This is a genomic window from Streptomyces mabaensis, from assembly GCF_053763515.1.
The window spans coordinates 1-48,872 of sequence record NZ_JBSOPZ010000044.1 but is presented as its reverse complement, the minus strand read 5'-3'; the positions used below and the strand labels follow the sequence as shown (position 1 = coordinate 48,872).

Genomic DNA, 48,872 nt, shown 5'->3' with positions numbered 1-48,872 from the left:
AGGTGTCCCTTCAAGGCATCAAGAACTGGGGACGTTCATCCGTACGCGGGTGGGGACGTTCACGTGTACGCCGACAGCAGGTGCGGGTGGACGGCCTGAAGTGGATCTCCAGCTTCCCGGAGAATGTGACGGCCGGCGTCCCCAGGGCCTCGGCCGTGCTGATCCTCAACGACCACGACACCGGCTACCCGTTCGCCTGCCTGGAAAGCTCCATCATCAGCGCCACCAGGACCGCGGCATCGGCCGCGCTGGCGGCCCGGTGGCTCAGCCGCGGCCGGCAGCGCCCGGCACGCGTCGGGTTCTTCGGGGCGGGCCTGATCGCCCGTTACATCCACACCTTCCTGGCTGCCACCGGCTGGTCGTTCGACGAGACCGGCGTGCACGACCTGTCCGCCGACAGCGCGGCCGGCTTCCATGACTACCTGCGGCAGTCCGGTGAAACCGGGCGGATCAGCGTGCACGACAGCGCCGAGGAGCTGATCCGCTCCAGCGACCTGGTGGTCTTCGCCACCGTCGCCGCCCAGCCGCACGTCAACGACCCGGCGTGGTTCGGCCACAACCCTCTGGTCCTGCACGTGTCGCTGCGCGACCTCGCGCCGGAGATCCTGCTCGGCTCGGCCAACATCGTCGATGACATCGAGCACTGCCTGAAGGCCGGCACCTCGCCGCATCTGGCCGAGCAGCTCACGGGCAACCGGGACTTCCTGACCGGCACGCTGGACGATGTGATGGCCGGGCGGGTGACGGTGCCGGCGGACCGGCCGGTGGTGTTCTCGCCCTTCGGCCTCGGAGTGCTCGACCTCGCGGTGGGCAAGTACGTCTACGACGAGGTGGTCGGCGCCGGGCAACTGCACGTCGTCGAGGACTTCTTCCATGAGCTGAGCCGGTACGGATGAGCTCTCCGGCACCCCGCCGCCGACCTGGACGCCGCTCGTCGCGGGCCGGCGTCCGGACACGGTCATGACTCGACGGCGCCGGCGGTCTCGCCCTGGCCGCGCCGGGCCACGGCGGCCCGCAGCGCGGCCTCCGCCTCGGGGAAGTCGTCGGTCCGCACCCGCACGGCATCGAGCAGACGGCTGAGCCGCTCCGTTCCGCACTGCTCCGTGACGGCTTGCAGCAGATACGCCGCGTAGTCCTCGCCGGCTTCCTGGATGAGCTGGAGTTGAGTGGTGAACTGCTCGGCGGGCAAGGTGGTCGCGACACCGTCGAGGACCAGCTCGGCGTCCCCAGGCTCTCCCGCCGTCCGCGACCGCCTCAGCGGCTGCGCACGGTCTGCGTCATCGTGACGCCGCCACTGGTAGATGTACTGAAGGAAGAGCGGCGTGGCACTGAACTGCCAGAGCATGGCACGCGCCTCCTCCTTGCGTCCGGCCGAGCGCATTTTCTGCGGTCAGCGCGGCGATCGAATCGCCGGACCGCTGCTGTGCCGCCCAGGGCAACAGACTGTTGCCGACGCTCCTTTGACCGCACGCGCGACGCCGCAAGATGCTGCGCCCGGAGGAGTTGGACCACCTCCACACAGCGAAGAGGACCCCGAAGAGGCCTTCGGGGTCCTCAGGCGCCTCCCGACCGGCGAACCGACTTGTGACACACGACACTTCCCTTCCGGGCTGATCATCTGACATCTTGCGTTCACCCCACACAACACGTGGCTCGACCGGTGCCACCAGCACCGTCGGGCCTTCGGAGGACGCATTGTTTTCCCACATATCCAGCCGGCTGAGACGCTCGGTCGTGGCCGCTTCCGCATTCGGCGCGGCCGTGGTCCTCGTGACCCCCGCCGGACTCGCCAATGCCGCCGTCACGCCGGTCCCGCCGGGCACCTCGGGCACGTCGGCCGCCCCGGGCAAGTCGGCCACCGCAGCCGCTCCTTCGGCCTGGGCCGCAGGCACCCGCGCCTACCTGGTCATCACCGCGCCGGGTGACACCTCGGCGGTGCGGACGGCGATAGCCGGCAAGGGCGGTACGGTCTTCGCGCACTACGACGCGATCGGAGTCGTCGTCGCGCACTCGACGTCCGCGACATTCGCCGGTGCTATGCGCGCGGTCGCCGGCGTACAACAGGTCGGCGCCACCCGGACGTCCGACGTGCCGGCCGACGCGTACAACCCGGCGCTGCCGGCGAACCCCGCGCAGTCTCCGACCACGCTGACCGAGTCCAACCGCTGGGACATGACCCAGATCAAGGCTGACCAGGCGTGGGCCGTGACCACCGGTTCGCCCACGGTCAAGGTCGGCGTGCTCGACACCGGCGTGGACGACCAGCACCAGGACCTCGCGCCGAACTTCAACGCCGCCGACTCGGTGTCCTGCGCGTACGGAAAGCCCGACACCCGGGCCGGCGCCTGGCGGGACGTCGGCACGCACGGCACCCACGTCGCCGGCACGATCGCGGCCGCCAAGAACGGCAAGGGAGTCATCGGCGTCGCGCCCAGCGTGAAGATATCGTCCGTCCGCATCGCCGAGCCGGACACCAGCATGTTCTTCGCCGAGAACACCATCTGCGGCTTCATGTGGGCCGGCGACCACGGCTTCAAGGTGACCAACAACAGCTATTACACCGACCCGTGGATGTTCAACTGCCCGGACAACGCCGACCAGGCCGCCATCATCGAGGGCGTCAAGCGCGCCCAGGCGTACGCCGAGGGCAAGGGTTCGCTGCAGGTCGCCGCCGCCGGTAACTCCAACTACGACCTGGCGAACAAGACGACCGACTCCTCGAGCCCCAACGACTCGACCCCGGTCACCCGGAACATCACCAATGCCTGTATTGACATCCCGACCGAGCTGCCGGGCGTGGTGACCGTCGCGGCCATGGGCAAGGGCAACATCAAGGCGTCGTACTCCAACTTCGGCAAGGACATCATCGACATCGCCGCGCCGGGCGGCGACGGTTCCTCCGGGGTGTACTCGACCGTCCCGGGCGGCAAGTACAGCAACATGAACGGGACGTCGATGGCCGCGCCGCACGTCGCGGGCGTGGCAGCCCTGCTCGCCAGTGTCAACCCCGCCTCCACACCGGCGGACCTCCGCGCACAGCTGGCCGGCCAGGCCACCGACACCGCCTGCCCGTCCGACAGTCGCTGCACGGGCACGACGGCCAGGAACGGCTTCTTCGGCGAGGGGCAGGTCGACGCGCTGAAGGCGGTGGGCGGCACCCCGCCGCCCGGTAAGTACTTCGAGAACCTCACCGACGTGGCCATCGGCGACAACGCCACGGTGGACAGCCCGATCGCGGTCACCGGCGTGAGCGGCAACGCCCCGGCCACGCTCAAGGTCGGTGTGGACATCAAGCACACCTACCGCGGTGACCTCGTGGTCTCGCTCGTCGCTCCCGACGGCACGGTCTACCTGCTGGAAGACTTCGCCAACAACGACGGCACGGACAACGTCGGCAAGACCTACACGGTCAACGCGTCGGCGGAGACCGCGGCCGGCACGTGGAAGCTGCGGGTACGGGACATCGCCACCCAGGACGTCGGACGGATCGACGCCTGGAACCTGACCTTCTAGAACCGATCACGCCAGAACCCATCACGCCCCTGACCCCGGGTACGGCAGCCACTCATGGCCGCCGCACCCGGGGTCAGTCATTGCCGCCCGGTCGCGGAGCCGCGCCGATGCCTGATTTCCGTCCGTTCCCATGCCCGAATCTGTTTACTTCCCTGCGATGCGGGCGTAGCATCGAGGAAAACAACAGGCTCGGTCACGGAAACGGATGTAAAACCACATGTTCGCAGCGGAGCGTCAGCAGGAGATCATGCGCCTGGCCCGCGACAGCGGCCGGGTGGATGTGCTGTCCCTCGCCGAGGAGTTCCAGGTCACCGCGGAAACCGTGCGGCGCGACCTCAAGGCCCTCGACCGAGCGGGGCTGGTGCGGCGCGTCCACGGCGGCGCCATCCCGGTCGGCCATCTCGACTTCGAGCCTGACCTCGCCGAACGCGACGCGGTCGCCGCCGACGAGAAGGACCGCATCGCCCGCGCCGCACTCGCCGAGCTCCCGGTCGACGGCAGCGTGATCCTGGACGCGGGCACGACGTCCGCCCGGCTGGCCGCCGCCTTCCCGGTGGAGTCCGCGCTCACCGTCGTCACCCACGCTCTGCCCGTCGCCGCCCGGCTCGCCGACCACCCGGGCATCGCCCTGCACCTGGTCGGCGGACGGGTCAGGCACCGCACCCGTGCCGCCGTGGACGCCTGGGCCCTGCGTGCCTACGGCGAGATCAAGGCCGACGTGGTCTTCCTCGCCACCAACGGGTTCGCCGTCGACGGCGGCCTGACCACCCCCGACCTCGCCGAGGCCGCGGTCAAGCAAGCCGCCATGGGAGCCGCCCGCAGGGTCGTCCTGCTCGCCGACTCCGCCAAGTTCGGGCAGCAGCACTTTGCCCGCTTCGGCGACCTCGCGGACGTGGACCTGCTGATCACCGACACGGGGCTCAGCCCCGACGACGCCCGCCTCATCGAGCGGCAGGGTACGGAGGTCGTCCGCGCATGATCCTCACCATCACCCCGAACCCGAGCCTGGACCGCACGTACGAACTGCCGTCCCTGGACAGGGGAGCCGTGCTGCGCGCGACCGGCGACCGGGTCGACCCCGGAGGCAAGGGCGTCAACGTCTCACGCGCCGTCGCCGCGGCCGGTCACCGTACCGTCGCCGTCGTACCGCTCGGCGGTCCGGAGGGCGCGCTGCTCGGCCGGCTGCTCGGCGCACGAGGCATCGAGGCCGTCGGAGTGCCCGTCGCCGGCTCCACCCGCGTCAACATCACGCTCGTCGAGCCCGACGGCACGCTCACGAAGGTCAACGCGGCCGGTCCCGACATCGCCCCGGCCGAGGCCGAGGCGCTGCTCGAGGCCGTACGGACCCGGTCGGCGCAAGCCGACTGGATCGCCTGCTGCGGCAGCCTGCCGCGCGGTCTGCGGCCCGAGTGGTACGCCGAACTCGTGGCCCGCATTCACCGGGCCGGCGCCCGCGTGGCCCTCGACACCTCGGGAGCGGCCCTGACCGCCGCACTCCGGGAACGGCCCGACGTGGTCAAGCCCAACGCCGAGGAACTCGCCGAAGCCGTCGGCCGCCCCCTGGCCACCGTCGGCGACGCCGTCAAGGCGGCGGAGGAACTGCGCGAACGAGGCGCCCAGGCCGTCCTGGCCAGCCTCGGTGCGGACGGCCAGCTCCTGGTCGACGCCACCGGTACCTGGTTCGGCCACGCGCCCGCCGACGCCGTCCGCAGCAACGTCGGTGCGGGAGACGCCTCCCTGGCGGGCTTCCTCACCGCCGGCGGCAGCGGCCCCGCCGCCCTGGCGGCGGCCGTCGCCCACGGAACGGCGGCCGTACAACTACCTGGAAGCGTCATGCCGTCACCGGCCGACGTCGACCTGGCGGCGGTCACCACGACCGCGCACCCTCCCCTGGACCGCCCCCTCGGGGAGCCGGCGCCATGACAGCCCGTCATCGCCCCGCGCCCGCCCCACCGTGCCGCGTGTCCCGCCCCAGCTCCGGCAGGGCGCCGCTCAAGGCGCCCGGCCGTTCCGTCCATCCGCTCGTACTTCCCGGACGGACCTGGCACCACCACCTCCCCCCACCGCCCCCCGAGGCGGTTCGCGAGCAAGGAGCCGCGTGATGAGTGAGTTGATCACCGGAGAACTGGTCGACGTCGACCTGTCCGCCGAGACCAAGGAAGCGGCCGCCCGGTCGCTCGCCGAGCGCATGGTCGCGGCCGGCCGCGTCACCGATCTCGACGGCTTCCTCGCCGACGTGGCGGCACGCGAGGCCCAGATGCCGACCGGTCTCGACGGCGGCATCGGCATACCGCACTGCCGCAGCGAGCACGTCACCCTCCCGACGCTGGCATTCGGCCGCAGCGAGCAAGGCATCGATTTCGGCGCGCCGGACGGCCCCGCCGATCTGATCTTCCTGATAGCGGCCCCGGCCGGCGCGGACGACGACCATCTGACGATCCTCTCCACCCTGGCCCGCCGGCTCATGGACACCGACTTCACCACCGCACTGCGCACCGAACGCGACCCGGCGACGGCCGCCGCCCTCATCCGAGGTGAGGAGGAGGCGACAGCCCCGGCCGACGCCTCGGCGAGTACGGCTTCCGGCGACTCGGCAGCTGCCGCCCCGGTGAGTTCGGATCCGGCGGCCGCCGCCCCGGCAACCGACTCCGTCCCCTTCCGGATCGTGGCCGTCACCTCCTGCCCGACCGGTATTGCCCACACGTACATGGCCGCCGATTCCCTCCAGAAGGCCGCGGAGACCGAGGGCGTGGAACTCGTCGTGGAGACCCAGGGCTCGGCCGGATTCAGCCGGCTCGCCCCCGCCGTCGTCGCGGCCGCCGACGGCGTGATCCTCGCGCACGACGTGGAGGTCCGCGAGAAGGACCGGTTCGCCGGAAAGCCCACGGTCGACGTCGGCGTCAAGGCCGCCATCAACCGCCCCGCCGAACTCATCGCCGAGACACGGGCCAAGGCCGCACGCGGCGAGGTCACCGCCGCGGCCGCCGCCTCGGCGCCCATGGACGCCGGCGCCCCCGGCGACCACTTCGGTACGCGCCTGCGCAAGTGGCTCATGACCGGCGTCAGTTACATGGTGCCGTTCGTCGCCGCGGGCGGTCTGCTCATCGCCCTCGCCTTCGCCATCGGCGGATACGAGATCAACACGGCCCCGTCCGTCGCCGAGCACTTCCTGTGGACCGAGGCCGCGAGCTGGGCCGCACTGCTGTTCCAGATCGGCGGCGCCGCCTTCGGCTTCCTCGTCCCGGTCCTCGCCGGATACATCGCCTACGGCATGGTCGACCGGCCCGGGCTCGTGCCCGGCATCGTCGGCGGTGCCCTCGCGGTCACCATCAACGCGGGCTTCCTCGGCGGCCTCGCGGCCGGTCTGCTCGCGGGCGCGGTGGTGATGGCCATCCAGCGTGTTCACGTGCCGCCCGTGCTGCGCGGCATCATGCCGGTGGTCGTGATCCCGTTGATCTCCGCCGCGGTCGTCGGCTTCCTGATGCTCGTCGTGGTCGGCAAGCCGATCGCCTCCTTCCAGAAGGCCATGAGCGACTGGCTGAGCGGCCTCTCGGGCGGCAACGCCGTCCTGCTCGGCGTCCTGCTCGGCCTCATGATGTGCTTCGACCTCGGCGGCCCGGTGAACAAGGTCGCCTACGCCTTCGCGGTCGGTGGCCTCGCCACCCCCACCGACGGCAGCCTCAAGGTCATGGCCGCGGTGATGGCGGCCGGCATGGTCCCGCCGCTGGGCATGGCCCTGGCGACGACCGTGCGCGCGAAGCTGTTCACCAGGACCGAGCGGCAGAACGGCAAGGCGGCCTGGGTCCTCGGTGCCTCCTTCATCAGTGAGGGCGCCATTCCGTTCGCCGCGGCGGACCCGCTGCGGGTCATCCCGTCCGCGATGGCCGGCGGGGCCGTCACCGGCGCCCTGTCGATGGCGTTCGGCGCCACGCTGCGTGCCCCGCACGGTGGCATCTTCGTCGTCCCGCTGATCGGCCAGGCCCTGCTCTATCTGCTGGCCATCGCGGCCGGCACCGTGGTCACTGCCGCGCTGGTGATCCTCCTCAAGAGTCACCGCAAGCCGGCGGGCCCGGCGGAGACGGTCCCGGCCAACCCGGCGGCCCCGGACCCCAAGGTCTCCGTGGCCGCCTGAGACTCCGGTCCCCGGGCCACGCCCCGGCCCCACTCACCACAACCGAGCTACGCCAGGCCCAGCGCCGTGCCTCCTCCCGGCCGGACACAAGCTCACCGGCCGCCCCCGTCCGCATCCCCCGTAGGAGGGTCATCTCCCATGCCCCAGCGCACTGTCATCATCGGCTCCCGTTCCGGACTGCACGCCCGCCCGGCCTCGGTCTTCGTCCAGGCCGCCGCCCGCCAGCCGGTCAAGGTGACCGTGGCCCGGGACGGACAGGCCCCGGTGGATGCCCGGAGCCTGCTGTCCGTACTCGCTCTCGGCGCCCAGCACGGCGAAGCCCTGGTGCTGACCGCCGACGGCGACGGCGCCGAAGCCGCCATCGAGGAACTGGCCACGCTGGTCGCCGCCGACCACGACGCCGAGGAGCAGCGGTGACCCGGACGACCACCACCGCCCCGACGCCGACCCCCACCCCGGCAACGACGACCACGGTGATGCACGGCATCGGCATCGGCGGCGGCAGCGCCGCCGGCCCCGTCGCCCGCATGGCGCCCCCGCCCGCGCTGCCCGCGCCGCGCACCGTCGGTCCGGCCGACGCACCCGCGGAGGCCGCCGCGGCCCGCGCGGCACTGGGAGGGGTCGCCACCGATCTGGAGGAGCGCGCGGCCACGGCCGACGGCGAAGCGGCCGAAGTCCTCCGCGCACAGGCGATGATGGCAGCCGATCCGGCGCTCGCCGACCGGACCGAAGCCCTCGTGCTCGACGGCACCGACGCCCCCCACGCCCTGGCCGCAGCGTTCAGTGAGTTCCGCGCCTCGCTCCAGGCGGCGGGCGGCTACTTCGCCGAACGCGTCGCCGACCTCGACGACCTCCGCGACCGCGCGGTGGCGCGCGTCCTCGGCCTGCCCATGCCGGGCCTGCCCGACCCCGGCCACCCCTACGTCCTGGTCGCCGACGACCTCGCGCCCGCCGACACCGCGCTCCTCGACCCGGCCCGGGTCCTCGCCCTGGTCACCGAGCGCGGCGGACCCACCAGCCACACCGCCATCCTGGCGAAGATCCTCGGCCTGCCCGCCGTCGTCGGCTGTGCCGACGCCTCGGTGCTCGACGACGGCAGGCCCGTGCTCGTCGACGGCACCGCCGGCAGGGTCATGACCGACCCGGCACCGGACACCGTCGCCGCGGCAGCCGCCCACGAGGAACGTCGGCGGCGCAACGCCGCCCTGGTCAGCGGCCCGGGCCGGACGTCGGACGGCCACGCGGTGAAGCTGCTGGTCAACCTGGGCGCCCTGCACGAACTGCCGGCGGCCGCGGCGGCCGACAGCGAGGGGGTGGGGTTGTTCCGTACCGAATTCCTCTACCTCGACCGCGCCCAAGCCCCCACCGCCGAGGAGCAGACCGCCGCCTACCGCGAGGTGTTCGCCGCCTTCGCGGGACGCCGCGTCGTCGTACGCACCCTGGACGCCGGAGCCGACAAGCCGCTGCCGTTCGCCACCGCGGCCGACGAGCAGAACCCGGCCCTGGGCATACGCGGTCTACGGACGGCACGCCGCGATCCGCACCTGCTGGAAACGCAACTGGCCGCGATCGCCGCCGCGGCCGAGGGCTGCGGGGCCGAGGTGTGGGTGATGGCGCCCATGGTGTCGGTGCCGAGCGAGGCAGCCGGCTTCGCCGACCGGGTGCGAGCCCACGGACTCGCCACCGCCGGCGCCATGGTGGAGGTGCCGGCCGAGGCCTTGCGCGCGGGAGCGCTCGCGCAGACGTGCGACTTCCTCAGCATCGGCACCAACGACCTGGCCCAGTACGCGTTCGCCGCCGACCGCACCCTCGGCAGCCTGGCCGAGCTCCTGGACCCCTGGCAGCCCGCGCTGCTCGACCTGGTGCGTGCGGCCGCCGACGCGGGCGCCGCACAGGGCCGGCCGGTCGGCGTGTGCGGCGAGGCCGCGGCGGACCCGCTGCTGGCTCTGGTCCTGGTCGGACTGGGCGTGACGAGCCTGTCGGCCGCGCCGAGCTGCCTGGGGGAGGTCCGGGCCTCCCTCGCGGCGCACAGTATCGACGACTGCCGCCGCCTGGCAGCTCTCGCCCTCGCGGCCCCGGACGCGGCGGCGGCTCGCGCGGCGGTGCGGGAAGCCCGGCCGTGATCAATCGCTCGTGCACGCGGTTGCGCCTTTAGCAGGACCCCGCGCCGGGACGCGGCGCGCTTCGGAACGAAGAGCACAGATGGGCATATTTTCTGCTTAGCCCACTGCCCATTCGTGTGATTGAGGTTCCGGTGGATCCCATTGGTGCTGCCCCTTCGCCCCACCCCCCGGGCCGGCGAGGAAAGCCACGGGTACTGGCATGCTCGGCTGCCGGCCTGTTGCTCACGGGCTGCTTGGCCGGTGGCCATCAGCACAGCGGAACCGGTGACGTGCGTGGCGGCCGACCCCCGGCACAGAGCAAGGCGCCGGCGCGCCCGGAGCACACGAAGCCGGCCCAGGTCCTGCCCGGCAACCCGGTCAAGCAGGCGCCGCCGGCTCCGACGGACCTGAACAAGGTGCTGTCGCGTTCTCTCGAACGGATCGAACGGATCCGGACGCGCAGCGGCACACAGGTGTCGGTCGCTGTTCTCGACCCCGATGACGACCGGCGGGCGGTATACGGCTCCCACACACACGTCACCGCGAGCATCGTCAAGGTCGACATTCTGGCGGCCCTGCTCCTGCATGCCCAACGCGAGCGGCGGCCACTGACCCGCTGGGAGACATCGACCGCGGCCTCGATGATCCAGAGCAGCGACAACACCGCCACCAGCGCGCTGTGGCGGCGCATCGGAGGCGGCCGAGGCCTCGATGACGCCAATGAAGCCATCGGCTTGACCGCCACCGAAGCAGGGCCGGGAGTCAACTGGGGCCTCACCCGGACCACTGCCGCGGACCAACTGACCCTGCTGTCCGCTGTGTTCAGCTCACCTTCGCCGCTGACCCGGGCCTCACGCTCCCTGGTCCAGGAACTGATGGGCGACATCGACGGTGATCAGGACTGGGGAGTATCGGCGGCAGGCGGTCACTGGGCGCTCAAGAACGGCTGGCTGCTGCGCCCCAACTCCCAGCGCTGGGCGATCAACAGTATGGGGCGGGTCAGGGCGTACGGGAACACGTTCTATCTCGCGATCCTCTCCCACGGCAGCCGGAGCATGTCCCACGGCATCTCCGTCGTGGAGCAGGCAGCACGGTCGGCCGTGCACGTCCTCAGCAGCACGCCGCCTCCTGTCTCTCCCCTCATCCGCTGATCGCCGTCCTCCGCCGTACGCGCCGACGTCCAGCGGTCACCGGGGCGGCGGCTCCGACCGGCCGCCCAGCGCCAGGACGGCACTGAGTTCGGCTTGGGGTGCACCCGATGCGCCGCGCCGGAACGCGTCCTCGTACGCCTGGTCGCCGGCAGTCGCCCGGGCCGCCCGCTCGCACTCCTCGCGCACCGGGCGCAGTTCGGGTGTGCCGCGTTGCGGGTGGCCGGTGGAGCGCCAGAACGCCTCGCTGGTACCGAAGACATGCGCTGCCCGCTCGCCCTCTCCCTGCGCCGCGAGACCGGCCGCCAGGACGTCGAGACCGAGGGCGAGTCCGAAGCTGTCGCCGAGCCCGCGTTTGCCGACAAGCATGGCGCGTGCGTGCTCCACCGCCCGCTCCGGATCCGCCTGGAGCAGGGCGATCACGGCGAGCTGATAGTCCAGGTAGGCGCGCGTCCAGCGTTCGCCCAGGGCGACGCACAGGCGTCGCAGGGCGTGAGCCTCCTCGCGGGCCTCGGTCAGTCTGCCCATGCCGGTGAGCGCGAAGACCTTGACCAGATGGCAGCGCAACCGTGGCGCCGAGGCGGCGGGAGAGGTGCCCGGCTGGGTGTGCAGCAGCGCGTCGACGGTCCGGTGGGCCGTCTGCGGCCGGCCCGTCAGCAGGGCGATGAGACCGGTGAGGTACGCGGCATCCAGCGTGTCGTCGGCGCTCCCCTCCCGGCGGGCCGCTTGGACGCACCGCTCGCTCAGCCGCTGCGCGGCGTCGTACTCGCCCTGCAGCGTGAGGGCGACGCCGAGGGCCCACAGGGCACGCACCCGGTGGGGTCCCGGGTCCTGGCTTCGGGCGAGGGCGTGCTCGAGATAGCCGCGCGCTTCGTGCAGATGGCCACAGCAGGCCCAGAAGAAGCCTGTCGTCCCGGCCAGTTCCAGAGCCTGCCCGGGGCGGGCTGTCAGCAGATGGTCCAGCGCGGTGCACAGCTCGGTGTGCGCGTCCTGGATGCGTCCGTACCAGCGGGCCTGGTCGGCGCTCAGCCAGCCGGCCTCGGCCTGACGGGCGAGCCGGAGACAGAGTTCGGCGTGCCGGTCGGACACGGCGTCATGTTCTCCCAGGGCCTGCAGCCATGCGGCGCCGTACTCACGAATCGTGTCGAGCATCCGGTAGCGGCGGCCGTCGCGCCGCACCACCGACTTCGCGACAAGGCTGTTCAGCAGCCCGGGGACGGCTGCCTCGGTCAGCGGGCCGCCCGAGCAGACCTCCGACGCGGAGGCCGGGTCGAAGCCTGCTCTGAAGACCGTCAGGCGAGCCCACAACAGGCGCTCCAGCGGCTCGCACAGCTCATGGCTCCAGCCGACGGCCGTCCGCAGGGTCCGATGGCGACGCGGCCACACGTCTTCCGAGCGCGCCAGCACGTCGAAGCGTGAGTCCAACTGGGCCCGGACGCCTTCGACGCCGTACTGGTGCACCTGCGCCGCAGCCAGTTCGAGTGCCAGGGGAATGCCCTCCAGCCGCCGGCAGATCTCGGCGACCGCGCCGTTCGGCTCCACGCCCGACGCACCGGCCGGCGAGTGCTGAGCATCCGTCATTCGCCGGCTGAAGAGTTCGAGCGCGTCGGGGCCGTCGGCTCGCAGCGGCTCCACCTCGTACACGTGCTCCGCCGGAAGCTGCAGGGGCTGCCTGCTGGTGGCCAGGACGGTCAGGCCCGGTGCGGCGGTGAGGAGTTCGGCCACCAGCTGCCCGCACGCGTGGGCGAGGTGCTCGCACGAGTCCAGCACCAGCAGCAGACGCCGGGGTGCCAGCCAGTCGCTCAGCGCCTCGATGGGCCTGGGCGTGTGGTCGGACAGGTCCACGGCGTCGGCGACGACGGTGACCAACAGCCGGTCGCCGTCGAGCGCGGACAGGTCGGCCCACCAGGTGCCGTCCGGAAACCGGTCCGCCGTCCGGCTCGCCACGCGCAACGCCAGCCGTGTCTTGCCGACGCCGCCGGTACCGGTCAGCGTGACCAGACGATGGCTGGTCATCGCCCTTTCCACGGTGGCCAGTTCGGCGCGGCGCCCCACAAAGCTGCTCGTCTCCGGTGGAAGGTGTCCCCGCATGGATGCAGTGTGGCGCATCCGCGGTCATGGTCGCTGCCGCACGGGATCCAGCGGGGCCCGGGCGGGCCAGTGCCACGGCCCGGCGTCGCGGCGGTGCCGCCGGTGTCGCCACATCGTCCCCGATTTTCACGCAAGTCATTCCCTGAGCGGTCATAGTGGGCTACTTTCCGGCGCCACAGCGGCCTTCCTCGGTGCTGCGGTTGATCGCGGGTCTTGAGGACATCACCGAGGGCGAGCTGCTGCTGGACGGCGAATACGCGAACGACATGCCGCCCGTGCGCGGGTCGTCAGTCGGCGCCCGCGATGGCGATCGGCGCGCCGATGCTGCGGGGGCCGGCCGATGCCGCAATCGAGGCTGGCGACCAGCGAGTTGATCGGCACGCCTGTCATCAGCACAATCGATCCCGCTGGAGACCGCCGGATTGTTCGGCGCTTCGTTCCGCCGCTGTCATCGGGGCCACACCTCGGGCGGCAAGGGTTTACGCCGGATCAGTGCGAAACGTATGTTCCTTGCGCTGAACTTCGTTTTCATCTGCTGCACGAGAGTGGGGATCTGTGGGGCGTCCGGAGAGATCAGTCGACCCGGCGGCCGGCCCCGTGCAGCGCTTCGCTCACGAGCTGCGGGAGCTGCGCAAGGCCGCAGGCGGCCCGTCGTACCGGACCATGGCCCGGTCGGCGGGGTTCTCGGCGACGACGTTGTCCCAGGCGGCGGCCGGGGAACGGCTGCCGTCGTCGGCCGTCGTCCACGGGTACGTGCGGGCGTGCGAGGCGGACCCGACTGAGTGGGAGCTGCGGCGGAAGGCGGCGGAGGCGGAGGCCACGGAGGCTCCGGCAGACGGGGAGCAGGACGGGCCGCCGCCCTACCGGGGGCTGGCGCGGTTCGAACCGGACGACCACGAGCTGTTCTTCGGCCGGGACAGGCTGGTGGCTCAGTTGCGGGAGCTGGTGTGCGACCACCGGTTCGCGGTGATGTTCGGCGCTTCGGGCAGCGGGAAGTCCTCCCTGCTGCGGGCCGGTTTGATCCCCTGCCTCCGGAAGACGATCGGGGACCGGGGACACCCGGCGGTGCTGAGGGTGTTCACCCCGGGTGCCAGGCCCGCCACGACGTACGGACACCTGCTGGCCCCGGCGCCGGGCGAACCGGAGAGCTGGGTGGTGGTGGACCAGTTCGAGGAGGTCTTCACCTTGTGCCGGGACCGGGTGGAGCGGGCCCGCTTCGTCGACCTGCTGCTGACCGCCCGGGATCCCGACAACCGGCTGCGGGTGGTCGTCGCGGTGCGGGCGGACTTCTACGCCCGGTGCGCCGAACACCGCGGGCTGGCGGATGCCCTGCGCGGCGCCGGACTGCTGGTCGGGCCGATGGCGGCGGACGAGCTGCGGGAGGCGGTCGTCAAACCTGCCGCTGCCGTCGGGCTGCTGGTGGAGCGGGAGCTGACCGCGAACATCATCGAGGAGGTGCTGGATCAGCCCGGTGGGCTGCCGATGCTCTCGCACGCCCTGCTGGAGACCTGGCGGCGGCGTCGGGGCCGGATGCTGACCGTGGCCGCGTACGAAGCGGCCGGTGGAGTGCGCGGCGCGATCGCGGCGAGCGCCGAGGAGGCGTACGGGCAGTTGTCCCCGGCCCAGGCGCACACCGCCCGCCAGCTGCTGCTGCGGCTGATCGAGCCGGGGCAGGGAACCGCCGACACCCGGCGCCCGCTCACACGGACCGAACTGGAGGAGTGGGCGGACCCCTCGGTGCCGTCGGCGCTCGAACGGCTGGCCGGCGCCCGGCTGCTGACGGTCGATGAGGAGGGCGTACAGCTCGCCCACGAGGCACTGATCACCTGCTGGCCGCGGCTGCACGGCTGGATCGAGGAGGATCGCGAGCGGCTGCGCCACCACCGGCGCCTGGCCGAGGCCGCCCGCGGCTGGCTGGAAGCCGACCAAGACCCCGGCACCCTGTACCGGGGCATCCGACTGGCCCGCGCCGAGGAGCTGTTCGGGGGCGGCGGTCAGGTCGGCGTACTGACCGCACCGGAGAGAGCGTTCCTCACCGCCGCGCTCACCGCCCGCGAAGCGGAACGCCGGGCCGCCACCCGGACCACCCGCAGAGCACGGCTCCTCGTCACCGCGCTCTCCACGGTCCTGGTGGTTGCGCTCATCGCCGGCCTGGCCGCCTGGCAGCAGCGTCGGGACAACGAGCGGCAGCGCACGGACGATACAGCCCGCCGTCTCGCCGCAGTCGCCGACGCGTTGCGCACGACCGACCCCCGGACCGCCATGCAGCTCGGCGTCGCCGCCTGGCGGATCGCCACCCTGCCCGAGACCCGCCGGGCGCTGCTCGGTTCCCTCACCCAGCCCGAGCAGGACACGTTCACCGACCCCGCGCCAGGCGATCGCCCGTTGCGTTATCTCGCCGACTCCGGCCGTACGCTGCTCAGCGTCGACGGTCGTACGTGGCAGACCTGGAACGTCGCCGCGCACCGCCGCACCGCATCGGGGCGACTGCCGGACGGCCAGGTACTCGCCGCCGGCCCGGACGCCCGGGTACTCGCCCTGGCCGGGGACGACGGCGTCCGGCTGTGGGACACGGCCGCGGGACAGTGGACCGGCGCGCCAAGCCCCCTTCCGCTCTCCTCCGATCTCGGCTTCAACGCCGGCGGCCGCAGCTACCTGGTGGGCAGCATCGACGACGACCGGGTGCAACTGCGCTCCGTCGCGGACGGCGGGGTGCTGTTCGAGACGCGGGCGGCCGGCCGCTCGAACGTGGCCTCGAGTGCCGACGACCGGCTGGTGGCGGTCTGCCCCTCCGGGCGCCCGCCGCAGGTCCGGGACCTCAGCCGTCCTCACACCCTGCCCGGCGCCTGGGAACACGCCCGCGGCATCTGCGATGACGACCACTCCAGGCTCGTATTCGGAGGCAGTGGCGGTAGCCGGCTCGCAGCTGTCTCGGACACCCAGGTCCATGTCTGGGATACACGTTCAGGACGCCGGGTCGCCGACATCGACGACCCGGGAGTGAAGTACGCAGCCTTCAGCGAGGACGGGGCCTTCCTGGCGACCGCCCGCGGCGACGAGATCAGGGTGTGGCGGCTCGCGGCCCCCACCGCCCCGGTGTTCCGGCATCCCCTGAACAATCAGCACCTCTACGGCGGCCTCGCCTGGGATCCCGGTCATCCCGTCCTGCGCTACCTAGAAGGAGGCACCGTCCACTCCCTCGATCTCGGGGCGGCCGTCACCTCCACCTGGCGCGGACATGCCCTGGATTCCGTACTGCTCAGTCCGGACGGCCGTACGCTCGCCACCGCCGAGCGATTCGGCCGCCGGTACCTTTTCCAGCTGCGCGACACGAGTGACGGACACCTGCTCCGCGCGCTGCCGTCCCCGCCCTTCCCCGTCTCCCGCGACCGTACTCAGGCGGTCGTCCCGCAACACACCCTGGCCCTGATGGCGTTCAGCCCCGACGGCACCGCGCTCGCCTACGGTGTCTCGGCCCCGGGCCGGGAAGCCGCCCCCCAGCGGTTCACCGTCTGGGACGTGGCCCGTGACCGCCCGCGAACCGCGCTGGATCTGGCGGCACCGGGGTCCGCCGCAGCGGTGGTCTCCCTCGCAGTGGGGACCGGCGGCAGCACCCTCTACGTCGCCCGCACGCCTGCCATCGGCGAGCTGAGCGACGAGGTATGGGACACCGCACACCACCGCAGAACGGCGGTCCTCACCAAACTGGCCAGCAGCCACCTGGCCGTTCGCCCCGACGGCCGACTGCTCGTCGGCGACAACCGCACCGCCCGCCTGCCCGCCGGGCCGGTCACCGGGCACGACCTCGTCCAGGGCGATCAGATCGGCGCGCTCGCCTTCGCCCCCGACGGCTCCCGCCTGGCGGCGGGCGACCAGACCGGTCGCGTCGCACTGTGGGACAGCGCACTGCGCCGGCGCGCGGGCATCCTTGCGAACGTCTTCCCCGCGCCTCTCGGCGACACCCCCGAGGCCGTCAGCGCCCTGGCCCTGAGCACCGACGGCCGAACCCTGGCCGTGGGAGGCGACGCCGGCACCCTCCAGCTGTGGGACATCGCTACCCAGCAGCCGCTCGGCGGCCCGTTGACCACCCCCGGCGAGGACATCAAGACCCTCGCCTTCAGCCGCGACAGCGGCACTCTCTACGCCGGCAGCGCCCACGTCCCGCTCCAGCGGTACTCCATCGCCCCCTCCCGGGCCGTCACCCGGGTCTGCGCCCGCGCGGGAGCCGGGCTGACCAGAGCCCAGTGGCGCACCTACGTCCCCGGCGCACCCTACCGCCGGGTTTGCGAGAACGCGGGTACGCGGGCGCTCACCAGCGGATGACCACGTCCAGCTCGGCCGAACGAGCCGGTGGCTACCGGTGGCTGCCGACTGCGGCGCGGGGCGTGGTCGTGGCCTCCGAGGGCTGGGGAAGCGGCGGGACCCGGCGCCGGTCTCTCCCTGGCCCCGTCGGCCGTGGAGCCGGCCGCGACGTCGAGCACGAGGCCACTGTGCTGAACCGTGATGTTAGCGTTAACATTCCTCTCGGGTCGGCGGCCCAAAGAGTTCGTGCTGGGATGGGACTGATGAGGGGGCCTATCCGTATGGCGCCCGGTGGCGTCCTGCCGCCGGAGCCGTTCCGAAGCCGGGAGCGGTGAGTACAGTGACCTCGAACTCCGCCGATTCCCCAAAGCCCAGGCCGACCGGTACCGGCAACGGGCCTGCCGTCTCCCGTCGGGAGTTCGACGCACTCTTCGAGACGGTTCGCACGTGGGGTCGCTGGGCCCCAGCCGACCGCGGCGCCTGGAACCTGGTGACCGCGGACCATGTGCGTCGGGCCACGGCCAGAGTGCGGTCCGGGAGGGTCGTTCCGATGGCGCTGCCCTGGAACACCCGGCCCGGCCCCGACAACCGCAAGCCCGCCCTGCATCACATGACCGATCTCGGTGACGTGGAGAGGCCGGAACCCTCCACTCACAGGGACTTCATCGCCGTCGACTACCACGGCAAGGGCGTCACCCATCTCGACGCGCTGTGTCACATCGCCTACCGGGGGCAGCTCTACGACGGCCGGGCGGCACGCGAGGTCATCGACGCCGCAGGCGCCCGTTTCGGCGCGGTGTCGACGCTCGGGCCCCTCGTGACGACGGGTGTGCTGCTCGACCTCCCCGCCGTCCTCGGGATCCGCTGGCTGGAACCGGGACAGGCGGTGCACGCGGAGGACATCATCGCTGCGGAGAAAGCGCTCGACGTGACGATCGGCGAGGGCGACGCCGTGCTGCTGCGCTCCGGACACGTCCGCCGGCGCGCGGAACTCGGCGCGTGGGACCCTGACGCGAGGAGCGCGGGCTTCCACGTGGACGCCGTACCGCTGCTGGCCGAGCGGGGTATCGCGCTGCTCGGAGGTGACGGCGACAGCGATGTACGGCCCTCGCCCGTGGACGGCGTGCACTCGCCGGTCCACGCCCTGGCCGTCGCCGCGATGGGGGTGCCGCTGCTGGACAACCTCGACCTGGAAGCCCTCTCCGCCGCGACTGCAGAAGCGGGGCGGCACGCGTTCCTGTTCGTCGTGACACCGCTCAACGTACCGGGCGGGACGGGCTCGCCGGTCAGCCCGATCGCGGTCCTGTGACGACCGGCCCGTCCGAGTCGCCGCGCGTGGGGGTCTTATGAACCATGACTAGTAGCCCCTCATGCCCGTATCCTCATCAATGTCAGATCATTTCCTGATACGCGAATTATCGTAGGTGCGAGCGAGGCCAAGCGTGGTTCGGTCCGGCAGGGAATCGATGCCGACGGGGCGTGCGAAAGGCGGCACGGGGCCCGCTCGTCTCCGTGAGCGGTTTCTGCAGGGTGAGCCGGTCGGCGGAGGCGTGCGAACGTCGATCCTGGACTCGTGGCAGCGCTGCCGGTCCCTGGGCCTCTCGCCGGACCAGACCGAACTTCCCTTCCGGGAGGATTTCGATCCGGACGGCCGGATCGTCCGAGCGGCCATTCCGGTGCTCGACCGGCTGCAGGCCAAGTTTTCCGGCAGCGAGATCAACATCTCCGTCGCCGATGCGAGCGGGACGGTGCTCGCGCGCCGTTTCGGGGAGGCGTCGCTCGCCAGGAGTCTCCCGGCGATCCAGAGAGTCCCGGGCTTCGTGTTCGCCGAGCAGTTCGCCGGTACCAACGGCATCGGTCTCGCCCTGGCGGAGCGGCAGCTCATCCGGGTCTACGGTGCCGAGCACTTCGCGGAGCGCTCCCAGGCAAATGCCTGCGTCGCGCTTCCCGTCCGCGACCCGATCAGCGGGCACATCGAGGGCATCCTGTGCTTCGGCTATCCGCCCAGCGCCGACCACCCGGCGCTGGGCGCCGTAATGCGCAAAGCAGCCCAGGCCATGGAGCGGCGGCTGTTGTCGCAGAGTGCGGCGCGTGAGCGCGCCCTGCTGCGGGCGTACCTGGCCACCGGAGCCGAAGTCGGCGTCGGTCTTCACCGCAGCGTCGCGCTTGACGAACTGGCCGTCGACCTCCGCCCCCTTGACCGGGCGATCCTCATGGAGAAGGCCGCCGAGCTGATCTCCCGCGCGCAACGGGCCGCCGTCGACGTGCCCCTGCCCGACGGCCGGCGGGTCACGCTCGTGAGCCGTCCGATGACCAGTGCCTCCGGAGTGGAAGGCATTGCCATTGAGGCTGTCCTCCCCGGCATCTCGCCAGGAGAGCCCCCGGCCATCCCGCGCCAGGTCGACGAGCTGCCGGGCTTCCCCGCCGAGCCTGCCGTCGTCTCCGCCGTGTCACAGCCCGCGCGACTCTCCGTCACCCCGCGGTCCAGGTACATTCCCAAAGCCGTGCCCGGCCAGGTCCCCGCGCCCGGCAAAGACGTCACGGTCGAAGGCGCCGACGGCACGAGGGACGGCCACCCCGAACCGCCGCCCTCGGCGAGAGGGCTCGTGCTGGTGGGGGAGCCGCACGTGGGGGCATACGCCCTGGCCGCGCGACGCCGCCTGGAGTTGCTGTCCGATGCCAGCGCCCGCATAGGCACCACCCTGGACGTGCGCCGCACCGCCGAAGAACTCGCCGAGACGGCGGTTCCGCGACTGGCCGACTTCGTCACCGTCGACCTGTCCGAGGCCGTGCTCCGCGGCGAGGAGCCCGCTCACCCCCTCACTGGCCTGAGCCGTACGGTGGTCCACGGCATCCACGACGACTGTCCCTTCAGGCCCGTCGGCAAGCGGATCGACTTCGGCCCGACCACGCCCCAGCTTCGTTGTCTGACCAGCGGACAGGCGGTGCTGGAACCGGACCTGAAGGCCGCCGCGGGCTGGCTCGCCCAGGACCCCGAGCACACCGAACAGCTGCTGCCCCACGTCCACTCCCTCATCGCGGTACCCCTGCTCGCCCGCGGTGTCGTTCTGGGTGTCGCCAGTTTCTACCGCGCACAGGATCCCGCCCCCTTCGGGGACGACGACCAGTCACTGGCCCAGGAACTCGCCGCCCGCGCAGCCCTGTCCATCGACAACGCCCGGCGCTACACGCGCGAACGCACCATGGTCCTGGCCCTGCAGCGCAGACTGCTCCCGCACGGTCTGCCCGATCAGGACGCCGTCGAGGTCGCCCATCGCTACCTGCCCGCCGAATCCGACGTGGGCGGAGACTGGTACGACGTCATCCCCCTCTCAGGCACCCGCGTCGGCCTCTTCGTCGGCGACGTGGTCGGCCACGGCATGCTCTCCGCCGCCACCATGGGCCGGCTGCGCACCGCCGCACGCAGCTTCGCCGAACTCGACTTCCCCCCGGACGAAGTCCTCGTTCACCTCGACAACCTCGTGGGGCGCCTGGACCGGGAGGACCCCGACGGCGAGGGTCCCGGCATCATCGGCGCGACCTGCCTGTACGCCATCTACGACCCGACTTCGCAGCGATGCGTCATGGCCCGCGCCGGCCACCCTCCGCCCGCGCTGGTCCGCCCCGACGGCACCGTGTCGTATCCCGACCTGCCGGCCGGGCCCCCTCTCGGCCTCGGCGGGCTGCCGTTCGATGCAGTCGAGATCGACCTCCCCGAGGACAGTCAGCTGGTCCTCTACACCGACGGACTCATCGAGGACCGGCATCGCGACGTCGACGTGGTTCTCGAGCAGTTGCGCGGGGCCCTGGCCCACCAGCCGGACCGCACACCCGAGGACACCTGTCAGGCGATCCTGGACACGGTGGCGCCCGCGCACCCGTGCGACGACATCGCCCTGCTCGTCGCCCGCACCCACGCCCTGGACTCCCGGCGGATCGCCACCTGGGATCTGTCCGCCGACCCGGCCCGCGTCGGCGAAGTCCGGGCGTCCGCCCTCCGGCAACTGGCTGACTGGGGACTCGACGAGACCGCGTTCGCCGTGGAACTGATCCTCAGCGAGCTGGTCACCAACGCCATCCGCCACGGTGCCGGGCCCATCCGGGTACGGCTGCTGCACGACCGCACCCTGATCTGCGAGGTCTCCGACACCAGCAACACCGCCCCGCACCTGCGTCGGGCGGCCCCTACCGACGAGGGCGGACGTGGCCTGTTCCTCGTGGCGCAGCTGTCACAGACCTGGGGTACGCGCTACCTCTCGGAGGGCAAGGTCATCTGGGCCGAATGCGGGCTCGACGGCGCGTGAGGACGAAGCCCGGCAGTCCGGCAGGGTCCGCTGACCCGTTGGAGTCACAGCAGCATGGAGAATGTCCGAAATCTTGCGCTTTGGTCGGCTAATATCCCCCTTGAACGTCGGGAAGAACTCACCAGGCGACCCCCGGAGATGTCCGTGCACGACGCTCCCGACACGTCTGCGAAGGCGGCTGCGCCCTTCGAGGCGGAACCCCTGGTCCGTATCCGCGGGCTCGGCAAGCGGTTCGGCGGGACCCGCGCGCTGGCCGGGGTCGACCTCGACGTCCACGAAGGCAGTGTCCTGGCCCTCCTCGGGCCCAACGGTGCCGGCAAGTCCACGCTCATCAAGATCCTCGCCGGCGTCCATCACGCCGACGCGGGGCAGATCACGGTGGACGGGCACCCGCTCGGCAGTCATGCCGCCTCCCGCAGCATGTCCTTCATCCACCAGGATCTCGGTCTCGTGGAGTGGATGACGGTCGCCGAGAACATCGCCCTGAGCACCGGGTATCCGCGCCGCGCCGGACTGATCTCCTGGCGGCGGACCCGCGAACACTGCGCTGACGCCCTGCGTCTCGTCGGCGGACATCTCGACCCCGACGCCCCGGTCGCCCGACTCGCCCCGGCCGAGCGTTCGCTGGTCGCGATCGCCAGGGCCCTGGCGGCACACGCGAAGCTCATCGTCCTCGACGAGCCGACCGCCCGCCTCCCCGCCGCGGACTGTGCCCGGCTGTTCCGCGTCCTGCACGCCCTGCGTGACCGTGGGCACGCCATCCTCTACGTGAGCCACCGCCTGGACGAGGTGTACCAGGTCGCCGACACCTTCGCCGTACTGCGTGACGGCCGCCTCGTCAGCCGCGGCCCGCTGACGGGCCAAAGCCCCGTCAGCCTGGTGCACGACATTGTCGGTGCGGAACCAATCGACCACCGCCCCGCCACGGCGCCGGTCGGCGGGTCGGCCATTCTGACCCTTGACGGTGTAAGGACCGCCGGCACGGGACCGGTCAGCCTGGAGCTGAGGGCCGGTGAGGCCCTGGGCCTGGTCGGCCTCTCGGGCGCCGGGCACATGGACCTGGGCCGGGCCCTCGCCGGCTCCCGGCCCCTGCTCGAGGGGCGGGCCCTTCTCGGCGGCCGGCCGTACCGCCCCCGCACGGTCGCCGACGCCGTCGGACTCGGTGTCGGCTTCGTGCCCGGCGACAGACTGCGGGAGGGCTGCATGGACGAGCTGACCGTACGGGAGAACCTCCTCGCCAATCCCCGCGCGGGAGGCCTGCCGGCGCTGCGCTGGATCAACCCCCGCCGCGAACGCGCCGAGGCCGCCACCCTGATCGAGCGGTTCTCCGTGCGCCCCCGCGACAGCGAGGCCCTCATCGCCACCCTCTCCGGCGGAAACCAGCAGAAAGTCATGATCGGCCGGTGGCTCCGGGTGGGCCTGCGCCTGCTGATCCTCGAGGAGCCGACCGCGAGCGTGGACGTCGGTGCCAAGGCCGCGATCCACCGCATGCTCGACGAGGCGCTGGCCGCAGGCCTCGCGGTCCTGCTCATCTCCACCGACTTCGAGGAGGTCGCGGGCGTGTGCCTGCGCACCCTGGTCTTCGTCCGCGGGGCCGTGACGGCCGAGCTGAGCGGTGCGGCCCTCACGGTCGCCGGGCTCACGCGGGCGGCTTCGGCCGCGCCCCCTTCTGGAATCGGGACGAACCCATGACCGCTCCGCCTCCCTCCTCCTCGCCCCGGCCACCACTGCGTCGCAGACCGGGCGGGCACCTCATCGGCGCTTACGGCCTGCTCGCCCTCACCTTCCTGCTCTTCCTGATCTTCTCCCTCGCCCTGCCGCGCACTTTTCCCACGCTGAACACCGTCGACTCGATCCTGTCCACCCAGTCGATTCCGGCCGTCCTCGCGCTCGCCGCCATGGTCCCCATCGTGACCGGCGCGTTCGACCTCTCCATCGGCTACGGCCTCGGCCTGGCACACGTCATGGTGATGCAGCTCGTCGTCAACGACGGGTGGCCCTGGCCGCTCGCATGCCTCGCGGTGATCGCCGGAGGGGCGGTCATGGGGATTCTCAACGGTGTCATCGTCGAGTTCGGCCGGATCGATTCGTTCATCGCCACCCTCGGGACTGGCAGCATGCTGTACGCCGTGACCGGCTGGATCACCGACGGCGGCCGGATCGTCCCTGGCCCGCAAGGCCTCCCGGCCGCATTCACTGACCTCTACGATTCCACGTTCCTCGGCCTTCCGGTCCCCGCCTTCTACGTGCTCGCCCTTGCGGCCGTCCTCTGGCTGGTGCTGGAGCGGCTGCCGATCGGCCGGTACCTGTACGTCGTCGGCTCGAACCCGCAGGCGGCCGACCTCGTTGGCATCCCGACCCGCAAGTACACCGTCTACGCGTTCGCCGCATCGGGGCTGATCGCCGGCTTCGCCGGTGTGCTGCTCGCGGCCCAGCAGCAGATCGGCAATCCGAGTGTCGGCCTCGACTACCTGTTGCCCGCCTTCGCCGGCGCTCTCCTCGGCTCCACGGCGATCAAACCCGGCCGGCCCAACGCCATCGGCACCATCGTGGCTGTCGCCGTCCTCGCCGTCGGCCTCACCGGCATCGGCCAGCTGGGCGCAGACTTCTGGACGGTCCCGCTGCTCTACGGCGGCACCCTGCTCATCGCCGTCGGCCTGGCCGGACACGCCGCCCGCCGTAGGCAGCGCAGCGGCGCCGTCGTGGCCCGCGATTCGCCCGCGGCGCCGCCTGCTGGGCCCCCGTCCTCCCCGACGCAGGGCGGTGGCCCAGCCGGCACCACTCCTTGACCCACGCCGACCCACGCCACGGGCACCACCTCCGTGCCCCCGGCCCATCCTCCCGCTCATCCCTATGCGAGGAGCTCCCGTGCACAGCAGCCGCAGAACCACCCCTGCCGTCTTCAAGGTTCGGATCGCCTCGTGCGCCCTGCTGGCGACGGCAACCGTCCTTGCCGGCTGTCAACGCGGCTCGTCGGGCGGCCCGGGGGAGTCCCCCACGGGCCCGAGCGGCTGCCCCGTTGTTCACGCCAGGGCCCAGGCCGCCGTCACCCGGGCGGAGGAAACTGACATCCCCTGGGACGGGCCGACCAGCGGCCCCGCGGTGGTGTCCGGCAAGACCATCGTCTACGTCGCCCAGACCATGACCAACCCCGGAGTCGCAGGCGCCGCGAACGGGGTGAGGGAAGCCGCACGGGTCATCGGATGGAACGTCCGGGTGATCGACGGTGGAGGCACCCCCACCGGTATCCAGGCGGCGATGAGCGACGCCGTGGCTCTCAAGCCCTCCGGCATCGTCATCGGTGGGTTCGACCCCAACTCGACGTCGCGGCAGGTCTCGCGGGCCAACGCGGCAGGCATCCCGCTCATCGGCTGGCACGCGGTAGCCGCTCCCGGCCCCAGCCGACGGCCCGAGCTCTTCACCAACGTCACCACCCGTGTGGAGGACGTGGCCCGAATCAGCGGGCAGTGGGTCATCTCGCACTCCAACGGCCGCGCCGGGGTCGTGCTCATCACCGACGCCTCGATCCCCTTCGCCAGGAACAAGTCCGAGCTGATCAGGAAGGAACTCGCCACCTGCTCGGGCGTGAAACTGCTGGAGTACGAGAACATCCCGATCCCGGACGCGAGCAGCCGCACCCCGCGGGAGATCTCCTCCCTCCTCACCCGGTTCCAGAGCAGGTGGACCCACTCCGTAGCCATCAACGACCTGTACTTCGCAGACGCCGCCCCCGCCTTCCGCGCGGCGGGCGAAAAAGGTTCCGGCCCGCCCTTCAACATCGGCGCCGGCGACGGCGACCCCTCTGCCTTCCAGCGCATCAACAACAGGCAGTACCAGACCGCGACCGTGCCCGAGCCGCTGTCCCAGCAGGGCTGGCAGATCGTCGACGAGTTCAACCGCGCCTTCTCCGGCCGACCCGCCAGCGGGTATGCGGCCCCCGTCCACATCGCCACGGCCGCCAACAGCGACGGTGCGACGACCTGGGACCCGTCGGGCTACCGGGAGGCGTACCGAAAGATCTGGGGCAAGTTGGGGTGATCCTGTGCGGAAGCGGCCACTTGGCTCGCTCCCGCCATGAAGCGCCTGCGAAACACCTTGCGGGCGCATTGATCACGATGTCTCCGCCAGGACAGGGGAAAGCTCCTCCGCAGGTGTTCTGCAAGTGGGTCCGAGTAAGCAGCTGAACTGGATATCCACCGAGGGCGACGGCACCATCACGCCCGGCGGCACCCGCGCCGACAGCCCGGACGCGATGAACGGCAACGCGGTCGCCTACGACATCGGCAAGCTCCTCACCCTGGGCGGCGCACCGGCGTACGAGAACGCCGACGCGACGCGGCGCGCCTACACCGTCGACCTGAACGGCGGCGGGCAGCCGGTCAGCACACGCACCGGCGACATGGCCCTACCCCGCGCGTGCAGCAACAGCGTCGTCATGCCCGACGGGAAGGTCGCCGTCTTCGGGGGCCAGTCCCGTCCGATCCCCTTCAATGACGCCACCTCCGCGATGACGCCGGAGATCTGGGACCCCGCGACCGGCACGTTCTCCCCGATGGCCACCATGGCGGCGTATCTGCTCAACCCGGACGGGCCCGAGAAGACCCGGCCCGTGTCACGAACGACGTGCCGGACAGCCTGCGTCTCGGGGCGAAGCTCCCGGTAACGACCGACTCGGCCGTCAGCTCCTTCAGCCTCGTACGGACAGGGGCCGCGACCCACTCGACCGACAACGACCAGCGACGCGTATCTCTGCGGTTCCGCGAGACGGGGGCCGGCTCCTACGAACTGCAGGTCCCGGCCGATCCCGGCGTGGTGCTTCCCGGCCGCTACACGCTGTTCGCCCTGAACGACGAGGGGGTCGGTGAGTTCGCCGGCGGTCAGCGGTTCGGCGGCGAGCGTGTCGAGGTTCTGGTCGAGTTGGCGGACGTCGCTGGCACCGGTGATCGGCGGGCACCCGGCCGCTGAGGTAGCGGTCCGTCAGTAGCCCCTGGGCCAGCGGAGAGAATGCGATCAGGCTGGTCCCTGTCTCTCCGATCGCGTCCAGCAGACCGTCCTCTGGCGAGCGGTTGAGGATCGAGTAACTGATCTGGTTCATCAGCAGCGGCTTGCCCAGGCCGCGCAGGATCTCCACCGCCGCCCGGTGCTGCTCGGCCGGGTAGTTGGAGATGCCGGCGTACAGGGCCTTCCCGGAGCGCACCGCGGCGTCCAGGACCCCCATGGTCTCCTCCAGCGGGGTCGTGGGGTCGTGGGGTCGTGGCGGTGCGAGTGGAAGACGTCTACATGGTCCAGGCCTGTCCGGCCCAGCGACTGGTCCAGGCTGGCCAGCAGGTACTTGCGCGAGCCGCCGTCGCCGTACGGGCCGGGCCACATGTCGTAGCCGGCCTTCGTGGCGATGAACAGCTCGTCCCGGTACAGGCGGAAGTCCCGCGCGAACAGGTGGCCGGAGTTGCGCTCCGCGCTGGATGTTCAGCCCGTTCACCTCAAGCAGCGGTGATGTCATGAGTGTTCTCCGAGCAGGCGTCGGGAAAGCCCGGTTCTCAGCATGTTGAACGCGACGACCACGACGAGGACGACGAGGCCCGCGTACAGCGACTGCTGCGGTTGTCCGGCAGGATCGAGGGGGCGCCGTTGGACACCATCAGCCCCCATTCGGGGCCCGGCGGCTGGCAGCCGAGCCCGAGGAAGGAGATGGCGGCCACGTCGAGCAGGGCGTAGCCGAAGCCGATGGTGGCCTGCACGAGGACCAGGGGAGCAGATTGGGCAGCAGGTGCCGAAGCCAGATGCGCGCCGTCGGGGCCCCACGAAGCTGGAGGGCCGAGACATAAGATTGCCTCCATGCCGATCGACGTCGACGAAGTCCAGCGCCGCAGGGAGATCGCCAAGGCCACCCTCGCGGTCGCCGCCCGCGACGGCGCGCGTGCGATCACCATCCGAGCCGTCGCGAAGGAACTCGGCGGCTCCAGCGCCATGGTCACCAACTACGTGCCCACACGCATAGCCCTGATCACCAACGCCGTCCGCGCCGCCGAATCACGCTGGCGCTCCGAGCTGGAGGCCCGCATCGGCGATCTGGACGGACCGGAACGCCTGCGCGCCATGGTCGAGTGGAACCTCAGCACCGACGCGGATGACCTCCTGCTGCGCTCACTCTGGCTCGAAATGCTGTCGTCTGCGCGCTCCGACCCCAATGGAGTCGACCTCAGGGAGGCGCGCGAGTCACGCCAGGAGTTCGCCGACGCCGCCATCGCGGCCGGCGTTCCCAACGCTCAGCTGGCTGCCGATGTCCTCTTCCTGCTGACCCGCGGCTACTTCGTCTCCACCGTGGAGGAGCCCGCGTACTGGACCGAGGGGCGCACCGGCCTCATAGCTCGTGCCGTGGTCAAAGCTCTCGTGGAGGACTGACGCGCAGGATGTCCGGTTGTCACGATGGGGGATTTCGTCAGCAGTGACTGCCGCACCATTGACAGGATCTCTGTCAGTCGCACAGTCTGGTCAATCAACAGGGATCCTGTCAATCGGCGGTGCGACGGCTCGCACCGCTGCTGCGTCACGCACAACGAGCGTCAGACGCCTCGCGTAGTAGGGACTTGAGTCGACACCGGCGCGTGCCCACTAGCGGTCGTGAAATCCCCTCTCTCTTCACGGAGTAGGCCATGTCGGCGTTCCTTGACGTATCCCCAGGGGTTGGGCGGACCCCCTTCCGCACCAGCAGGCGGCAAGGGGGGCGGGCGTGAACCAGTACGACGTACTCGCCGCGGGTAGCGACTCCGCGGCGCCGTTGATCTCGTTCTTGTTGGTGATCAGCGTCTGCTTCCTGCTCTGCCTGATGGTGGGCACGGGCGAAGACGACATCGCCGAGTTCTTCGCCGCAGGCCGCTCTCTGCCGGCGGTGCGCAACGCCCTGGCACTCGCCGGTGACTACATCCCGGCGACGGCCCTGCTCAGTCCGGTCGGAGCTGTCGGCCTCAGCGGCTCCGACGGTGTGGTCGTGGCTGTCAGTGCTGTCGCGGCGCTCGGCGTTCTGCTGCTCCTGGCCGGGCCTGTACGCGACACTGGACGGTTCACACTCGGCGGCATCCTGGCCAACCGACCGGAGGACAAACCGGCCCGGATTTCAGCAGCGCTGATCACGGTGCTTGTTTGCGTTCCTCTCACGGTAGTTCAGCTCACGGTCGCCGGCGCTGCCACCGCCTATCTCCTCGGGCTGGACAGCGCGGGCGCGGAGCAGGTGTGCACCGGGCTGATCGGGCTGTTGATGGTCACGTTCGCTGCCTTCGGCGGCATGAGGGGCACAACCCTGATCCAGGTTGGTAAGGCCGTGGTGGTGTTCGTGACTCTCCTCGCCGTGGTGCTCGCGGTGCTGTCCCGCTTCCGGTGGGACTTCGGCGCCCTTCTGAACGCCGCTGGTCAAGGCAGCGGTCCGGCCGGCGCTTTCGGCTCGCTCGGGCAGCTGTACGGAGGCTCAACCACTGGCAAACTGGAACTTCTGTCGCTGTGTGTGACCGTGGCTCTGGGCTCGGCAGCTGTCCCGCCGGTTCTCATGCGAGTCGGCACTTCCCTCAGTACCCGGACCGCTCGCAAGTCCGCGCGCTACACCTTCGTCATGATTGCGTTCTTCAACGGCGCCGTGGTTCTGCTCGGCCTGGGGGCAGCGGCCGTCGTCGGCGTCCCCGCCATCATCGCGGACGACCCGCAGGGAAACTCGGCACTGTTCCTGTTGTCTCACGACCTGACGGGCGGACGGGGCGGAAACGTCCTGGTCACGATGGTCGCCTGCGCGGTCTTCGTCACCTCGCTCGGTACGGTGGCCGGCCTGACTCTCGCGGCCGCGGCAGCGTTGGCACATGACCTGTTCGGTGAGTTCCGGCGTCGAGGCCGCGTCGTGGAGCGAGACGAAGTCGGCGTGGCGCGATGGGCCGTGGTCGTGCTCGGTGCATTGAGCGTACTCCTCGCCCTGCTGCTGCATGGCTGGAGCATCGTGTTCCTCGCGTCGTTCGCCGCAGCGGTAGCTGCGTCGGTGATCCTTCCCGCTCTGATCTACAGATTCTTCTGGAAGGGATTCACACGGGTTGGGCTGATGTGGACCATTCACGGCTCGCTTGCGTGCTGCCTGTTGCTGCAACTCTTCAGCCCCACAGTCTCGGGCCGGCCCTTTGCTCTGTTCCCTGCACAGGATTTCCAGTGGTTTCCACTGCAGAACATCGCCCTGGTTTCCGTGCCCGTCGGCTTCGCGCTTGGATGGATGGGCAGCCACGTGAGTCGGCGCATCCCGACGACCTCGCGCCATGGCCGGGCGCGGGACACTCAGGACCACGCCGGCTAATGCCAGCCCTGTCTGCCGGCCATCGAGTCCCTCAGCGGTGTCGGGCCGCTGATCCTGCCCCGGGCCTTCTTGCCGTTGGCGACCTCGATCAGGATGTACTGGTTGCCGGAGAAGACCCAGTACCGGTGCAGCAGGTCGGCCCAGGCACGCCAGACCGTTCCCAGTGCCAGTTTCGCCCCTTGCTTCGTCAGTTGGTCCGCGCGAAGTCGCCCCCTACGGTGAACGTGTCGTTCGCTGTCTTCGCTGTGGCTTCGTACGTGTCGTCCTTGGCGTCGCGGCCGTCTGACGCGTGGCTGTACTGACCGGCGAAGACGTGCGTTCCGGGTGGCACCGTGCTGCCGGCCTTGAGCGTCCAGCGGTGGACGAGCATGCCGTCCTGTTCGCGTAGGGAGCGGGTGAAGTTCTCGGCAGGCAGCGACTGCCACCTTTCGGTGCTGCGGACCTCGCCCGTCTGCGCCACGAACAGTTCCACCGTGAGCGCGGTGAGTGGCTCCTGGGTTTTGAGGGTGACATTGCTCTGGGCCCAGTTGGTTTTGTCGTCAGGGACGACAGAGCCGTCCGCCCACAGCGGACCGTCGGTGGTGCGTGTTCCGCCGGATGCCGGCGGCCGGCTGTGGTCGGCCTGGGCAGGGGGAGTGCCGGCCTGCGGGGAGGTTCTCCCGGCGGGCTCACTGGGGCGGCGGGTAGACGGTGTGCTGTCCGGATTGCCGGAAGGGGCAGCGACGGGTCCCTCGGTCGGAGCGTCAGGTGACGGCGTGATGTCGGGGACCTGTGGCAACGCACTCGTGGACGCCTTCTGTTGGTGCCTTTCCTCTCCCTGTACGACGAAGGCCACGGCGAAGCCGCCGACAACGCACGCCCCGGCCGCGGCGACCGCTGCGAGGGCGACCCGCGGCCATGCGAGGGTGGGTCCGCGGTGTTTGCGAGCGCCCCGCGTGCCTTCCATAGCCCGCTCCACCCGTGCGAGCATGCGGGCCCGGTCCGGCTGATGTGACTCCGCTGCTTCTCTCAGGTGCTTGCGCAGGTCGCTCATCGGTTTCCACTTTCCGCGAGTTCGAGGGCGGTCCGGCCGTCCAGCAGCCGCTCAAGCTCTGCCATCCCTTTGGAAGTCTGGCTCTTCACAGTGCCGACCGATATCCCCAGGGCCAGGGCGGTGTCCTTCTCCGACAGGTCGAACGCGTGCCGCAGTACGACGCACGCCCGCTTGCGGAAGGGCAGTCTTCCCAGCGCCTGCCGGACGTCGATGACCGCTGCCACGTCCGGGTCGTCCACCCGCTCGCCGCGCTGGGACCAGAAGAGCGCGATGCGCCGGCGCTCGCGCACGGCTCCGCGGATACGGCTGCGGGCCATGTTGGCCACGACGCCGCGGGCGTACGCCACGGGGTGCTCGGCGGCGCGGACACGGTCCCAGCGATCCCAGAGCGCCACCAGGGCATCGGCGGCGAGGTCGTCGGCGGCGTCCGCCTCGCCCGTCAGCAGACAGGCGAGGCGGGCGAGTTCGGCGTAGTGGCGATGGAAGAAGTCGTGGAATTCCGCGGATGCGTCGTCGACCATGCCGTGGAACCCCTCGCTTGTACACGCCGATGTGGCTTGAGCGCAGGAGCCTACTTCCAGCTGCAGGCGTGCTGACCACTGGGACCCGAAGGGCCCGCCCATGCCTTCCGCTCTCACCCATGCCCAGGGCCTTACTTCATGCCCGCGCCGATGGCCGGGGTGCCGGTCGTGAGGAAACTCGTGGCCGGCAGCGAGCCGTCCGCCCGCCGCGGTCCGTACGCGGTGGTTGGGTCGGTGCTCCGGAGAACGGAGCCGGACCTCCGGGCTGCCGGGGCCTGGCTCGCATCCCAGGTGTTCGCGGCGGTCACGACGCGCCGTCCGAGCTTCGCGGTGCCGGTGGCGTTCTGCACAGCGAGGTTCCTGGAGAGGCGGGACGGCGAGGAGGCGAAGTAGTAGCCGGCCGCGTCATTGGCGTAGGCGGTGTTGCGGTGGAGCCGCAGTGCGCCCGGGTTGCTGTTCTCCGTGAAACCGTGCTGCGTGTTGTTCCAGGCGGCGTTGTTGGTGACGACATGCGCGGCGCTCGCCCCGCCGCCGCCCAGCTTGAAACCGTTGCCATTGCCTTCGAAGGCGCTGTCTTTCCAGCGGTTGACACCGTTGCCGTACGCCCAGCTGCGCTCGATACGGACCGGACTCGCCCACTGCCACAGGTCCACGCCGTCGTCCGCGTTGTTGTAGAGCCTTGCGCCGATGACCCTGTTACCGCTGCCTGATCCGAACTTGATGGCGAGGCCATCCGCGTTCTGACCGTGGTTCTTTGCGTCGTAGTTGTTGTACGAGTCCAGGTTCTCGATCAGGTTGCCGGTGGTTCCCTCGCCGCGCAGGGTGAACCCGGAGTCTCCGTTGCCGTGGGTGGTGAGGTTCTTGAAGACCCCGCCGACGGATGAGGTCAGGACGACGCCCTGCGCGCGCGAGTTCCGAAACGTCAGGTTGGTCAGCGTCCAGTGGTCGCCGCCTATCGCGACCAGCCACTCGCCCTTGGGCAGCTTGGAGCCGTCGACAATGGCCTTCTCCGTCCCGTAGGCGGTGACGGTGATCCTGCGCTTCGCGGTGCCATCAGCCTGGCTCTTGAGGCTCTTCGCCGGGTAGTACGTGCCTGCGCGCAACTGAATGGTGGTGCCGGGCCCGGCACCAGCGAATGCTTTCTCCAGCGCCGCGGTCGTGGATACCACGACGGGCCCGGCAGCGGCGGCGTCGGCGTTGTCGGGGGCGGTGGACACCCAGACACCCGCAACACCTGCGGCCACGGCGACGACCGCGACGGCCGAGAGGGTACGGGTCCTGCGGTGTCGTCCTCTGCTGGTACTCACGTGTGAGGGTTCCTTCGCTCGGTTGGTCGACAGAGCGGCCGGTCGGACCGCGCCGTTTCCCCCCAGTTGCCGCCGCTCGTCAAAAGGTTGCCGCCAAGCCGGAAACAGGCGAGTGGGGGCCTTGATTGCCATGGGTTTCCCACCAGCGTGTGCCGGGTTCGACAGAGCTGCAGTAGGCGGGGCCGACGGCGATCGGGGGGAGTTGTGCGTAGCCGCGTCAGCGGGAGCACTCGCGAGGGTCGAGCCTCCGCTCGATTTTGCTTTCCACCCCGTCGGGTTCCTTCTTGCCGTTCCAGGTTGTGATGACCTTGTCGGAGACACCGTCGATGTAGTAGCCGTACGAGTAGACCTTCTCCCATGCCTTGCCCTTGCCGCGCCAGGACCCCACGGTCGTCACGCTGCCATGGGAGTTCCGCCAGGCGTACGCTGTGATGTCGATCACCGGGTTGACGCGCACCACCCGCTTGTACGGCTTCCAGGTCAGGGCGATGGCGGTGCAGGGCGGAATAGACTTCTGGCTGCTTCGTTCGAACGATTCGGTCTGCTCCCAGCCCCACTCGTAGGTGAAGTTGCCGCCCAGCTTGCCCGTGAAGATGCCCTTGGCGAGGGTGCTGTCGACGGCCGCCCCGACGCTTTTCCTCGTGGAGGTCTTGGTGGCGTAACCGCGGACGAACGTCTCCTTGTCATCGGTGGTGCCCTTGTTGGCGATCCACTGGGAGATGCGTTCCTCCGTGCCCGTGTAGGACCAGGTGGACGTCTGGGGGTAGGAGCACCGGCCGGTGAAGACCTCCCAGTCGCCCTTGGGAGCGCGGACGGAGCTGATCTTGCCGATGTACTCCCACTCGGTCCGGAACTCGCCGGTCCGCACGTTGTGGGCGCCGAAGTTGATGTGGTCCGCCGGGCCCTGGATGCAGAAGCGCTCGATGATGGAGTCGGTGTTGCCGGGCGTGGTGCCCCGGATGTTGGCGGCTCCCCTCGGGCCGGCGGCCTGGGCGGAACCGGCGGAGGGCGCCAGGCCAGTGACGGCCACGACGCAGGCAGCGGCGGCGACTCCGGACTTCTTGAGCGTGATCCTCACGTGGTGTCCTCCTGCGTTTCTCGGTGGTGGAGACGGTGGTCGATCGCGGCGGGAAGGTAACGGGTGCCTCCGCCACGCACGGCACCGTCTGAGGCAGTGACCGCCTGCGCGGGGGGAGGGGGCGGGACGGGGCGGCGCTGATGCGCCGCCCCGCAGGCCCACCGGCCCTTCGTCAGCCCCACGGATTGAACGGAATGTTCGGCTTGGCCTTGTTGAGGGTGTCGTTGAACTTGGAGTCCTGGATCGGGAGGTTGGCTTTGCCCCAGCCAGACCCGTTCAGCCGGCGCTGGAGGTTGACGCCGTTGTTGCTCCGCGGGTAGCGGTCCCAGCTGACCAGGGCGGGACGGTCCCACCCGCCGTCTCCCCAGGCTTCCGCGCGCTCGCCCCACTTCGCGAAGCGGAAGGCGTGCGTACTCGCGCCGTCCTTGTGGTAGACGATCTTGACGCGGGCGCCGTCCATCGGAACCTTGTTGACCGGGTGGGTGCTGAACCCGCCATGGCGGGACGCGGAGAGGTACGAGGGCTTGCCCGACCCCTGCCGCACCCAGACCACGACGGACTCCCAGTCGTGGCGGTGCCCTCCGATACTGCTGCCGTTCAGGGCCTGGTCCTTCTCGAAGTACAGGGTGTAGACGATTCCGCACCAGCCGTTGTTGCACTTGGCCCGCGCGTAGGTGTTGGCCGTGCCGAGGTGGTCCCTCCGGCACCCGCCGCCGAGCGACCCGGTCGGCTTGAGGCCGCCGTTGAGGTTGCCCCACATGTCGATGGCGGCCGCAGGGAGGCAGCCGTTGGAGTCGTAGTCGAACAGCGGCTGGAACGCCCGCTGAACGAGGTGGAGCTCTGGGGCAGGCCCGTCAGGTTGGGGGCCGCGGCGGCGCTGCCCGTCATCGCGGCGGCCAGTGCGGCGGCGCTGCTTGCGATGAGCGCGGTCTTGCCCAGGCGGGACGGCCTTCTCTTCTTGAGTGCGTGGGTCATGCGCTGATCTCCATTCGCTCGGTCTGCTCTGTGGCCGGCTTCGTTCCCGAATGCGGCGTGGCAGGACCGAGGCTGGCAAGCGGGAAGTTGATCGGCACGCCCATTCATCACAGCAATCAATTCCGTGGCGAGCACCGGCATCTGGTTCGAGATGATCCTGCAGCAGAGGGTGCGTCGGGCCATCTACGTGGGCCGGGTCTTCAAGACCGTCACCTCGACGTCATGCAGCGCGACTGGATGCGCGACGAGCGGGGCGTGCCGTTCGTCCGCACCATCAACAACATCCAGATGGTCGAGGAGTCACGGCACATGAAGTTCGCCCGCCACGAGACGCGCAAGCGGCTCACACGCGCCGGACGACTGCGCCGGCAGATCCGGTCTCGTACGCTGCGGCGTGGCTCCGGACCACCCGGCAGCCAAGAGGGCCGGTGACACCTTCGCCCGGTTCCACAGCCACCCCCCGGTACGGATGCATCCCGGCCTCGAGGTGGGCGGGGACGTCGCGGCAGAGGAACTCGCCGCACACCACGCCGTCGACCTCTCGGCCGACCTTGTCGTCGTGGTCGGCAACGGCAACGTCGCCCTCGACGTCGCCCGGACCCGGTCTCCGACCCGGAGGCACTGGCCGGCCCCGGGATCGCCCGTCACGCGCTCGCGGAGCTGCGCCGCAGCAAGGTGCGCGAGGTGGTGCTGCTCGGGCGCCGCGGCCCCGAGGACCCGCGTACACCCGGTCCGAACTGCTTGCCCTGAAGCACCTCCCCGAGGTGGACCTGGTCCTGCACGACCATGATCCGAGCATCGGCGGTGATCGACGCCGCCGGGCCGAAGGACAAGGCGGCGGTACTGCGGGGCGTGGCGCGGGAGGCCGTCGACTGGTCCGTGTCACCGGGCGCGGCATGACGGCGGCGCCGCATCGTGTTCCGCTTCCCCTCCACGCCCATGGAAGTGTGCGGGGACGAACGCATCCGTGCCGTGCGCGCCCCCGTCGGGCATGTCATTGCGTGCGATCGGCTACCGCGGAGTGCCCCAAGCGGGGCTGCCGTTCGACGAGGCAACCGGGACCGTTCCGCACGAGCGCGGCCGGGTGACCGGCAGGGCTGGGACGTATGTGGTGGGCTGGATCAAACGGGGGGCCTTCAGGAGGCATCGGCGCCAACCGCGCTTGCTCTGCCGAGACGGTCGGCACCCTGCCGGCCGACGCGGTCGTGGGCGCACTGCCCGCGCCGACCGGCGGGCCGAAGGCATTCCACCGCCTCGCACGCCCCCGGGGCCGCCGCTGACCCGCCCTCCGGGCGAGGCTCCCTCCGTGGCGGCCGACCGCTGACGTCGGCTGTGAGGGCCTGCTCCCGGAGGCGGCTTCGGGAGGGTGAACTGCGGTATGGCACCGGCCTGTCGGCTGCCTTGCAGGGTGCCTTCAGGCCGACGCCGAACAGCAGGAAGTGGACCCGGCACCTCTGGTGGCCCAGCGCCCAGCATGACCTTGCACACGGCCTTGACCAGGCCGCCGTGGTGGTCGGCGCTGATCAGGCGGAGGCCGTTCAGGCCACGCTCGCGCGGGGAGCGCAGGAGCTGGCTACTTCGGTGATGCCGGTGGCGACGGCCACAGCCTGCGAGACGATTTGGCCCACCCTGGAAGGGGCCCTCGCCGTCAGGCGGCGGTCTGCCGGGCAAGACGCGCGTTTGCTCGGTTCGCCCGACCCGCACGCGGCATTCGAGGCAGTCGCCGCGCTCAACTCACCGCCACCGCTGCACGCGTTCAACTTCGACTCGGTACCGGTGGCCAGTACATTCACAGGCCGACGCGGCGCCTGGCGGCTCGCAGGTGGACGACTCCAGCTTGCGCCCGCGCGTGTCGGGGAATGCGTCTTCCCTCAGTCGCCGATGAGGGCATCCACAACCGCTCTGGCGACGCGGCTGGCCCGCTCCGCTGTCCAGTAAGCCGGCTCCTCCATGGTGGAAACGTAGTAACCACGGGTCAGCAGGGAGAGGACGTCGGCGGCGAGATCGGCGTCGGGCACTCCTGCGGCGGCGGACGCCTCGAGGAACTCGTCGCGTGCTTCGCGCGGCTCGTGGCGGTCGACACCGGCGGGGTCGGCGTGCGCCGACGAGAGCATCTCGACCCAGAGTGCGCGGAGCAGCAGGTCTTCGGGTTCCGTGCTGAGGTGCCATTCCACCGTGGCTCGCAGTCGGTCCGCGCCGGTCAGGTCGCCCAGGTGGGCTTCCAGGTCGGCCCGCCAGCGGGACTCAGCCGCGCGCACGGCGTTGGTGATCAGAGCTATCCGCGTAGGAACGTAGTTCGTGACCATCGCCGTGGACCCGCCGAGTTCCTTGGCCACGGCGCGGATGGTGATGGCGCGCGCGCCGTCCCGGGCGGCGACGGCGAGGGTCGCCTCGGCGATCGCCTTGCGGCGCTGGACTTCGTCGACGTCGATCGGCATGGCAGCAACCTAGCTCAGAGGGGGTTGACGTTGAGCAACCTAAATGCAACGCTGTTATATCACGTTGTTTTCTGAAGGTTTGCTTCCGTGGAGAGCCTCATGAGCCTTGCCGTCCAGCACGTCACCCCGGAGCCCGTGCCTCCGCAGGCGCAGCAGCACATGGTGCGCATGCGTGACGGCGTGCAGCTGGCGACCGATGTGTACGCCGCCGACCCGGGGGAGACGGCGCCGACCGTGCTGGCCCGCCTGCCCTACGACAAGAACAGCCGCTATGTCTTCTTCGACAAGATCGCGGAGAGGTTCACGGCACGCGGCTACGTCGTGGTGGTCCAGGACGTCCGCGGCAAGTTCCGCTCGCAGGGCCAGACGCTGGGCTGGACCGGAGAGGTGGACGACGGGTACGACACCATCGAGTGGATCACCCGCCAGCCGTGGTCCAACGGGATCGTGGGCATGTTCGGCGACTCGTACTACGGGTTCACCCAGTGGTCGGCGGTCTCCAGCCAGCACCCCGCCCTCCGAGCCATCGTTCCCCGAGTCACCTGCACCAACAACGGCCCCGGCATCGCCAGTTACGACACCGGCTCCGGCCCGCAGCCCCTGTGGCTGGAAGGGGCCTCGTACCAGGCGCAGGTGTGGACGGACAACCACACCTATGAGTTCGACGTCGACCTCACCAGGCGTCCTCTCCTCGCAGCGTATGAGGAGGCGTTTGCCGCGATCGGGAAGCGCTCGGCCGGCTTCGACCTGATCGTCGGCGGCATTCCCCTCGCCCCGTACAACGGGCCGCATCCCTATGACGCGCGGCCGGTGCCCGTCCTGCACTGCGTGGGCTGGTTCGACAACCTCGGCATCGCCCACATGCGCGACTACACCGAGCTGGCCCGGCGCCCCGGGTGGGCAGCCGTGCAGTACCTGATCGCCGACACGATCGACCACGAGAACTACTTCCTGGAGAACGCCCCGGTGTCACCCGACACCGACCACCTGGTCGACGAAGCCGCCCTCGAGCGCATGCTCGACTCCTACACCGGACCCGCCCTCGAGTTCTTCGACGTCTTCCTCAAGGGCGCCGCCCAGCCCGAGTCACTTCCCCGCGTGCGCTGGAAGCTCGGCCACGTGGGCTGGCGCACCTCCACCACGTGGCCGCTGCCGGAGGCCACGGAGACCGAGCTGTACCTCGCGGAGCCGGCCTCGGCGACCGGCACGGCCCCCAGCGGAAACCTCGCCCCCCGCCCAGCCGACGAATCGGAGTCGGCGGAGTGGCGATACGACCCGGACGATCTCGTGCCGTCCGCCGCGGCGGACACCTTCATGCAGTTGCGCGACCACGTGGACGAGCGCCGCACGCTGGACCGGGATGATGTACTCGTCTTCACGGGCCCCGTCTCGGACGCGCCGCTCGACCTCGCCGGCCCCGTGCACGCGGTGCTGCACGTGGAGAGCACGGCGCCTACGTTCGACGTGTTCGTCCGCCTCCTCGACCTGGCCCCGGACGGTACGGCGCGCCTGATCGTGCGTGGCTGTGCCCAGGCCCACGGGCCCGGGGAGGTGGAGATCGCCCTGGGACACACCGGATACCGGCTGCGCCCGGGCCGGCGCCTCGCCCTGCTGATCGCCGGCAGTGACTTCCCGAACCATCTGCCCAACTCCGGCTCGCTGGAGAGCCCGTGGCTGACAACGGCTCCCAAGGCGAGTCTGCAGAAGCTTCGGACCGGATCCGCCCACCCCTCACGCCTGCGCCTGACCGTCCTGCCCGAAAGCGGCGAATAGCCCCTGTTCACTGGAGGGCACATGCTCCCTCTGCGACATCTTTCCAGCGCGCCGCCGACAACGAGCACGGCGGCGCACCGTCATCCGGCCGATGCACGGTGCGGCGAAGGAGGCGATCCGAGATGACACTCCGCTTCGTCGCCACCCGACTGGGCACGCTCGTCGTGACCGTGCTCGTCTCCAGCCTGGCGATCTACGGCGCCATGTTCCTCACGCCCGGGGACCCCGCCACCCTGCTCGTCGGCGGCAGCCGAAACCTCGACCCCGACGTACTGGCACAGATCCGCCGCGAGTACCACTTGGACGACCCGTTCATCAAGGGCTACTGGCACTGGTTCAGCAACTGCTTCCAGGGGGATTTCGGCAAGTCCCTCGTCTACCGCGACTCCGTCGCCAACCTCATCTACGCCCGCGCCGGCGACACCCTCGCCCTCGTCGGCTACGCCTCCGTCCTCGTCCTCGGCGCCGGCACCGTCATCGGCACCGTCGCCGCACTGCGCGGCGGCCGGACGGAAACGCTGGCCACGACGCTCACGGCGGGCGCGATGGCGGTACCGACCTTCGTCATGTCGGTCCTGCTCATCTGGCTCTTCGCCGTCCAGCTCCCCTGGTTCCCGGTTTACGGCTCCGGCGAGGGCTTCGCCGGCACCCTCTCGCACCTGACGCTGCCGGCCCTCGCGCTGGCGATGACATGGATCGGATACGTGGCCCAGGTGACCCGAACCGCCGTCCGGGCGGAGACGCGCTCGGAGCACGTGGAGACCGCCCGCAGCCGCGGCGTACCCGAATGGACGGTGATCAGGCGGCACGTGCTGCACAACGCCTCCGGCCCCGTCTTCGCCGTCTCCGGAGTCGGCATCGCCGGCCTCATCGCCACCGCGGCCGTCGCCGAGCAGGCGTTCGGCACCGGAGGGCTCGGCGCCCTCATGATCGAGGCCGCGTCCAAGCAGGACATGGCCGTGGTCCAGGCCGTGTCGCTGATCTTCGTGGTCGTGTTCGTCGTCATCAACACCACCGTCGACCTGTTCAGCGCCGCCCTCGACCCACGAGCCGGACAGAAGGGAGCCCGATGACCACCGCCCTGTTCAACCGCACCGCCACCAAGCCGCAGACCGGACGCCCGCGCGACCACCTGACGCTCGGCGCGGGATGCGTGGTCGGCCTGTTCGTCCTGCTGGCCGTGTTCGGGCCGCTGATCGCCCCGCACGATCCGAACGCCGTCGACCCGCTCGGTGTCAACGCCGGACCCTCCGCCACACATCTCCTGGGGACGGACGACACCGGACGTGATCTGCTGTCCCGGCTGATCAGCGGTACCCGCGCCAGTCTTGCCGCCCCCGCCGTGGTGATCGCGGTCTCCACAACCCTCGGCACCCTCCTCGCGTTGGCCGCCGCCTGGTTCGGCGGCTGGCTCGACCGGTTCGTCTCGGGCGCCCTGGACATCGTGTTCGGCTTCCCCGGACTGATCATGGCCGTGCTCGTCGCCGCAGTTTTCGGGGCGGGGCTCACCGCACCGATCGTGGCCCTGTCGATCGCCTACCTCCCCCTGATCACCCGGGTCGTACGATCGGCCGCGATCAAGGAACGCAACCTGCCGTACGTGTCCGCGCTGCAGCTCCTCGGCGCCCCAACCGCCCGGATCTGGCTGCGGCACCTGCTGCCGAACCTGCTGCCGCTCGTCCTCGTCCAGGCCACCATCGGCTTCGGATACGCGCTGCTCGACGTGGCCGCGATCTCCTTCCTCGGCCTCGGCAGCCAGCCGCCGGACCCGGAGTGGGGACTGATGGTGTCCAACGGAGCCCCCTCGATTCTCGCCGGGCAACCCCAGCAGTCGCTGTACGCGGGCATCGCCATCCTGATCGTCGTCGTCGCGTTCAACCTGCTGGGGACGGGACTGTCCCGACGTCTGCTCGGAGAGAACGCATGACCTCATCACCGCTGCTTCAGATCAACGCGCTCAGAATCGACCTGCCCCTCGACGGAGCCGAGCGCACCGTCGTCCACCGCGCCGACGTGAGCATCCCTGAAGGCACGGCCGTCGCCCTGGTCGGCGAGTCGGGATCGGGCAAGTCCCTGACCGCCCGGTCCGTCCTGGGCCTGCTGCCCAAAGACGCCCGGATCCACGGAGACCTGCTGTTCGCCGGGGAGTCCGTCCCGGCGATGAAGCCCGAGCGCCTGCGCGCGTTCCGCGCCTCCGATGTCGCCATGGTGTTCCAGGACCCCAGGGCACACATCAACCCTGCCCGCAGCATTGGCGACTTCCTCGTGGAGGGCCTGACCACCGCACGCGGTGTCCCGGTTGCCGAGGCCACCAAGAAGGTCACAGGGATCCTGCGGGAAGTCAGCATCGCCGATGCCGACCGGCGTATGCGGCAACGCCCCCACGAACTGTCGGGCGGCCTGCTTCAACGCGTCATGATCGCCGCCGCACTGGCCGCCGAACCACGACTGCTGCTCGCCGACGAGCCGACCACCGCGCTCGACGTGACCACTCAGGAAGAAGTGATGGCCATCATCACAGAGGCCCGCGAGGCCCGCGGGCTGGCCATGCTGTTCATCACCCACGATCTCGAACTGGCGGCCGCCGTGTGCGACAAGGTCGTCGTGATGTACGCGGGCACGACGGTGGAGGAACTCCCCGCCGCCCATCTGGGCAGCGGCGCCGCACACCCGTACACGCGCGCCCTGCTCGCCTCCCGCCCCCCGCTCGATGACATTGACGCGGAGCTGCGTTCCATCGCCGGCAGACCCTTGTCCGGTTTCGAAGTGCCGGACGGATGCGCCTTCAGCGACCGATGTCCCCGGGTGCAGGACCTGTGCCGCAGTGACCGGCCCCAACCGCGTTCCGCCGGTGACAGCACGGCGGCCTGCCACTTCCCCCACACGTTCTCGCCCAAGGAGGCCGGCAGGCATGCTTGAAGTACGCAACCTGCGCAAAGTGTTCGGCGACTTCGTCGCTGTCGACGACGTGACCTTCTCACTCCCCGAGCGCGGGTCCCTGGCGATCGTCGGCGAGTCGGGATCCGGCAAGACGACCACCGCCCGCATGATCGCCGGGCTCGAGCCGTACAGCGGGGGACACCTCGTCGTCGCCGGCAACGAGCGGCGGCCGGGGCGGCCGCGCGAGCGCCGCGCCCGCAGCCAGCAGATCCAGATGGTCTTCCAGGACCCCTACTCGTCCCTCGACCGGCGCCAGCGCGTGTGCGACGCCGTCGCCGAGGCGGTTGCGCTGCATCGGCGACTACCCGCGGACCAGCTCCGGGCCCGGGTGGCTGAGCTTTTCGACATGGTGGGCCTGGACGACCGGCAGGCTCGGTCCCTGCCGAAGGCGCTATCGGGCGGACAGCGTCAGCGGGTCGCCATCGCCCGCGCTCTGGCGGCCGAACCACAGGTGCTGATCCTGGACGAGGCCATCGCGGCCCTCGACGTGTCCATCCAAGCGCAGATCCTGGGCCTGCTCGCGCGCATCCGAGCGGACACCGGAACAGCGCTCCTGTTCATCACGCACGACCTCGGGGCTATCCGGCACATCAGCGACGACGTGCTGGTGATGCAGGCGGGAAGGGTTGTCGAGCACGGCCCGGTCGCGACCGTCCTCAGCCACCCGCAGAACCCCTACACACAGCGCCTCATCGAGTCCATCCCGAAGCCGGGCTGGAGGCCGCAGAGAAGGGCGCACAGAGCTGCCGCCTGATGTCCCGCCAGCGAAGCAGCCCGCATACCGAAGATGTTTGCCCCGCTTCGGGGGGCGGGGCAAGCATCTTCATCTCGGTGTCCGTGTGCATGCGCTGCGGGTCCGCACTGCCGCGCGCGAACGTAGGCGAATCCGGCTGTTCTGGTCGCGCGGCTCTGAGCCCGCCTATGGTCCGGACGTCGCCACCGTGGTCACCGTGCGCGCGGCGCTGGAGCGCCTGCTGTTCCGCAAGCGCGCCCCCGTAGTGCTGCGGCATGCCTTCGACTTGTCGGAGACACATTCCCTGAGCCCGCCCCCGTCCCGCCCGCTGCGGTGTCCCACTCGCCCGCCGCACCGCCGACTGCGGCCGTACAGGTCGCCGTCCAAGCCCGCGACGACGCCCGCTTCCGAGGACGGACCGCTGTCGTCGGACGGCTCGGTGGACCCGCAACAGCATCTCCTCCTGGTCGCAGAGAGAAGTTTTCGGAGGGCGGCAACCTTTCGGGGCGCGGCGGCAACCAGTGGTCGGCACCGCGCCGAGAGATCGCCGGGCCGCGCGGCACAGTGCCGTTGCCGGCCTGTCAGCTTCCTCGAGGCGGTGCCCCCTTGCCCCCAGCATCCGCTAAGGAACCTCGAGACATGACCAAGCGAGCCAAGCGAGCCATCCGTCCCAGGCGCGGCCGGACCGCGGTCCTGAGCGGCGCGGTCGCACTGCTTGCGGCCGGTATCAGCGGCGGCCTCTGGGCCGGTGCGAACGCTGTCGCGCCGACGCCGAAGCCCGGTGTCTACACACTGGTCAGTGCGGCCGGCGGGCTGTGCCTGACCGCGCCGGCCGAAGATGACCCGGACGGCGCCCAGTTGAAGCAGCAGCCTTGCGGGAAGGAGCGTCAGCACTGGCGGCTGACCTCCGCAGACGACGGCTACACCCTGGTCACGGCCGACGGCGGCGCCTGCGCCGGCGTCCGGGAGGCCCGGACCGGCGCGGGCGCACCTGTACAGCAGGAGCCCTGCCGGGGCGGTGCACCCTCACAGCGCTGGATCACGAAGGCCGTCGACGACGGCCACCGGCTGGTGAACGCCGGCAGCGGCAAGTGCCTGGCTGTCAAGGGCGGTTCGGGCGAGCCGGGCGCCCGGGTGCAACAGAACTCCTGCGACTCGGCGGCGGCCAAGCGGTGGACCCTTAAGGCCGCGAACGTCGCTACGCCGCCCCCGGCCAGAGGAACGGCCGCACCCACCGTCACCGCCAGGCCGACGCCCATCACCGCGCCCGCTCCCTCGAAGCCGACCACGACCGCCACGACCGCCAAGCCCACCGCCACAACCCCTGCCCCCCGCCCCGCGGGCACGATCCCGGCCTGGCCCGTGCCCAAGGGCGACGACGTGCCGCTGACCGCTACCCAGAAGGTGACCACGGTCTTCGACGGCGACGGCCGACGTTTCGTCGGCAGGGGCGCCCTGGGCGGCTCCGGCCAATCGGAGAACCAACCCGCCATCTTCGAACTCGCAGACGGCGCAGTGCTCCAGAACGTCGTCCTGGGCAATCCCGCCGCCGACGGCGTGCACTGCAGCGGCAGCTGCACCCTGCGCAACGTCTGGTGGGAGAACGTGGGCGAGGACGCCGCGACCTTCAAGGCGAGCTCGGCATCACAGATCATGATCGTCGACGGCGGCGGCGCCCGCGGCGCGGCCGACAAGGTCTTCCAGCACAACGGCCCCGGCACCTTCGTGATCAAGGACTTCCGCGTCGAGGACTTCGGAAAGCTCTACCGCTCCTGCGGAAACTGCAAGACCCAGCACCGCCGGCACGTGGAGATCGACAATGTGCTCGTGACCGCCCAGGGCAAGGTGGTCGTCGGCATCAACTCCAACCTCGGAGACACCGCCAAGATCTCCCGACTCGTCGTCGGGGACAGCGCCCGCCCCATCACCGTCTGCCAGCGCTTCGAGGGCGTCACCAAGGGCGAGCCGAAGGCCAACGGCAGTGGGCCGGACGCCGCTCACTGCCTCTACACCCCGGCCGACGTCACCCACCGGCCCTGACACAGGCCACCGCATCGGCTGACGGCGTGCCCCCCGCGGTCTTCGGGACCGCCGGGGGGCACGCCGTTCGTGGGCTCGGGAGTGGGGGGTCAGCCGGTCCGAGCCCATGACAAGGACGGACGGGTGCGCGTCGTCCGGGTCTCGATCGACGTGGCGACGTGGAGCAGCAGGTCTTCCTGGAAGCGTCCGCCGATCAGCTGTACGCCGGAGGGCAGCCCGTCGCGGATGCCGGTCGGTACGGACATGGCCGGGAATCCGAGCACCGGAACCGCCTGCATCGGCCACTGCGCGGCCATCAGCTCCCTCACCCGGGCGTCGCCGGCGAGGTCCGCGTCCTGCTCGAACGGCGGCTCGGCACAGACCGGCGTCAGCACGATCCGGTCCTGGCCCAGGAACTGCTGGAGGCGGCTGATGAGGGTGCCGCGGCGGGCGTAGCCCCGGATGTAGTCGGTGAGGGAGGGCTGCTCGCCCCAGGTCTCCGCGGCGGCGGCGAACGAGGCGGCGAGCGAGATGCGCACGGCGTCGTCACCGAACTGCTCGATCTCCGCCATCATCGTCTTCAGCTCCTGGTAGAGCAGGAGCGACCACAGTCTGGAGGCCTCGCCGAGCAGGGGAAGCTCGGCCTCCTCCACCTCGTGGCCGGCCTCGCTGAGCCACCGCGCCGCGTCGTCGATGGCGGCGTTGACGCTGGGATGGGGCTTGACGCCTCCGGCGTCGCGGACGATCGCGACCTTGACCCGGCCGGGCGTGCCCAGCGGCGGGCGCACCGGGAGTCCCACGGGGTCGTTCAGGTCCGGGCTCACCATGGCGTGCAGGCCGAGCCGGACGTCGTCCACGGTCCAGCCGAGCGGCCCGTGGACGGCCATGGTCTGGAAGGACATGGGGCTGTCGAACTCCTCCGCGCCGCGCGGCTCCACCCCGGAGACGAGTCCCATGGTGGGGCGCAGGCCGACGGCCCCGCAGCAGTACGCGGGGAAGCGGACGGAGCCGCCGATGTCGTTGCCCTGGGCGATGGGGGTCATGCCGGCGGCGACCGACGCGGCGGCGCCTCCCGAGGAGCCGCCCGGGGTGTGGCCGGGGTTCCACGGGTTGAGCGTCTTGCCATGCAGGTCGTTTCCGGTGAACCAGCGCACGGCGAAGGCCGGGCTGTTGCTCCGGCCCAGCAGAGTCGCCCCGGAGTTACGCAGTCCCGCGATGCAGACGGCGTCCTCCTGGGCGACGGCGCCGGCCCAGGCGGGGACGCCGTGCGAGCTGGCGTATCCGCGCTGCGAGGTGTTGATCTTAGTGGAGACCGGGACGCCGTGCAGCGGGGGAAGCTCCTCGCCGGCCGCTACCGCCGCGTCGGCGGCGGCGGCCTGGGCGAGGGCATCCTCCGGCCTGATGTCCACGAGTGCGTTGAGGACCGGGTTGGTCTCCTCGATGCGTCCGAGGAAGGCCTTGGCGACTTCGGTCGCGGAAAAGGTCTTCGCTCGGATTCCGGCGGCCAGTTCGGCGGCCGAGTGGTTCCACAACGGCGTGTCGCCGGTGGCGTCGGTCATCGTCGTCTCCTGATGCGAGGGGGTGGCGGTCACTTGCCGGTGCCGCCGAGGTAGGCGGCCCACGGCATGCCCATGTACGCGAAGGAGGTCGGAGCGCCGCTGATGCGCTTGTTCATGTACATCCGCTCGTGCGTGGTGGCAAGGAACACTGCCGGGGTGGTGGGAGTGAACAGGGCCTGGGCCTCGGCGTACGCCTTGGCCGACGCGGCCGGGTCGGAGGAGGTGCGGGCCTGGTCGAGCAGCCGGGTCACGTCGGGGTTGTTGTAGTTCGTCCAGTTGAAGATGCCACGAGGGGTGACGCTCTCCGCCACGTAGGACGCGGGGTCCGGCATGGTGACGTATCCGAAGGTCAGGACGAGGTCCAGGCCCTTGCGGACGGAGGGATCGTAGAAGAGGGAGGACATCTCGGTGGGCTGGAGCTGCTTGATCTCGATGCCGACGCCGATCTTCTTGGCCGCGGCCTGGATGAACGTCAGTGCCTGCAGTCCGCGCTGGTCACCGGCGGGGATGGCGGCCACCAGGGGGCGGGTGGCCGGGCCGGCCTGTTCGGCCAGCTTCTTCGCCCGTTCCAGGTCCGGCTTCGGAACGGCGGGCAGCTTCTTGTATGCGGCGTCGTACTGTGCGGCGGCCTTGTCGCCGCTCCAGGTGAGCGGCGGGACCAGTGACTTCAGGGTGGTGGCGTCGCCCCCGAAGACGTTCTTGATCAGAGCGTCCCGGTCGATGGCATGGGACAGCGCGTCCAGGAGCCGCCGGTCGGCGGCGGGGGACTCGGCGTGGGCGGGGATCAGCAGGACGTTCTGGGTGGACGGGCCGAGGTGGATCGCACCGTTGTCGGCCTTGGCGAGCGCGGTGGCGCTGCTGGGCGACAGTTCGTAGGTGCCGTCCACCTCACCGGACAGCAGCGCGCTGGTAAGCGTGTTGCTGTTGGTGATGAACTTGAAGGTGACCTGGGCGGCCTTCGGCTTCAGCTTGGTATCCCAGTAGGCGTTGTTGCGTTCGAGGGTGATGCTGCTCCCGGACTTCCAGGAGCCAAGCTTGAATGGTCCCGTACACATCAGGCCGACCTTGGCCGTGCCGTAGGCGGGGCCCGCCTTCTCGGTGTACGCCTTCTGGCTCACCGCGCCGAACGACGTGGACAGCGCCTTGGGGAGCGTCTGGTCGTAGGTCTTGGTGCGCAGCGTCACCTGGTGCGGACCGGTGGCCTTGATCGACGTCACGGCGGAGAGGAAGTTCCCGTACAGTCCCTGCGTCTTCGGGTCCCGCTGCCGCTCCAGGCTGTAGATGACGTCCTGGGGTGTCATGGGGGAGCCGTCCCAGAACTTCACGTCGGAGCGCAGGTCGAGCACCAGGGTTCGGTCGTCGGTCCAGGTGACCTTCCTGGCGACTCCGGGGCTCAGGGAGAAGTCGGCGTTCATCCGCGTCAGCGTGTCGCAGAGGTTCGCTTCGACCGTCTGGGGCGAGTAGTCGCCGATCTTCGCGGGGTCCAGGGTCGTCGGTTCCCCGTAGGGAAGCGCCCAGGTCACGCGGTCCACGTCGGAGGTCCCGGGTGCCGTGGTGGTGGTGAGACCTCCGGGCCGGGGCGTTGTGCCGCCTCCGTTCGACGTGGTGGTGCAGGCCGTGGCGGCCAGCAGACCCACGCTCGTGAGCACCGTCAGCACCGATTTCTTCGCAGCCATAGCTGAATGCTCCTTGCCGGGAGGAGTGAGAAAAGGAGGGAGGACGCTCGCGATGGGGGCGTGAGGAACGCCGACGAGCCGTCGTAAACTAACGTCATATAACGTTGTTGCATGTCACGCTCGCATCTGGTGAGCTAACCAGTCAAGAGCAACGCGTGGCCTTCTCGTCGGACACGAGCTTCGCCCGTCAGGCAAGTCCGGCAGTAAATGCCGCCTGACCAGCAGTGATGTCAAGCGAATCCCGACGTGGCGCACTCCACCCCCGTAGCGGTCCGACCGGGCCGGTTACGACTTCGTGCACTTTCGTTCGCGGCGCGTGAGCACCTCACCCCGCTCCACAGAACCGGAGAACCGCAATGTCCTTCACTCCCGTCCTCGACTTCGCGTTCGAGATCCGCGCCAAGGTGACCGATACGCTGCACATCGGCCACGGTGACGGAGAGGTCACCGAGTTCACGCCCATCGTCGGAGGCAGCGTGGACGGCCCCCGCCTGCGTGGGAAGGTCCTGCCCGGCGGAGGGGACTGGAGCAGCACGCGGGGGGAGGTCTGTGAGCTGGAGGCGCGCTACCTGCTCCAGGCGGACGACGGTGCTGTGATCGACATCGTCAACCGCGGCTACTACCGGCCCAAGGTCGACAGCCCGGACCAGTTCGATGGAGACCTGCAGGTCACGGAGGCCGGCCACTACTACCGGACGTCACCGGTCTTCCGTACGGACGCGCCCTCTCACCGCTGGCTCGCAGAGACGGTCTTCGTCGGTCTCGCCCGTCCGGATGGCGAGGACACCGTCGTCATCCGCATGTACGCGCTCAGGTAGAAGCCGTGTCGGGGGGGGGGGGGGGGGGGGGGGGGGGAGGGGGGAGGGGGGGGGGGGGGGGGGGGGGGGGGGGGGGGGGGGGGGGGG

The 48,872-nt window shown here is 70.6% G+C and carries 36 protein-coding genes and 4 pseudogenes; 28 read left to right on the top strand and 12 right to left on the bottom strand.

Annotation, left to right across the window (positions count from 1 at the left end; genetic code table 11):
* A partial coding sequence (gene sbnB, locus ACWV17_RS29845) for a 2,3-diaminopropionate biosynthesis protein SbnB (protein ID WP_455362121.1) occupies nt 1-896 on the top strand: 896 nt, incomplete at its 5' end.
* Nucleotides 897-958: 62 nt separating this feature from the next.
* Here sbnB and ACWV17_RS29840 read toward each other — a convergent pair.
* Entirely contained in the window at nt 959-1,345 is a 387-nt protein-coding gene (locus ACWV17_RS29840; protein WP_455362120.1) for a hypothetical protein, read from the bottom strand.
* 389 nt (nt 1,346-1,734) lie between these two features.
* On the opposite strand from ACWV17_RS29840, the gene ACWV17_RS29835 reads away from it, so the two are divergent.
* From ACWV17_RS29835 to ACWV17_RS29805, 7 genes are all read left to right on the top strand, one after another.
* Nucleotides 1,735-3,513 carry a S8 family peptidase gene (locus ACWV17_RS29835; RefSeq protein ID WP_455362119.1) on the top strand — a complete coding sequence of 593 codons (1,779 nt, stop codon included), beginning with the start codon at nt 1,735-1,737 and terminating at the stop codon, nt 3,511-3,513.
* Nucleotides 3,514-3,730: 217 nt separating this feature from the next.
* On the top strand, nt 3,731-4,492 hold the full coding sequence (locus tag ACWV17_RS29830) for a DeoR/GlpR family DNA-binding transcription regulator (protein ID WP_455362118.1): 762 nt from the start codon (nt 3,731-3,733) through the stop codon (nt 4,490-4,492).
* Entirely contained in the window at nt 4,489-5,436 is a 948-nt protein-coding gene (pfkB, locus tag ACWV17_RS29825) for a 1-phosphofructokinase (RefSeq protein WP_455362117.1), read from the top strand. Before ACWV17_RS29830 ends, pfkB begins: the two co-directional genes overlap by 4 nt.
* A 178-nt stretch (nt 5,437-5,614) precedes the next feature.
* The gene (locus ACWV17_RS29820) at nt 5,615-7,645 is read left to right on the top strand and encodes a PTS fructose transporter subunit IIABC (protein ID WP_455362116.1); all 2,031 of its coding nucleotides are present in this window, start codon (nt 5,615-5,617) and stop codon (nt 7,643-7,645) included.
* A 138-nt stretch (nt 7,646-7,783) separates the two neighbouring features.
* Complete coding sequence (locus ACWV17_RS29815; RefSeq protein ID WP_455355269.1) at nt 7,784-8,062, top strand: HPr family phosphocarrier protein; 279 nt, start codon at nt 7,784-7,786, stop codon at nt 8,060-8,062.
* A 59-nt stretch (nt 8,063-8,121) separates the two neighbouring features.
* A complete protein-coding gene (ptsP, locus tag ACWV17_RS29810) occupies nt 8,122-9,768 on the top strand; it encodes a phosphoenolpyruvate--protein phosphotransferase (protein WP_455362123.1) in 1,647 nt (548 codons plus the stop codon).
* A gap of 269 nt (nt 9,769-10,037) precedes the next feature.
* Nucleotides 10,038-10,898 (top strand): serine hydrolase, encoded by an 861-nt coding sequence (locus ACWV17_RS29805; RefSeq protein WP_455362115.1) that lies wholly within the window; start codon nt 10,038-10,040, stop codon nt 10,896-10,898.
* Nucleotides 10,899-10,934: 36 nt separating this feature from the next.
* Here ACWV17_RS29805 and ACWV17_RS29800 read toward each other — a convergent pair whose 3' ends face one another.
* A complete protein-coding gene (locus ACWV17_RS29800) occupies nt 10,935-12,986 on the bottom strand; it encodes an ATP-binding protein (protein WP_455362114.1) in 2,052 nt (683 codons plus the stop codon).
* 597 nt (nt 12,987-13,583) lie between these two features.
* Between ACWV17_RS29800 and ACWV17_RS29795 the strand changes: the two genes are divergently transcribed.
* From ACWV17_RS29795 to ACWV17_RS29760, 8 genes are all read left to right on the top strand, one after another.
* Nucleotides 13,584-17,309: an nSTAND1 domain-containing NTPase gene (locus ACWV17_RS29795; RefSeq protein ID WP_455362113.1), complete on the top strand. Its 3,726-nt coding sequence runs from the start codon at nt 13,584-13,586 to the stop codon at nt 17,307-17,309.
* A gap of 319 nt (nt 17,310-17,628) precedes the next feature.
* A complete protein-coding gene (locus tag ACWV17_RS29790; RefSeq protein WP_455362122.1) occupies nt 17,629-18,597 on the top strand; it encodes a cyclase family protein in 969 nt (322 codons plus the stop codon).
* A gap of 157 nt (nt 18,598-18,754) precedes the next feature.
* Nucleotides 18,755-21,592: a SpoIIE family protein phosphatase gene (locus ACWV17_RS29785; protein WP_455362112.1), complete on the top strand. Its 2,838-nt coding sequence runs from the start codon at nt 18,755-18,757 to the stop codon at nt 21,590-21,592.
* Between the two features lie 144 nt (nt 21,593-21,736).
* The gene (locus tag ACWV17_RS29780) at nt 21,737-23,284 is read left to right on the top strand and encodes a sugar ABC transporter ATP-binding protein (RefSeq protein ID WP_455362111.1); all 1,548 of its coding nucleotides are present in this window, start codon (nt 21,737-21,739) and stop codon (nt 23,282-23,284) included.
* A complete protein-coding gene (locus ACWV17_RS29775; protein ID WP_455362110.1) occupies nt 23,281-24,381 on the top strand; it encodes an ABC transporter permease in 1,101 nt (366 codons plus the stop codon). Before ACWV17_RS29780 ends, ACWV17_RS29775 begins: the two co-directional genes overlap by 4 nt.
* 79 nt (nt 24,382-24,460) lie before the next feature.
* Entirely contained in the window at nt 24,461-25,630 is a 1,170-nt protein-coding gene (locus ACWV17_RS29770; protein WP_455362109.1) for a substrate-binding domain-containing protein, read from the top strand.
* A 124-nt stretch (nt 25,631-25,754) separates the two neighbouring features.
* Nucleotides 25,755-26,255 carry a kelch repeat-containing protein gene (locus ACWV17_RS29765; RefSeq protein WP_455362108.1) on the top strand — a complete coding sequence of 167 codons (501 nt, stop codon included), beginning with the start codon at nt 25,755-25,757 and terminating at the stop codon, nt 26,253-26,255.
* Nucleotides 26,216-26,557: a galactose oxidase early set domain-containing protein gene (locus tag ACWV17_RS29760; RefSeq protein WP_455362107.1), complete on the top strand. Its 342-nt coding sequence runs from the start codon at nt 26,216-26,218 to the stop codon at nt 26,555-26,557. Before ACWV17_RS29765 ends, ACWV17_RS29760 begins: the two co-directional genes overlap by 40 nt.
* Here the strand turns inward: ACWV17_RS29760 and ACWV17_RS29755 are convergent.
* Both ACWV17_RS29755 and ACWV17_RS29750 read right to left on the bottom strand, forming a co-directional pair.
* A pseudogene (locus ACWV17_RS29755) lies at nt 26,529-27,052 on the bottom strand (aldo/keto reductase); the annotation flags it as partial. The gene ACWV17_RS29760 and the pseudogene ACWV17_RS29755 sit on opposite strands and share 29 nt — an antisense overlap.
* Before the next feature lie 77 nt (nt 27,053-27,129).
* A complete protein-coding gene (locus tag ACWV17_RS29750) occupies nt 27,130-27,330 on the bottom strand; it encodes a hypothetical protein (protein ID WP_455355276.1) in 201 nt (66 codons plus the stop codon).
* A 97-nt stretch (nt 27,331-27,427) separates the two neighbouring features.
* On the opposite strand from ACWV17_RS29750, the gene ACWV17_RS29745 reads away from it, so the two are divergent.
* Both ACWV17_RS29745 and ACWV17_RS29740 read left to right on the top strand, forming a co-directional pair.
* Complete coding sequence (locus ACWV17_RS29745) at nt 27,428-27,994, top strand: TetR/AcrR family transcriptional regulator (RefSeq protein WP_455362106.1); 567 nt, start codon at nt 27,428-27,430, stop codon at nt 27,992-27,994.
* Nucleotides 27,995-28,322: 328 nt separating this feature from the next.
* The gene (locus tag ACWV17_RS29740) at nt 28,323-29,915 is read left to right on the top strand and encodes a sodium:solute symporter family transporter (protein ID WP_455362105.1); all 1,593 of its coding nucleotides are present in this window, start codon (nt 28,323-28,325) and stop codon (nt 29,913-29,915) included.
* A 187-nt stretch (nt 29,916-30,102) separates the two neighbouring features.
* On the opposite strand, the gene ACWV17_RS29735 is transcribed toward ACWV17_RS29740, so the two are convergent.
* The 5 genes from ACWV17_RS29735 to ACWV17_RS29715 form a co-directional block, all read right to left on the bottom strand.
* A complete protein-coding gene (locus tag ACWV17_RS29735) occupies nt 30,103-30,387 on the bottom strand; it encodes a hypothetical protein (protein ID WP_455362104.1) in 285 nt (94 codons plus the stop codon).
* A 557-nt stretch (nt 30,388-30,944) separates the two neighbouring features.
* Complete coding sequence (locus ACWV17_RS29730; protein WP_455362103.1) at nt 30,945-31,469, bottom strand: SigE family RNA polymerase sigma factor; 525 nt, start codon at nt 31,467-31,469, stop codon at nt 30,945-30,947.
* 131 nt (nt 31,470-31,600) lie between these two features.
* A complete protein-coding gene (locus ACWV17_RS29725; RefSeq protein WP_455362102.1) occupies nt 31,601-32,776 on the bottom strand; it encodes a right-handed parallel beta-helix repeat-containing protein in 1,176 nt (391 codons plus the stop codon).
* 217 nt (nt 32,777-32,993) lie between these two features.
* Nucleotides 32,994-33,854 carry a hypothetical protein gene (locus ACWV17_RS29720; protein WP_455362101.1) on the bottom strand — a complete coding sequence of 287 codons (861 nt, stop codon included), beginning with the start codon at nt 33,852-33,854 and terminating at the stop codon, nt 32,994-32,996.
* Nucleotides 33,855-34,026: 172 nt separating this feature from the next.
* On the bottom strand, nt 34,027-34,908 hold the full coding sequence (locus ACWV17_RS29715) for an NPP1 family protein (RefSeq protein ID WP_455362100.1): 882 nt from the start codon (nt 34,906-34,908) through the stop codon (nt 34,027-34,029).
* Between the two features lie 42 nt (nt 34,909-34,950).
* Here ACWV17_RS29715 and ACWV17_RS29710 point away from each other — a divergent pair.
* Nucleotides 34,951-35,210, top strand: a pseudogene (locus ACWV17_RS29710) (diiron oxygenase); the annotation flags it as partial.
* Nucleotides 35,206-36,109: pseudogene (locus tag ACWV17_RS29705) on the top strand (ferredoxin-NADP reductase); the annotation flags it as partial. The pseudogenes ACWV17_RS29710 and ACWV17_RS29705, both read left to right, overlap by 5 nt.
* Before the next feature lie 591 nt (nt 36,110-36,700).
* Here the strand turns inward: ACWV17_RS29705 and ACWV17_RS29700 are convergent.
* The gene (locus tag ACWV17_RS29700) at nt 36,701-37,267 is read right to left on the bottom strand and encodes a TetR/AcrR family transcriptional regulator (RefSeq protein ID WP_455362099.1); all 567 of its coding nucleotides are present in this window, start codon (nt 37,265-37,267) and stop codon (nt 36,701-36,703) included.
* A 99-nt stretch (nt 37,268-37,366) separates the two neighbouring features.
* Here ACWV17_RS29700 and ACWV17_RS29695 point away from each other — a divergent pair, with 99 nt between their 5' ends.
* The 7 genes and pseudogenes from ACWV17_RS29695 to ACWV17_RS29665 all read left to right on the top strand — a co-directional run bounded on the left by ACWV17_RS29695 (nt 37,367) and on the right by ACWV17_RS29665 (nt 44,753).
* Nucleotides 37,367-39,040, top strand: a complete 1,674-nt coding sequence (locus ACWV17_RS29695) for a CocE/NonD family hydrolase (RefSeq protein WP_455362098.1) — start codon at nt 37,367-37,369, stop codon at nt 39,038-39,040.
* A 122-nt stretch (nt 39,041-39,162) separates the two neighbouring features.
* Complete coding sequence (locus ACWV17_RS29690) at nt 39,163-40,113, top strand: ABC transporter permease (protein ID WP_455362097.1); 951 nt, start codon at nt 39,163-39,165, stop codon at nt 40,111-40,113.
* Nucleotides 40,110-40,967, top strand: a complete 858-nt coding sequence (locus tag ACWV17_RS29685; protein WP_455362096.1) for an ABC transporter permease — start codon at nt 40,110-40,112, stop codon at nt 40,965-40,967. The genes ACWV17_RS29690 and ACWV17_RS29685 overlap by 4 nt, the downstream gene beginning before the upstream one ends.
* Entirely contained in the window at nt 40,964-41,959 is a 996-nt protein-coding gene (locus ACWV17_RS29680) for an ABC transporter ATP-binding protein (RefSeq protein WP_455362095.1), read from the top strand. The genes ACWV17_RS29685 and ACWV17_RS29680 overlap by 4 nt, the downstream gene beginning before the upstream one ends.
* Complete coding sequence (locus ACWV17_RS29675) at nt 41,952-42,734, top strand: ABC transporter ATP-binding protein (protein WP_455362094.1); 783 nt, start codon at nt 41,952-41,954, stop codon at nt 42,732-42,734. Before ACWV17_RS29680 ends, ACWV17_RS29675 begins: the two co-directional genes overlap by 8 nt.
* Nucleotides 42,735-42,831: 97 nt before the next feature.
* Nucleotides 42,832-43,008: pseudogene (locus ACWV17_RS29670) on the top strand (SigE family RNA polymerase sigma factor); the annotation flags it as partial.
* A gap of 344 nt (nt 43,009-43,352) precedes the next feature.
* Nucleotides 43,353-44,753 carry a pectate lyase gene (locus ACWV17_RS29665; protein ID WP_455362093.1) on the top strand — a complete coding sequence of 467 codons (1,401 nt, stop codon included), beginning with the start codon at nt 43,353-43,355 and terminating at the stop codon, nt 44,751-44,753.
* A gap of 89 nt (nt 44,754-44,842) precedes the next feature.
* Here the strand turns inward: ACWV17_RS29665 and ACWV17_RS29660 are convergent, their stop codons facing one another.
* A complete protein-coding gene (locus tag ACWV17_RS29660) occupies nt 44,843-46,291 on the bottom strand; it encodes an amidase (RefSeq protein WP_455362092.1) in 1,449 nt (482 codons plus the stop codon).
* A 29-nt stretch (nt 46,292-46,320) separates the two neighbouring features.
* Entirely contained in the window at nt 46,321-47,967 is a 1,647-nt protein-coding gene (locus ACWV17_RS29655) for an ABC transporter substrate-binding protein (RefSeq protein WP_455362091.1), read from the bottom strand.
* 356 nt (nt 47,968-48,323) lie between these two features.
* On the opposite strand from ACWV17_RS29655, the gene ACWV17_RS29650 reads away from it, so the two are divergent.
* Nucleotides 48,324-48,785: a DUF3237 domain-containing protein gene (locus ACWV17_RS29650; RefSeq protein ID WP_455362090.1), complete on the top strand. Its 462-nt coding sequence runs from the start codon at nt 48,324-48,326 to the stop codon at nt 48,783-48,785.
* The last annotated feature ends 87 nt before the right edge of the window (nt 48,786-48,872 follow it).

Bases quoted from the DNA above. Each gene is read 5' to 3' on its own strand.
- pfkB (WP_455362117.1), top strand. From the start codon at position 4,489: ATGATCCTCACCATCACCCCGAACCCGAGCCTGGACCGCACGTACGAA.
- ACWV17_RS29800 (WP_455362114.1), bottom strand. From the start codon at position 12,986: ATGCGGGGACACCTTCCACCGGAGACGAGCAGCTTTGTGGGGCGCCGC.
- ACWV17_RS29675 (WP_455362094.1), top strand. From the start codon at position 41,952: ATGCTTGAAGTACGCAACCTGCGCAAAGTGTTCGGCGACTTCGTCGCT.
- ACWV17_RS29695 (WP_455362098.1), top strand. From the start codon at position 37,367: ATGAGCCTTGCCGTCCAGCACGTCACCCCGGAGCCCGTGCCTCCGCAG.
- ACWV17_RS29830 (WP_455362118.1), top strand. From the start codon at position 3,731: ATGTTCGCAGCGGAGCGTCAGCAGGAGATCATGCGCCTGGCCCGCGAC.
- ACWV17_RS29785 (WP_455362112.1), top strand. From the start codon at position 18,755: ATGCCGACGGGGCGTGCGAAAGGCGGCACGGGGCCCGCTCGTCTCCGT.
- ACWV17_RS29655 (WP_455362091.1), bottom strand. From the start codon at position 47,967: ATGGCTGCGAAGAAATCGGTGCTGACGGTGCTCACGAGCGTGGGTCTG.
- ACWV17_RS29815 (WP_455355269.1), top strand. From the start codon at position 7,784: ATGCCCCAGCGCACTGTCATCATCGGCTCCCGTTCCGGACTGCACGCC.
- ACWV17_RS29730 (WP_455362103.1), bottom strand. From the start codon at position 31,469: ATGGTCGACGACGCATCCGCGGAATTCCACGACTTCTTCCATCGCCAC.
- ACWV17_RS29820 (WP_455362116.1), top strand. From the start codon at position 5,615: ATGAGTGAGTTGATCACCGGAGAACTGGTCGACGTCGACCTGTCCGCC.
- ACWV17_RS29660 (WP_455362092.1), bottom strand. From the start codon at position 46,291: ATGACCGACGCCACCGGCGACACGCCGTTGTGGAACCACTCGGCCGCC.
- ACWV17_RS29690 (WP_455362097.1), top strand. From the start codon at position 39,163: ATGACACTCCGCTTCGTCGCCACCCGACTGGGCACGCTCGTCGTGACC.
- ACWV17_RS29650 (WP_455362090.1), top strand. From the start codon at position 48,324: ATGTCCTTCACTCCCGTCCTCGACTTCGCGTTCGAGATCCGCGCCAAG.
- ACWV17_RS29700 (WP_455362099.1), bottom strand. From the start codon at position 37,267: ATGCCGATCGACGTCGACGAAGTCCAGCGCCGCAAGGCGATCGCCGAG.
- ptsP (WP_455362123.1), top strand. From the start codon at position 8,122: ATGCACGGCATCGGCATCGGCGGCGGCAGCGCCGCCGGCCCCGTCGCC.
- ACWV17_RS29745 (WP_455362106.1), top strand. From the start codon at position 27,428: ATGCCGATCGACGTCGACGAAGTCCAGCGCCGCAGGGAGATCGCCAAG.
- ACWV17_RS29685 (WP_455362096.1), top strand. From the start codon at position 40,110: ATGACCACCGCCCTGTTCAACCGCACCGCCACCAAGCCGCAGACCGGA.
- ACWV17_RS29665 (WP_455362093.1), top strand. From the start codon at position 43,353: ATGACCAAGCGAGCCAAGCGAGCCATCCGTCCCAGGCGCGGCCGGACC.
- ACWV17_RS29775 (WP_455362110.1), top strand. From the start codon at position 23,281: ATGACCGCTCCGCCTCCCTCCTCCTCGCCCCGGCCACCACTGCGTCGC.
- ACWV17_RS29680 (WP_455362095.1), top strand. From the start codon at position 40,964: ATGACCTCATCACCGCTGCTTCAGATCAACGCGCTCAGAATCGACCTG.
- ACWV17_RS29840 (WP_455362120.1), bottom strand. From the start codon at position 1,345: ATGCTCTGGCAGTTCAGTGCCACGCCGCTCTTCCTTCAGTACATCTAC.